The organism is Clostridioides sp. ES-S-0048-02, assembly GCF_020658495.1.
In the GTDB taxonomy this organism is placed as follows: Bacteria; Bacillota; Clostridia; order Peptostreptococcales; family Peptostreptococcaceae; genus Clostridioides.
The window spans coordinates 1-49,018 of record NZ_JACVWH010000019.1 but is presented as its reverse complement, the minus strand read 5'-3'; the positions used below and the strand labels follow the sequence as shown (position 1 = coordinate 49,018).

Genomic DNA, 49,018 nt, shown 5'->3' with positions numbered 1-49,018 from the left:
AATAGAAAAGGATAGGTAATTATGTATTGTAAAAATTGTAACTTACACTATGATGATAAATTTGAAATATGCCCTAATTGTAATCAACATTTAAATTTCGATGATGAAGAAATGAAACAAAAAAAAATAAGAGAAAAAATAGAAGAAGTCAAGCTAAGAAGGAAATTTAAAAAGGCAAACTATTTAATGGTTATATCAATTTTTACAATAGTTATACATGAGATAATAAGCATATTTGTGCAAATGAAAATTCAAAACTATTATGATACATCTTCTAGGTTTCTTCCATTTCTTATTACACTATGTGTTTATCTTGCTTTTTTAAAGAGATCAGAGGAAAAACACACATTTAAAAAAAATTTGTGTTTTATGTTATTTATGATTATAATTTCTATAATTGTAACTATGTTTATATCAGTACCACTTGCAAATAATGTTATATTTAAAGGAGATTATTTATATAATGAATATTGGATTTTATATGGAATAGGATTATTTTTAATCTTAATAGAAGGGGGATTTTTAATTTTTGATGATAGTTATCATATTGCATATAGTAAACGAAAAATAGATTATAAAGCCACTATATATATTTTAGTTATGGGATTAGTAATTATTTTTATTATAGTCCTAATTAATTCATTTAATTATATAATGGAGATATTTAGATAAAAATAGAAATATCTTGTTATGTCATATAGCTCAAGACATTTCTATTTTTTTATCTTAATGTTTTTCTAGAAAATTTTTATATGTATTTTCAATATTATATTTAGCGGAAAATTTTCCTTTTCTAATCATTAATTCATCATTTTTCATAAGACATATTATACATACTATTCTTTTAAATTTAGATATAAAAGATTTATTTTTAACAGAAACTGTGTCCACCAGTACGATTGTAAATATGGTAGTGCCAATAGTAACCTGGTTTGCCACCACCTGCTAATTTAGCTATTTTAAATGCTCCAGCTTGTGTTGTTGACCAAACATCATTATTACTACTTTTCTTTAATCTTCCTGTTGCCCCAGCTGTTCTAAATCATCTCCTATAAATAATTCATCTCTTTTAAACTTCTTACTATATCTTATAGCAGCTTGATAATGTTGTGGTTTTTTCTTTCTCAATGTTGATGCTACTTCAGTAGCTAAAACATATGTCACTCCTAAAATAACTACAGTCGCTGAAGCTGCTATTAATGCAGATATTAACGCACTTCCTAATATTATTGGAAGTCCTATTACTACATATGTACTTGCTTCACTATCAGATAAATTTATCAATTCTTCTATATTATAATTTTCTCCTTCAAAATTCATTTCTCCAGATACTTCAAAATCTTCATTTATATCTATTTTAAAATTTGATTCCTTTGGAACTTCTCTCTTTTCAATTTCTTCAACTTTTAAATTAACATCATTTGTAGCTTTATTCCATGTATAGTAGTTTTTGTGCCATCTAAAATAGCGTATGTTTTACCTTCTTTATCAGTATTTTCCAAGAGTTTTAGCTCATCGGCTTGTTTTAGTATGCCATTTAATTCTAATTGATTATCAGATTTACTAGGATTTGTAAATGTATAGTTTAATGGTGTTAAAGATAAACATATTGTTAAAATTAACGATAAAAACCTTCTCATAATTAGCTTCTCCCTCTTATTTTTTTATTTTTACTTTAATAAATTTAGATACGATTGTAGAATAACATATTTTGGAAATAGATTGCAAGTATGATTGTTATTTTTTTACCATACATGTTATAATTATTTAAAAAGGAGATTTTAATTATGATTATAAAAGTGAGTTTTGGTGGAGATTCTAGCTCTGATTATATATATGTTCCCAGTGAAATTAATTTAAAAAAATATGAAATTAGAGATGAGTTTTATAATTGGATTTACAATACAGAAGATAACCATCCTTTTTGGTATTATGAAAATGGTATTCAAATTGGACTTGATTATAGAGGCGATGCTATAGTTTATTGGTTAAATAACTATATTTTAAATAATACTAATGACAAATCAAAGCTAGTTGAGAGTTTTTCAAATAAAAAGTTAGATTATGATTTGATTATAAATTTTTAAAGTTTAGTTTATATTAACTAAGTTGTCTACTGCATCATATAATTTAAAACTAAATCTATCTTCTTTATCATTATAAATAAAATCACCTATAGGTAGATCTTTAAACATTAGTGTATATTTGTCTAACACAATCATTTCTCCTTGATTAAAAATTCCATAAAGCTTTATTTTTTTCTTTATAATCATCTAAACTTTCAAAGTATTGTTCTAAAGGTTTATAATATCCATTAGAACAACTTTTTAAAGCCTGTCTATAATCATCTACAGTATCACTCAATACTATTATTAACTTTAAATTATTTTCAAGTATTTGTTTAAGTAATATAAATCTTCCTATTCGCCCATTCCCATCTTGAAATGGATGAATAGATTCAAATCTAAAATGAAATTCTGCTAAATCCTCTAATGTAATATCTTTCAAATTATTATACCACTCAATAAGTTCTAACATCTTTGGCTCTACTTCAAATGGTTGTGCTAATATAGTATCAGTTCCTAGTATTCTATTTGGTATTTTCTTATATATACCAGATAATCCCATATTATGCATACTTGAATTATACATCAATTGACCATTCAAATCTTTTATATACTTTTCTGTCAATGTTTCTCCTAATGTATCTATTATAGTTGCAAATACATAACTTGAATTTACTGTTGTTATGATATCATCCAAAGTATGGTCACCCTTTACTATATTATGTTCTATTAAATCATCTAAACTATCACTAGTGAATGTACTTCCTTCGATTTTGTTTGAGTGGAATAAAAAATTATGTCTCAAATCTTTATATAGTGAGTTTGGTATACTTTTAGTATATTTTAGATTTTTTATAAATTTATCTTCAATCAAATATGTTCATCTCCATTCATTTGTTTAATTCTGTTATAATACTAATCTTAACAAAAAGTATTAACTTTTACACCACCTTTTAAACTTTATTTATTAATAATGATGCTTAATTGAGAAAAGAATAATTATATTACTCTCTTCTCAATCATTTAACTATAATGTAAATCCCTTAAACTTACCATCTGTAGCCCACTATAAGCATATATTATTGATATCTTTTAATAGCATATCATAAGGTTACGATACTATCTATATAAGTATTAACACAATTACTTAAATCAACTTCACTACCTAATATTAAATACCAATCTCCCATACAAACTAGATAGAAATAATATTTATTATTATCTTTTATATATGCAATTGAGCTTCCATCACTTAGAAATATATTGATGTTTCCATTGTTATTTAACTTGTTAACCACATATATATTATTTGATGACTTATCATGCTTGATGAACCTGCCATGACTAAAGTCACAGGGTTCCTGCTCCATAGAATTTTGCATACTAAAATATGTCTTACCAATTCTCCACAGGCTATCCACGTAGTTCCTACAGTTCTTACATAAGTTATCTATTTTATACTGTTATTAGTATTAATCCTTCTTTTAGTATATCTATACTTGCATTTATATCTCTATCGTGAGTTACATTACAACAAGGACAAATCCATTCTCTTATATTTAAATTCTTAATTGCCTCGTTTTTGTAACCACATTTATTACATATTTGTGAACTTGCAAAGAATTTGTCTACCATACCAATTAGCATTGTATTCTAATTGACGAACAAATTATGACCATGACACATCAGAAATAAAACGAGATAGTTTACGATTTCTAGTCATATTCTTTACTTGTAAATCTTCTATGCAAATAATATCATTCTCTTTGTAATTTAGCAAGTTTGTTTAATGACTTCTGAAGATACTTAGGATTTTCTATAAATTGTCCACAACTTGAGATACAAAATTCTTTAATTCCTAAATCTAAACCTAACTTATTATTAGTACTTTCAAATGCTTCAATATTTATATCAGTACAGCATAATGATACATAATATTTACCACTTGGCTCCCTAGAACAGTAGCATTAAGTATTCTCCCTTGATGTACTTGTTTATCCCTTGCTTTAACCATACCAAGTTTAAGTAATTTTATATATTGACCATAATACATAATATTTCCATTTGTAAAGTTCGTTCTATATGAAAATCTATTAGTTTTCTTTGATTTAAATTTAGGAAATCCTGCATTTTCTTTAAAGAATTTTTTATATGCGTTTTCTAAATCTTTTAAGATGTTTTGTAGTGAAAATTTGTCAGGTTCTTTAAGCCACTCTAATTCTTTTTTTAAAAGGGTAGGTAAGTAAGGTAAAATAGGGTAGGGGGTATTTTTAGGAAAGTAATAAGATTGTCAGCAAAAAATTGGTAGTAGTCCTTTCATTTCAACATCTCAGAGTATTTCAAAGTTTTACAGACGACTTTACAGACGAAATAGACGTACATTATCCATACTAAATGAGATATGACAGTGCTAATTTCTGAACAAATCTAACTTCAAATTTGAATTTCAATAAGCAAAATACTATATAAAAAGGTCTGCATTATTTATCATAGAAAAATACAAAACTCATCAATAGTAACTTGGATATATTATGCCTATATAACAATGGTATTTGTAAATTGATTAATAGAAATTGTCTGTAAACTTTTAAAAGTTATAATATCTCTAGAAACGGATACTTTACGCTGAAAATAATTATGAAAATTAACTTTGCAGACAAATATATAGTGAATAGGAATTAAATTAAAATTCATTTAAATTTAAACTAATAGAATTACAAAAGAACTTTATAATTTAAATTTAAGGTAATTTTAGTTTAAATATAGTTTGTATATAAACTTAAAAATAAAAATGTCATTTATAGTTGGAATTTAGTTTAAAATTAATGTAAATATGAATTAATAATATGTTATAATGTAATAAGAAAATATATACTTAGGAGGAATGAAAATGGAAGAAAATTACCAAATAATTGGACTAGATATAGGAAGAGGATATGTAAAAGGATATAGCAAATATAATGGGATGGTTAAAGAATGTTTATTTAAATCTGTATTTGGAGATGGAAGAAATATAGATTTTGAAAAGTATACAGATCCAATATATATAGATTTTGAAAGTGTAAGTTACTTTGTTGGTTCATTAGCAGAAAAAGAAAGTATAACACCTATTAGAAACTCTGATGATTCTAAAGTATCTTTTACAATGAGAATATTAGTTGCCGCTGCTCTTAATGAAATAGCTGTAGCTGATGAAGTAAAACTAATGATGGGTGTTCCTTATAAGTCATTTAGAAAAGCTACACTTAAAGAAGTAGTAGATACATATAAAGGTAAAACTTTTAAAGTTAAGGATAAAATAAAAGGTGGATATAAAGAAATAAAGATATCTGACATATCAATATTCAGAGAAGGTGATGCCGCTCTATTTCATACACTAGAAGGTAAAGTTAATGAAGATAAAGCTGTTGGTATGGTCTCTATAGGATTTAGAAGTACAGAAATGTCTTTCTTTGAGAAAGGATTCGTATTCAATGATAAGCTATCTGACACACTAGAGGCTGGGAATCAGGATGCTTTAACAATGGTTCAGAAGCAATTAAAAGATAGAGGTATAATGAGAGAACTTAATGAAATAGACAGTTCTAATGACTATGATGAACTTAAAAAAGTATCTTATATAATGTCATCTGAAAGTACTGCTCAAAGAATTGCCTCTAAGTGGAAGAATATTGATGAGATGGATGTATATGTATCTGGTGGAACTGCACTACATATGACATTTGACAATAGATTTAAAGTATCTAAGGATGCTCAAATGGCAACAGCTAAAGGATTATTTGAAGTTGGAATGGAACAATTCTAGGAGTGATATAATATGAAAAAATCATCTAGTTTTTATTTAGAAGAAGATATATTTGATGAAATAGAAGATTATCAAAATGCAAAGAAGATAAGCAGTAGAAATACAGCACTAGAAAGAATAATATTAGAATGGAAAAATTTACAAGAAGAAAATAGGTTGTTAAAACAATGTATGGGTAATGGAAATCTTGTAGAAAAAGAAATGACTGTTACTGAAGAGAAAAAAGATGTAAAAAAAGAAAATCCAATTATTAAAAATATATTTAATAACATGCCAGACTAATAAGGAAATATTTACTCAAGAAAATGTGGGTAGATATTTTTAAATTATAATTGATATTATAAAAAAATTTGAAATGGGAATGAATATTTAAAAAAATAAAAGTGCTAGATTCAATAATGGGAGGAGGTAAATCTAGCTAGGCTATACAGGAAATGAATAAGAGTTTTAAGAATAACAGAAGTTTTCTTTATGCTACACCATACTTAGAGGAGTGTAAAAGAATCAGAAAAGAAGTAAAAAACAGGAATATGATAGAACCAAATGAAAAATTAGGAGGAGGAAGTAAGTTCAAACATCTAAGACAATTGATTAATGAAGGTGAGAATATATGTTGTTCTCATAGATTATTAAAATATGCAGATAAAGAATTGATAGATTCTCTAAGGTATAATAATTATATTTTAATATTAGATGAAGTAATGAATGTTGTAGAACTTCAAGAAATTGACTCTAAAGATAAATAATACATTAAAAGATTAGGTTTGATTTCTGTAAATGAAGAAAAGAGAGTTATATGGACTGGTGACGATGACTATAAAGGAAAATTCAAAGATATTAAATTGCTTGCAGAAAATGAAAATCTATAGATGTAATTTCTGTTCCAAACTGCTTGAAAACCACTAAAATCTTATTGGAGTTAAAATTCAATAATTTTTCTTTTAAATCTGAATGTAATTGTATACTCAAAATTAAGTTATCCCAAATCTTATCATCTTCCTCAAAGAACTCTTGAAAATCTTTTTTTACATCTTCTACCTGCTCTGAGTATTCCATATGATCTGTAATATGTTTAAATAATAATTTATTACTTTGTACCTTTGACATGATAAATTTTTCCAGTCTATCCTCAAATCTAAAACAAAATTTTTTAATCATAAATCTGTATTTCCTCCCCTTTTTATTAATTTAATAGTAATAATTTTTCACGATAAAATGCAAGTTTTTTACATATTTTTTCACTGTGAAGGGAAAAATATTAGAAATAAAATTTTATAAAGGTGGTTTACATAATGATTAAAATAGCAAATTGTAATTTATTAAATGAAGAAGCTCAAAAGGTTTATGATGAATATGATATGGCAAATTTTATATTTAAAAATACGGTAAATGAAATTTTTAAGAAGGTAGATTTTGACTATAATAGAAAATATGTATTGGAAAGTATTGATGAAATTCAGGTAAGTTAAAAAAAATTAAAGAATTTAATAGAAGATGCGATGGTTAATGATGATAATGAATAAATGAAAAATAAACATATACTCAAATATACCCTATAAAGTAAGACTTTTTTAATTATCTACTTTATAGGGTATATTTTTAACCTATTTAGATCTTTTCTAACACTATTATTTACCTAATAAACTCATAAATTTACTCAATTCATCTTGTGCCTCATCAGTTGTCCCATTCAATTCATTTAAAAGCCCAAATAAGCTATTATATGAGTTTTCAATTTCTTCTTTGACCTCTGTTAACTCCTTAGCCACATGTGAAAGTGGAATAACTTCTTCTTCTTCAAAAGTATCAACGTAACGCGGAATATTCAAATTATAATCATTTTCTTTAATTTCAGCTAAAAATGCCTTATGAGAGTATTTTTCAACAGTTTCACGGTTACGATAGGTATCGATAATTTTGTTGATATTTTCATCTGTTAGTTTGTTTTGATTCTTGCCTTTTTCGAACTCATTTGAAGCATCTATAAATAAAACATCTGTATTTGCTCGTGCTTCACGTCCTTTAAATACCAACACACATGTTGGAATACTTGTCCCATAGAACAGGTTAGCAGGCAATCCAATAACAGCATCTAACAAATTGTTATCAATGATATTTTTACGTATTTTACCTTCAGATGCACCACGGAATAGTACTCCATGAGGCAAAACAATAGCCATTGTCCCAGCTTTGTCTAAATGGTACAGTCCATGAAGAATAAATGCATAATCTGCTTTTGATGCTGGTGCTACTCCATACCCCTTGAAGCGTGTATCTTTTTCACGATCAATGTCTTTTGTATTCCAATTTTGAGAATATGGAGGATTGGCTACCACCGCATCAAACTTTAACGGAATTTGTGTACCATCTTTTTCAGCAAATGGCCAGTCAGCATCAAGTGTATCTGCACGTTTTAACTCCATATTACGGTAATTTACTCCATGCATCATCAAGTTCATACGAGCCAAATTATAAGTCGTTGTATTTAATTCTTGACCATAAAACCCAACACTTCCTTCTTCATCTCCATATGGTAATTCTTTTTGAACCGTTAAAAGTAGTGAACCAGATCCCATTGTAGGGTCATACACACGAAATTGATTACCAGACCTGTTAGCATCAACCGTAACAATTCTTGCTAAAATCTGACTTACTTCATGAGGTGTATAAAATTCCCCACCTTTTTTCCCAGCATTAGCAGCAAACTGACCAATTAAATACTCGTAAACATCTCCTAAAATATCACGTCCTGAATCATCTTTAAAAGTGAATTCGTTAATCATCACAACAATATCATTTAAAGCCTTTGCACGTTCATTTGTGCTTGAACCTAGACGAGTATCCCCAAGGTTAACATCTGAGAATACGTTAGCAAAGTCTTCTGCTGCAACTGCATTACGTTTTGCATTGGTATTAAATGAATCAAACATATCTTGGAAATCACTTGCTTTAATTTTGTGATTCTCAATTTTTGATACAATTTTGTTCCATGTGTAGGCTGGATCAATTGCATATCCGATTCCTTTACTGATTTCTTCAAGATAATCTTCTTTTTCAACGTCATCTGTCACTTCATAAAACTCTTCCAGACCATTAGCCTTTAAATATTCGTCTTGATTTTCTGATAAGTAGCGATAGAACATAAATGGTAAAATATAGTTTTTATACTCACTTGCATCCATTGTTCCACGTAATTTGTTAGCCATTTCCCATAACTTTGAGGTAATATCTTTTGCATTACTCATTTATCTAATCTCCTTTTCTTATATAAACATTTGTTGAAGCATTGATTTTTTTAAATCTTTAAGTGAATCTAATTCACGCTGGTGAAGAATAATAAGGTTATCTAATTCTTTGAAGTAGCCACCAATTTTAGCTTGCTCATCAAAACTTGGAACTAAAACATGGAACTCGGAAAATTTTGAAATCCAATGTCGTTCATGGCTTTGTGGAATATATTTAATGTTCTTCAGAGTGTTGAAGACGAAATAAAAATCTTCATCACTAGATTTCAAACTAAGCAACTTCATCGCTGAACTCTTTACTTTGAAAGGGAAATTAACATAGTGCGAGCCCGTTGTGAAATCATCAAAAATGATAACTGGATTTTCGTTACTTGCTTCTTTGATGTTATCTTCTTCATTCGTATATCCTAAGATAAAACTTTGACCTGCTGTCAAAACAGGTGTTTCAAAACTATCATCATAGTCAGTTGATTTGACAATATATTTTGTTGGCTGCTCATATTTAAGTAAATCTCCCAATTTACGCTGTTCCCAAACATTCCTAAACCCTGAAAATCGAATTTCAGGTACATTTCGTCCACCTTTTGGAAACATTTTTTGAAGCATATTCTTTTTACTCACCTTCAGCAATTCTAATTTACGTTGATGAAGGATGATAATATTGTCGACTATCTCAAAAAAGTTTCCAATTTTAATTTGTTCTTTAATTGAAGGACTTGGAATAGGCATTTCACGAAATACAGAATCTTTTATAGCAAACCTATCTGCTCGTGCACCGGAATCTCCATTTAATTTCATAAATTTATGCCAACTATTGGATATAAAGTATTTTTCCAAATATGTTTTGTCAACACCGTGTGGACGGAACACATAATAAAGAGGAGACATTACACCACTTCTTTCTAACTTGTTTCGATTAATTGGCCCTACTGGTGCAAAGTTGGAAATTCTTGGATTATAGACAAAGTCATCTGGCCTAACGATATAATACCCATCTAAATTTTTTTCATTTGATATATCTTTATCAAAAAAATCACGTTGACTTATAATTCCACGTTCAGCTGAATTCGTTAGAGTTTCAGAATACATATTATTTTTATTCTTCTCAGTTACCTTTTCAGAAATTTCCCCCAACTTACGTTGTTCCCAAGTATCTGTAAATCCTGCGAATCTAATATGAGGTGATTTTGTTATTTTTTGGTTCCCTCCTTGTAGCCTACATAATTTTATCACTGGATTATTCTCCTTTCTTAATTTCATCAGCCATTTTGTAAAACGCCTTACGAAATTCAATACGATATCGTACCCATGTTAATTTTGCAATTTCTTCAACTGCAATTTGTTTATAATCAACTTTTGCGTCATTCATAATTGCTGTTAATTCACCTTGTTTATCCATATCCTCTTGACCCAAATGGTGTTTTTTAATTAAGTTTTCAAGTTCCTTAGGTTTAGTGCTATTATCAAGTCCCCAAGTACGTATAAAATTAGTTACAAGTTGAATATTACTTTCTATTTGAACTCTATCCATAGCTCTATTCATCTTTTCAACATCTCTAGGTGCTGGGTAACTATCAAACTTAAATTCTTTTGTGAAAATCTTATCTACAAAGCTTCGTATCTTTGTTTTTTCTTTTTCATTGTCTGACTTTGCAATTTCAATATGGATTTCATCTCGTGTTTTTTCAGCTTTATCCATATCGCTCCTATGCACTTCATCAGCCATACGAGCGATTAACTCAATCAGATAATCATAGTTAATTGTAACATCGTGGATATGAATCATAGATAGGTTAACTTGTGATATATCTATGTCTTCTTGCTTAGCGCGGCGCTCTTTTAACTCTCCAGCAATTACAGTTGTAAGAATAACTTCTTGTTCTTCTGTAATACCTAGGCGTTCATAAAACTCTTCAGGATTGTCATATGCAGATATAGGATTTTTATCATCATCTTCAGTATATTGTTTTAACTGACTAAGCAATCGATTATATTCTTTTAAACTTTCAAAAACTTCATCTTGCGCATTTTCACTTGGTGGCAATTGCACAAAATTATCTGTGAGATTAGATAGTTTCTTAATAACTTCTTGCATTTCACCTTGTACCTTACTGAATGGTTTAGAAATAATCCCCGCTTCTTCATTACCTTCCTTCAGATCTCCTAGTGAGAGTTGTTCATCTGCAGATGCACGATTTGAATAAATTGCAAAGGCTTTATTCATTTCATACTCATTTTGCTCTGGCCAACGATAATTAACAACATTTCCCCAAGGTTTATCAATAAGGTTATGCATTCTATTAGTTCGTGAGTATGCCTGAATTAAATTTCCGCCCTTAAGTGTTCGATCAATGTAGAGCGTATTCAACTCTGGAGCATCAAAACCAGTTAATAGTTGATCAACAACAATAACTAAATCTAAATATTTACCATCATCAGATGTCTTATTTAAACGTCGTGCTAAGTCTTCTGTGTAGGCTTTTACAGTAGTCATATCAAAAGCGGTCCCAAACATCTCATTATAGGCCTTAATTGCTCTATGCAAGTTCTCGTTTGTTTTAAGTTGATTAATACCGTTAGAAGTATCTGCTGAAAAACTCACTGCAACTTTTAAGCGTTGATCTACTGGAAGCTTAGCATTTTCTTCTGTAAACTTATCAAAGTATTCCATTGCTCTTGGTGTACTTGCTTTGTTACCACTAACATGGACAGTAAACAAGGCATTATACTTTCCGTTATTTGAACGTTTTTTCCAGTTTTCGAAAATATCCTTAACTACTAAATCAACATGTTGTGGACTGTTGTCGTAAACACTACCACGAATATTATCGTCTATATCATCTTCTGTTGGATTTTCTGGGGCATCAATGGTTTCCTTAAATTCCACATTAAATCCTAGAACATTTTTATCAGCTATAGCTTCTTTTATCGTATAAGCATGCAAAATTTCGCCAAATATTTCTCGTGTTTCAGGGAATTTAGGTGTCCCAGTATAACCAACCCAAGCTGAATTAGGAATAGCCTTTCGGATTGATTCTAGCATCCCCTCATTATCAGTACCATCACCAGTTGAACGATGTGCTTCATCTACGATAAAAAGAATATTTTCATTAATCTGATCAAAGTTTTCTCTCGTTACATAACGCGACATCTTTTGAATACTTGTAACTATAATGTTCTTATCACTTTTTTTGGTTAATTTACGATGAAGATCTGATATATTTGCTGTGTCACTTACTACACCTGTTTTCCCCTCAAATCCCGCAACTGGATCATAGGCTTTATATGCATCAGCTGTTTGGTTAGTAAGTGCAATACGGTCAACCAAGAAGACAACTTTACCGACATTAGCTAACCGACTCGCAAGCCAAGCTGTCTTAAAACTTGTGATTGTCTTTCCTGAACCTGTAGTGTGCCAAATATATCCTAGTTTACCATCATCATATTTGAAGTCAAATTTTCTAACTTTATCTAGCACACGCTTTGTTGCGTAAACTTGATATGGGCGCATAACTTTAATACCTTCTTTATTTTTAGTTCCATCAAGTATCATGTAACGAGTTGCCATGTCATGAGCCATTGGAATTGATAATACTTTATCTGCAAAGGTCTTCCATGAACGAACTGGTCTAGCATCCTCCTCATTTTGCCAGTTAAATGCAAAAGCACGGTTAAAACTTTTGAGTGGAGTATTTGCCAAATAACGAATATCATATGGAGTCATGGCAATTAATATCTGTAAGGTTGAAAATATACCGCTGTATTGTTTTTCAGCTATATACTGCTCCATTTGGTTCAATGACTCTGTTGTGCTATGCAGTGCTTTCTTTAATTCAATTTGAATAATTGGCAAACCATTAATCAGTAATGTCACATCAAATCTACGATTAGGTTTCCCATCAATAACTTTTGGTCGTTTAATTTGATTTACCACTTGATAAACAGTGTTGCCACCACCTACTTGTGCTTGATCAAATACTGTCAGAAATACGTGGTTACCATTATCAAGATCAACTTCAATTTCAGAAACACCATTAACACCGTACAAAAATTGTCCTGCCTTGTAAGGTGAGTCTATACTAGTTATGATTTTTTTCACCTGATTAAATTCAGTAACAGACAAAGGCTCCTCTAAACGAGCACGATTATTTTGTTCTAAGATTATTTTGAAATTCTCCCATAGCTGCTTGGTTGTTTTAATATCCTTTTTGTATTCCCATTGTTTGACTCCACCAATTTTAGTTAAATAATCAATAACTTCCATTTCAAATTCTAATTCAGATTGATTTTTCATTTAATCATCCTCTCTTTTAATGTTCCTTCTATAATTGAGTTCGTAAATTGTTCAATCAAGTCGGAGTATTTGTTTAACTTACTTTGTAGTTTTATTGTTTCAATATAAATTTTGCCTATATTCTTCTGTTCCTCAAGCGGAACTATTGGAATAGTAATATCACCAAGAGCACGAAGTGGAATTTTAAGAACTGACCCCATCCCTTGTAACTCTCTTTCCTTTTGCCTCTTTACATCTTTATACACGTTAAACATGAAAAGAAAGTACCTCTTATCAAGTTGTTTGTTATTAATTTCTACCTTTGTAAAGTTGATAGGTAATACTTTTCCAACATTATTTTTACCGACCATTGTTGCAAGCTGTAATGAGTTATTTATAACAACATCACCTTCATTTAATGATAGGTCATTTATCAATAAGAGTTTTATATCATTTTCAACATATACTTCTATATGTTTATAATCAGCTTCGAAAGACTGCTGGTCATAATAATTTACTTCTTCAAGTCCAAACTGTTTTTGTGCTCTTGTCTGATTTATACCAGGAACGAATGTTACAAATTCTTTTATTGCTCTTCTCTTCAAGTTAATCACTTCCTAAGCTTTAATCGAATTTTTCGAAATATTTCTATATTTCATATTAAAACATTTTAATTTCCTTACGTCAAGTATTTTTTGAAATATAATTTTATTTCATAGCATAATTATATTATAGGCTATTCTTCAATATTTCATCTTGTTTAACCCTTCTACAAGATGAAAAAGAAGAGGCAATCAAAGATTATGACAAAAGAGAAGTAATATATAATAACTTATATAATGCCTGTATCTATATAGAAAAACAAAAATCACAACTTGAAGATGATTATTTAGCTAACATATGCAATGGTATAAAGATTATAAACAGTAAAAATATTGAATTATATAGAAATGAAATAAATATAGTAATGAAAACAGCAAAAGATCAAACAGAGATAGATAAATTGGATATAGTATATAAACTATAGAAGAAAAGTAGTTTTAGAAGCTATGAAAAAAGAGCTTGAAAGTAGAATTATAATTTATGCTAACTATGAAAAAGCCTTAACAGATTTATTAGGGCAGAAGATAACATCTGAAAATGAAGAAACTAAAATAATTGAAATATTAAATTATTTAAAAGATGAATTTAAAAGTATAAATCAATAAATATAATCTAATAAGTCAAGCTAAGTTTTTTCTGAAAAACTGTCCCAAAGCTTAATCACGATATAGTGAACTATAAATGTTATAATTCACTATATCGTGAAACATTTTCTAAGATATTATTTATCTTAGGATAGTATAAAAGTTCATTTCATGGTGAATAATTTTAATAATATTTTTTAGGAGGTAAGCCTTATGGCTACAGAAAATTTTGCAGTTCTTTACGCATTTGAAAAAGTATAATCAATTTACAAAATGTATGCTTCAACAATAAGAAAACAAATAAAGAATGGAAAATTTATAATCAATAAAGAAATAAAAAAATTTGGTAAGACATGGCTTATGACCAAAAATGCTATGAAAGGTTACTACGGAGAGATGCTTTTAAGGATTTATATAAGGAACAATTGCTACAACAATTAAAAGCTAAAAAGATGAAAAAATCATGAAGTCTGCATCTAATAAAATTAAAAATAACCCTATAAAGAAATCTAAATCATTTGCTAGTGATATATCTTACTCTGAAGAAGATTAGTACGATTCTAATGCTGGATGGGATGAAACCATATCTAGTACTGCTGTAAATAGTTTTAATTTTGGTACAAACAAACGGAGTTGTCGCACTAGAAATGTACTACCCCCCTTTTTGTATATTGAAATAGAATATTTTTAAACCAATATATTATTGGGAAGATAGCTCATAATATTTCTAAAATGCACAATATTAGGGTCATTATATGCTATAATATAGTAAATATATTATTTTATTAATGAGAGGTGAACTTTATGACAAAATATTATATAACTGATTATACAACAGATGCTGGAGAGAGTATTGAAATTCTTCAAGCCTGGGAATATGACAATAATAATGATTGTTATATTAAACTACTTAGTAAAAAGATTTTAAATAATGCTACATGTAATGAAGAAATATTATGCTGTCAAGATCCATATTCGGAATGTTATTCTGGATGTCAGATAGATTATGAGGAGTATATAAAATTAGCATAATGCTTATTTTTACCCTTCAATCGAACGTACGTTTTGCAACAGTAAAGGGATGTGTATATATGAGTAAGGATTTGTCAAATAATCAACGTCTAATTTTAGATGTGTAAAAAAAGAAATATCAACAAAAGGATATCCCCTTCTATCAGAGATATTGGCCATTCTGTAGGTCTTAGTTCAACTTCATCTGTATGTGATAACTTGAACAAACTAGAAGCTAAAGGATATATCAAGAGAGAGGCAAATAAACTAAGAGCAATCCAAATTTTAGAAAGATAAATTCTAATGAATTGAGAAGATATAAAGAGATTAAGTAGGCTATTTGAAAGGCAGTAAGTTTATATTGCCTTTCAAGTGGATTACTACTGATAACCTTATAATTTTATTTTTTCAAGCTTGTCCAAATGAATTTCATCTTCCTCATTGCTAAGTTTATACATATATGACATATATCTATTTCCTCCATTTATTATACATTATTGAATACATGGTATCTATTAAAGCTCCTCAAAGAACTCCTTTTTTATTTCTGAGCATTTAATATTTTTCATATCTTCTAATATTTTTAATGCACTAAAATCAATTAAGTTATAGTATTTATATTTAATTCTTATTTCTTTTATTTTTGAATATAATAAACCAGTAAATAGTAATATTCCAAAAGCAAATAAGCACTTTAATGGCAACTTAGAAGCATTGTAAGTGCTAATACTCAAAAATAAATATATAAATATACTCATGATACTCAGACCTATACAAGTTGCTTTATACCTTAATTTTCTAGTTTGCATACAAACTTTAATTAATATATCATCACTCATTATATTTCTTGCTATTTGATGGGCCTCCATATTGCAATACTTGTCCTCATATTTTTTCTTATTCAATTTATCATATTCTTCTATTACTGTTTTTTCATAGTCATTTTTGGGTTTATATATGTAAGACACCTGCTTTCCTCCAGTTTATTTATTCCAAATTTTTTTCCATCAACTATTCCAAATGGATTTTTAAAATTACTCAAAATTTACTATATCATACTCTTTTATATATTTAATTATCTTTAAAAATATTGGTGTCAAAGTTCCTTTAAATCCTGCTTGACCACTTGCTTGTTTATAACAACCTGTTCTAGTGGTTGAAATCAATATTCTAATGAATAAATCTAGATTTATACTTAAATATCTCTTTAAATTTTCATTCTAATACCGATTTTTAGATTCTCATTATTATTCTAGATTTATCTTTTCTAAAAGGCTTTTCAATTCTTTTATTCTAGGATTTAAATATTTTTTATTGTTATTTTTGAATTCATTTAATATATCTATCTCTGATTGATTTACTACAACCTCATTTAATGTTGTTTTTGATCTATTGTAGCTGTCATCTTCAACATACATTGATAATATCAATGTTGCTAAATCTAATACTCTATGTAATGGCAATTCTTCACTTTGTCTAGTCCATTTTTCTCCTGTATGTCTCCAAACCTTCGCTGATATTTCTTCATTATTCCATTGTGATTTTCCTATAGACAGAGCTTTTGCATCAGACTCATTTGCATATTTTCCATCAATTCTATCATAATTATCTACTCCAACTATTGGCTTATGTGATAAATGTTCTGGTACTCTCATTATTTAACCCCCCCTTAAATTTACTATTTTTTATAATTATTACTATAAGTTTAGTGCATAATTAGCTAAATATCAACTGGATTTTTTACTAAATCTCTTATCAATTTAATAACTAAATAATTTATTAAAATTTTTACTATAACTTCTTATATCTATGTTGATTTCGAGTTGTTTTTCCTAATGCCCAACCTGCCTTTTTCCGAAATTATTACACTTATTACTTTCAACTTAAGTAGTACCAAAGGATGTATCATATTAAAGATAGATTCTTTTTATATATCGTCAAAAAATAAAGTTATAAGCTTACAGACTTTGTATATGTATAATTATTTGATGAACAATAAAATAGCTGTATCCTAGTACATATAAGGTTTACTAGAATATAGCTATTAATTAAATAGTTTGCTTTATATTTCAGTTCTACAAATTAGAATTTTATACTTTATGTCTATAGTAAAAATCATTAAGGATTTCTGCTAATTCCTTTGGAGCATCAATATTTACTTCATGTTTAGCATCTTTTATAAATTGTATTTCTGCTTTTGTTATACTTTCAGCTAGATTTTTTGTTGCTTTTTTATTTGGGCTATCTTTATCTCCATAAAGCACTAACACAGGACAGGAAATATTTTTTAAACCTTCATTGAAATTTAAATTTGTCATTGAATTTGTTAACTCAATAAAATCTTTCTTCCTCATTCCCATACTATTAAAAGATTTCTCTGGTATAAATCTAAAAATCATATTTTGTAACTTAAGCAATGCTTTAGGCATTTCATACTGGGCCGCTATTAACACTAATGATTTAACTTTCCTTGGATTATCTATAGCATAGTTTAACGCAAGAACTGCACCTAATGAAAGTCCGCATAGATTTAACGGTTCTGAAATATTATCACAATACTCGGAAAAAGCATTATATAAATTTGAATATGCTACATCCTCCCCATTAAGAAATGAAGATAACTCTAGACAAATAACATTATCTTGTTCTATCATGTATAATATTGTTTCATTCCAACTTGATGAGTTTTGCCCAAGTCCATGAATTAAAACACTGTTCATTATGTCATTCCTTCCTATTAAATTTTTATTTATCTATAATACTATACAAATAATCGTTATTTATTAATATATAACGATTATTTATTAATCTAGTACGACTATATTCCTATCATATTAGATTTATTTATTGGAGAATATAAAATAGATATAACGATTTAAATTTACATTACCAAGTTTATTTCAGGAAAATGAGGCTCTATTTTCGATTTACAGGGTTTTAAAAATACTCCCTTTATAAATTAATCCTTGTATAATTTACCTGCTATTTTATCAGAAGCTTCTCTATCCATTTCATCAAGTACATGAGAATATATATTTAGAGTCGTATTGACGTTTGAATGACCAACTCTTTCTGAAACAACTTTTATTGGTATATGTGAGTTCATAAGTAATGTAACATGTGAATGTCTTAAATCATGGAATCTAATATGTGGTAACTGTTTATACTCTAGGAACTTTTTAAATCTCTGGCTTATGACATTTTCAGCTATAGGGTTCCCTTTCTTATTAATAAATAATAACCCATATCTATTCTCAATACCACTATTTATCAGTTCTTTTTCTTGTTCAAGTTTATGTTTTAATATAAGATTCATTATCTCATCTGGTGCCGATATCTTTCTGACTGAACTCTCAGTCTTAGTGTCTTTAAGTATTACTTCGCCATCAACCTTTGCAGTGATTTTTTCTATTGAAATTATTTTTCTCTCAAAATCTATGTTATCCCAGGAGAGACCTAATATTTCAGATATCCTCATACCTAGACCAGCACCTAAATTTATGTGTAGTTCTAAAGCTGTATCCTTACATACATCTAATAATCTTATTATTTGTTCTTCATCATAAATTTCATTTTTGAATTTTTTTGATTTAACTAAATCAATGCCTTTAGTTGGATTTTTATCAATTATCCTTAAATCAAAGGCATTTTCAAAAGCAAGTTTAATTATATTGAGGTGGATTTTTAATGTTCTAGAGCTTAGTGTATCTGATAAAGTATTTATATAATTTTGTATATGTATTGTATCAATATCTTGAACTCTCATTTTACCAAGATATATTATTATATACTTATTACATATAGAGATATATTTACTATATGTAGTTACAGACCACTTAGATTTATAACCTTCTATAAATGTTAATAAAAATTCTTCAAATAAAATATTATTTGGAATTAGTATATTATTTTTATACATGCTATCCTTCACTTCGGCTAACCTTTTATTAGCATCTCTTTTTTTAGTGAAAGAACCCATGTTCTTTTGTTTTTTCTTTCCAGTAAGCTCATCTTTATATTCTAAGTAAACTACATACTTTTTATTTACTATTCTTATAAATCCAGTCATGTAAACCACCTTTCTATAGAAAGTTCTATATGCTAATTATACCATAAAAAAGTGAATAAAAGTGTATTTTTGCTGAATTATAACTGAAAAATATAAATTAATTTATATATAAGCTTGTTATATCAAAGTATTATAAAAAAAGTGATAGAATAAATAATTCTATCATCTTAGTTATTATTAAATAATTAAATCTCATTTTTCGATTTTAAGCGTTTTTAAAGTTCAATAGGATTAATTATAAGGCGAGAAAAAATAAAGCTTTCTAATAGGATTATAATAGTTCAATATTTTTGTAGTAACTTATATCAAACTTTATATAGAATATTCTTAATTATTCATGTTAAATTATCTTAATAGACAAGATTTCTATTATTGACCATTCTAAAATCCAAGATATTCTCTAGATAGACTTCTCTTCATTACCAGTAGATACTAGTTGGTGCAAATTATCTGTGTTAGATATATAAAAAAGAAGCAAGGATGCTAATGACTCAAACTCCATTAACTCCTTACTTCTTTTAATTAGTAATTAAGTTAGAGAATGTATATATATTTACACAAACCTATACGCATTCTCCTCGGGGCTGTAAGTAGATTTGTGTAAAAACAAATTTACCTATAGGCTTTTTACTTGGTAAATTTGTTTTTATAAATCCATATTTTTATACTAATTTTTTCTCATTCTAATGTTAAAACATAAAAAATCAAGTTTTATATACTTTGTATATCTTTATGTAGACATTTGAATTTTTATTATACATATAAAAATACTAAAATCCTAGCTAAAAAAACTACTAAAGGTGTGCATTCAGAATCTATTCCTAAGCCCATTAATCCATAGCATATAAGATTTTCAATTTCTCCTCCAGAAAATACATTTATGAAAATCACAACTTTACGAGGTATTTTATAATCAATTGTTAATATTATTTTTAGTTTATTTTTAATATAATAAATAAACTTTGAAATTGATTTACTATCGACCATTTCCTTAAATTTCTTTTTTTTAATTTTTAGTATGAATTTTTTAATCATTTTCTTAATTACTCCTAAGGTATATATTTCTCCATAAATTCACTCCACTTTAATGGGAATAATCGCAAGAATTTATATTGATATATACATAGAAAATATATATAAAAATTTCTTTTTTATTTTTTTTATTTTTTGTTTTATTTCTTTTTTGTTTTATTTCTTTTTTGTTTTATTTCTTTTTTGTTTCTATTTTCAATAAAGCTGATTCAAATTATTCCTCTTTATAGATTTTTAATATATAATTAACTTAGAAAAGAATTATTTTTAGAAAAAAAGTTAATAAAGGAGAACATCATGTTATTATTAACAACAATATTTTTCTGTGTAGTATTTTTTATTTTATTCTTTTTTTTAAAAGATGGATTTGCTTTTATATGTACATTAATTACATTATCTTTTTATCTGTTATTTTTTTTAAGTATAAGTATGTGTTTTTTAATAAATTATCATTTTATAAATTCAGCAATATTGATATACATTATTCCAACATTTATACTAGTCACATATTTATATTTTGGTGTCTTTATTAATAAAGCTACTATCATGTTTTTTAGTAGAAAATTTGCTTCATTAAAAAATGTTAATTACAATTTTAATATTTTAAGGCATAGCTTAATTTTAATTTTTCTAATAATCTTTATTTATTTAAATCTTAATGGATTTTTTTATAGAGACGATTTAGATGATACAATTTTTTTAGTAAGAAACGTTTTTTTAACTACAATTTTATTGGCCATGATAAATCCAAGAAATATACTTGATATAGATTCCATATCAAATAGATGGATAGATAAATACAAGAATAAACTCAAAGGAATAGGTTAAAAGAGTAAAATATATTTGCTCTTTTATTTTTTTGTATATTTTAGTAAATCTAATTTAAGATAAACAACTGAGATACATGCTAATAACAGGAAAAGTCTTGCACTAATATATTAAAATTTCTTTTATTTTCAAATAAAAAGCGAATTTAACCCATATTAAATATGAGTATGAAAACTAAGCTATTTTAATTAGCAAATAAAAATTTAAACTACATTTGTCAGTATCATAAAAATTAGGAGGTATATATATGAAAGATAAGATTAATTAATAAAAAGTTGATATAATAAAAGAAAGAGGTGTTGAAATGAAAGAGAAATTAGAAGAAAAATTGAAAATTAATAAAACATTAAAAGAACATAAAAGAACTTTAATTGAAAAAAAAGATAGAGAATGGGCTAAAAAAGTGAATGATATACTTGACAGAGGTGATTTTTCTAATGAAGAATTAGACAAGATTAGAAGTTTAATTCCAAAGGAAATATTGACTAGTAAAAATGTTGGAGAAGTTGTAACTGAGGATGGATATGCTAAACCTGAGTATGATGAAGTGTTTAAATCTTTATTTACTTTAAATAATGATTACGATTTACTTGCAAGCTTTATAAATGATATTCTTAAGGATGCTCCAGACGCCAATAAAAATATCAGACCATTTATTAAAATAAAGCGAATAATCAGAGTTGAAACTGACCCAACAATTAATTATGTAGGTGAAAAGAGGCCTAGATTAGATATCTTAGCTGAAGATGAAGAAAAAAATCATATTAATATTGAGATGCAAAGAGCATCTGAAGATGACTATTTAGAAAGAGCTGAATACTATTTAAGTCGTGTGCATGGTAGAAAATTAGAAGAAGGTAAAGAATATAAAGCAATTGGAAAAACTATTGGAATACACCTATTAAATCATGTAAAATATAATCAAATAGATGATTATATAAATTGCATGAGATTAACTATGGATGGACATCCAGAGATTTTTTCTAGTAAAACTGCATTATATTTCATAGAACTTCCCAAAATTCGTAAATATAATAGTATAGCAAATAGAATCTTAATATGGGGAAAACTTATTGATAATCCCTCTCATATAGATATTAGGATTTTAGCTAAAACTGATTCTGTTATTAATAAAGCACTTAACCGATTAAAGGAATTAGGTAGTGATGAAGAATATTTATTAAATTTAAAGAGAGGTGCATATATTATGAATAAAAGTAGAAACTTTAAAGATGAAATTTTGAAAGAAGGGATTCAAAAAGGGATTCAAAAAGGGATTGAAGAAGGTATTGAAAAAGGTATTGAAAAAGGAAAAAGAGAAGAGAAATTTAACATTATTATAAAGTTAAAAAATAAAGGATATAATTTAAGTGAAATATGTGATATCATAGATGATTTGAGTAAATCAGAGGTTGAAAAAGTTTATAATCAAAATTAATAGGAAAACATTAGCTATTTAGCTAATGTTTTTTCTTCATAAAATTTATATATTAGAATTATAGCTAGAACTGATTCTATTATTAAGAAAGTACTAGACAGATTAAAGGAATTAAGTAGTGATGAAGAATATTTATTAAATTTAAAGAGAGGTGCATATATTATGAATAAAAGTAGAAACTTTAAAGATGAAATTTTGAAAGAAGGGATTCAAAAAGGAAAAAGAGAAGAGAAATTTAACATTATTATAAAGTTAAAAAATAAAGGATATAATTTAAGTGAAATATGTGATATTATAGATGATTTGAGTAAATCAGAGGTTGAAAAAGTTTATAATCAAAATTAATGTTTATAAGGATTTGTTTGCAAATAGATTTATGGAATTAAGAGATTAAATAGTAAATAAAACCAATAGTAAAGGATGTATAGTAAATTGAAAAGATTAAATTATGAATATGGACATACAAATGATATTATGAATAAAGTGCCAGAAACTTTAGAATGGCTTTCTAATAAAGAGATTAATGTTAAAGCTTCTAGATATTCAAGATATGTAGACTACATTAATAAATTTTATAAAGAAATCCCATCATTAAAAGTAGGAGATATAAACTTTCAAGAGTTAAATTTTGCATTTCAAGAATTATTTGAAATTGTACAAGTATATAATGCTTTTAAAGATGAAAAAAGTTTAGATTTTAACAGTAGGATTAAATATGTAGAAAATGTAGATAAACTAAAAGGGTTATTCTAGAAAATAAATTCTATTTAATTATACCTACCTCTAGTTTCTTCGTCGAAAGCATATTCTCAATTGATATTATACAGTTTAACCCATCTTTGTATCTGAGTTTCTACTTGCACTCATACTTCATATAAACCCTTATAGTAGAGCACTATTTATGATGCCTTTTTATATGTCTATTATAAGGGTGTTATATGTTAATAATTTTGCTTTTTTAGATTTTGTAATATATTTTAATAGCTACTAGGAAATATTATATTCTTATTTGCATTTTAACTCTTCTATACTATTTGAAATATCTTTATGATGTATGATATCTAATTCATATATCATACATAAAAATCCATCATCTTCAGTATCTTCTTCTATGACTCTAATTTTAATAGATAAATATATATTATTTAAACATTCTTCAAACTTATTTGCAAGATTATATTCAATAACATTACATTCATCACCATCTTCAGGCTCATTTTCATATAGTGAATCGTATTCAGACTCAAATTCATTTTCATATTCAAATCCAAAATGTTCTGAATAATTATTTTTCACTAAATCATCTATTTTTGATTTATATAAAGTCTTACCTTGATAATTTTTTAATTCTTTTATAAAATCATATTTATATTCTCTAAGCTCTACATATCTTTGAATCATTTGGTATATTTCAGTGTAAATATTATCTGCTATATTTTCTTTTGCTGAAAATTCACTTGTATGTTCTTCCTCTATGACATCTTGAATAATATCATCAAAAAGCATAATAACATCATAAGAGCATTTATCTACATTTATATATTGATATATATTTTCTTTATAATAATAAAAGAAAAATATCTTTTCATTTTTCATAAAGAATCCTCCTGATATTTTTCCTAAATCTCCATACTCAACATGATCTAACATGCTTTCTACTTTTTTTTCTATATCTGCACCAAACATATCAAGATAATTATTTACTTCCATTCTTTCAATTTTCATTTTATTCACCTCTTATAATTAATTATTTTTTGATTTTTTAACCCATTTATCATACTCAAAGATATTTACCTTTTTTATTACTTCATAAACTAATATATTTCCATCTTTAAGTTTAGAATCTAATTCTTTCCTATACCAAAAATCTCTATCATACTTAGACCTACTAGTTCTATATCCATTTTCTTGGTCCACAAGCTTTATAAGCACATATGAATCTTTTAGTATCTCAGTAACTTTAAAATACTTTATTTTATCTAAACTGATAATATCACCTTCATTTAAATGTTCTTTTCCATAGATTACTTCTAATTCATATGATAATATTTCTTTTTTGTCTTTTACTTTTATTAATTTTTTATTTTTTACATCTTCAACACTTTTTTTAACAGTAACTTCTATTTGATTGATAAAATTTTTAAGTGCATTTATAGATTTTAATTCATAATCAAATATTGTATTTCTATATAGTTTTTCATATCCATCTTCAAACTCCATTCTATCAATATTAAATTCTAATGGTACACAGCACATAGACATTAATGATTTTCCCATTTTTAAAATAGCTCCATCATATTCTATATGCCAAAAATAGTTTGGTGGATTTCCAAAGCGATATTTTGGAAAAATATCATCAAAACAATTTCCATTATCATCATAATTGGAATATGGAAGATTACTAATATTAGTACTAGTTTTATCTACTACTAATATGCAATCATCTTTTTTCGCAATCCCATGCCATACAGGCTTTTCAGGACTTCCTATTTTCATTCTGGATGGATTATATCCATATAATTTCCACTCATGATTTTTTATTACTTGAGATATAACTGTTCTTGCCCTTTCTCTTTTTTCATAATTGTTCAAATTAGAACACTCTCCTTATTGCTGACACATGCAGCTTATTTTTAATTACTAGAAATTAGCTTAATTTATTTCTGTAATTAATATGGGTCATTTTTTGATTTTATTTGAAAATATATTTGAGTTCAAATATTTATATAAAAATCATGATATAATATATATGCTATTAGCATACTTTTTTATCTTATTGATAACTTTTCAAAGAAATATAGGGGGGAATGATTATTTATGTTTTTATCAATAGCAATTTGTGAAGATGAAGTATCTTCTATGGATATAATAAAAGGATATTTGAATAAAATTATCAACCGAAATGAAATAGATTATAATATAAACCTATTTTATTCTGCTGAAGAACTTATTAAAAATTATCCTAATGAATTAGATATACTTCTGTTAGATATAAAAATGGATGGCATAGATGGTATGGAAGCAGCTAAAAAAATTAGAACTTTTGATAAAGATGTAGAGATTATTTTTATAACCTCTATGATAAATCATATTTTAGACGCTTTTGAGGTAAGGGCTTATAGATATTTATTAAAGCCAATTGATTATAGAGTTCTAAAAGATTATATTAACTCATTTATAAATGAATTTACATCAAGAAATAATGAAATATACGTTGAGTCTAAATATGCAGGATGTAATTCAAGCTTGTTTCTTAAAACAAGTGAAATTATATACATAGAAGTAATGAAAAAAACAGTAACCATCTATACAGAAAAAAGAAAACATATATTATCAACTAGTTTAAGTAATTTGGAAAATAAACTTAAAGATTATGGTTTTTTTAGATGTCATCAGAGTTTTTTAGTAAATTTAAGAAAAGTAATAAAGATTGAAAGAAATATAGCATTCATGGAATATGATGATAAATTAATAGAAATACCTATAAGTAAATATAAGGCTAAAGATTTCAGAAATAAAGTGACATTATTTTTAGGAGGACTACTATGATAAAAAGTGAGTTATTTTGGAATATATTTATATTTGTATCCTTTAGTATAGAGTGGTTTATGTGTAAAAAATTCCTGGACTATAGTAATAAACCTAAGAGCAATAATACCAGAATAACCCTTATGATTATTGTGGTAATTTTTTTTGCAAATATATTATCTTTCTTAAATGTTTTTCCAAATACAAGAGTCTTGATTTCTATATTTATAACTATCATAATAGCAAAGCTTGGATACGATATAAAACTAATGAAAGCTATATGTATATCCATCATATATTGGATGCTATTAATTTGTATAGATGCATTAAGCATGAGTCTTACAATTTGGATAAATCTAATAAATGATATGAGTAATCTATTAGCAAATAATATCTATAGAGTTGAATCAATTTCAATTGGTAAAATTCTTTTAATAGCTGTTTTATATTTATATAAATCATATTTTTACGAAACTGACTCAGATATAGACAGAAGAATATTTACTTATATGTCTATTCCCATTTTTACAAACATAGTTCTATTTTTTATCATTTTTAAATATATCTTTAAGTATTCCAAAGAAACACTAATAGATAGAAATCAACTTTTTATGATAGCTATAGTGTTACTCTTATCTAACATATCATTGATTTTACTTATAAAAAAGATACACATAGATAACAAATTTCTTATGGAAAATAATATGCTTGAAAAAATATCTAGCATGAAAAATGAATACTATAAAAATATTGAATCAAAACAACTTAAGATAGAGTTATTAAGCCATGATATGAAAAATCATATTTTATGCATAGAAGGTATGTATGAAAATAATATTGATATAAGACCTTACCTACATAGTATAAAAGATAAAATTAAAAATAATAATATATACTATACAGGCAACATAACATTAGATATTATACTAAATGATAAAAAAGATATTTGTGATAAATACAATATAAATTTCATAGCTCTGATAGATTTCAGCAAATGTAACTTCATCAAAGATATAGATATATGTAATATTTTTTCCAATATATTAGATAATGCAATAGAAGCTTGTAATAAAATTCCTTTAGACTATAGAGAAATTATACTGAAGGGTAATATAATAAATAATTTTTATATAATTAAAGCAGAAAATACTAAAATAAATAATATTTTAATCAGAGATAATAATATCTTAACTGATAAAAAAGATACTCTTAAACATGGTTTTGGAATAAAAAGCATAAAGAACTCAGTCGATAAATATGATGGTACATATTTAATAGAACATAACGAAAATAGATTTACTATGATAATTTCTATCCCTATGTTGTCCATTTAAGCTTTATAATGTCCAGTTAGGCATAATTATTGAAGCAATATATAATAACTGCTATTGTTTATATATCAAAAGATATAGGAGAAAAAGATGTTTAAAAAATATGCTGAAAAAATTACAACTGTACTAGTTAATAATGAATTAATTAATACAGAAGAGCACCATATCTATTCTTATGGTTTTGAAGTAGTAATTGCATCATCTGTGAACCTAGTATTAGCATTAACTTTAGCACTTATATTTCATAAGTTTATTCATGTATTGCTATTTTTAATATGTTACTGTTCGATAAGACAATTTTCTGGTGGATATCATGCTAATAATCACAGAACTTGTATACTTATTTTTTTATCTGTTGTACTAAGTTCCATATGTATTTTGAATTACATAAATACAGTAAAACATATGTCAGTTATTATCATATTCTTAGTGCTAAATTATTTAGGTGTATGTTTTTTATCTCCTCTTGAACATAAAAATAATTCTCTAAATTTAGATGAGAAAAAAATGTATGGGAAAATGTCGAAGTTATTGGCAACAATAATTGTACTTGTTATAAGTACTAGTTTCATTTTAAAAATCAAAACCGATTATGCTTTATTTTGTTTGTCTGCTTTATTTTGGATAAACATAATGCTGCTTTTAGGAAATATACAAATTCGGAGGGAGAACAATGAACAAATATTCGTTAAAAGTACTTAAAGCTTTAAGCCTATTATCTTTAGTAACAGTTTTTTTGTCAGTTAATACAACATGTACCTGGTTTAACCATCAACCAAGTTTGCCTAAAGGTCTAAAAGATTTTAAATTTAAAGCTAGTAAGTAAAAAGATATCGTAAGATAGGGTATTCAAATTTTTATGCCCTATCTTAGATAAAAAGCTTTTATGTATTTGTTGTCTTGATCAATAGGCATATCAAGTATTATAGCTAAATCTATACAATCTATATGGCCTTTTAAAAATAGATACTCAATTATCAAATTATTTAATTCATCCTCTAATCTAATATACTCATTTAATATCTCTATATCTATCTCTGAAAGAAAAGCATCTATATCTATCTTTGAAAGCTCTTTAACTGCTTCTAAATATTTAGAATTCTTTATTCTAAAATTTTCAATAGATATGCTTGAAAATCTATTGAAATTTTCAAGTATATCAAACCTAGATGTCATATACAATTTAATAAAATTTTTATATCCTTCTTTGTATTGAAAATCAAATTCTAAGCTATGAATAATATTTTTCTGCTCTGTATAAGATTCAAATTGTTTTCTTCCATTTAAGGATAACTTGTCATATATAATATTAAAAAGATTAAAATATGACTTAAAAATAGTCGTCTTTTTATTTTTCAATTCTTCTAAGCTATTATTCTGACACTCACTTAAAAAATTATTGAATTCTTTATTGATATCAAACCCACAAATAATAATCTCCTCCTATTGTATTCGCTAATCAAATATACAGTATATATAGTATATATAATTTAAAAACATATGCTATAAGTATATTTTTTTGACACGTATAGTATATCATTAAAGATAATCATCTTCAATGAACAGTATAAGATTTTATAAACTACTACTATAATCAGATTAGGAATGGTGCAAATGTTAGAATCAAATAAAATAGAAACCATTATTGGAAATAGAATAAGAAATTATAGAAAAAGATTAGGATATAGTCAAGAAACATTAGCAGAAAAAGCTAATTTACATCATACATATATTGGTCAGATTGAAAGAGGTGAAAGAAGTGCATCACTTCATAGTATTTTAAAAGTCGCAAACGTACTAGAAATTCCCCTTGAAATTTTATTTGAAAATATTATATTAAATGAAAGCCAGGTTGATACAATACCTTCTCAATGTTACGAACTAATTGACAAACTAACATTAAAAGAGCAAGAGGCTATACTTAAATTGATAAAAGATATTATCACATATAGAGAATTATAAAAATATATATTATATTAAGAGTATCAAATTTCCACTTAAAAATAGTCAATTTTTATTTTTCAATTTTTCTAAATTATTATTCTGAATTTTTCTTCTATATCAAATATATAAATAATATGCTTCTACTATTTTATTTTCTAATCGATATAAATAGCATATATAATTCTATGCAATATGCTATACGAGTATATTTTTGACACATATAGTATATCATTTAAAGAGAATAATCTTTTATGAGTTATATAAAAGTTCACAAATTACTACTATAACCAGATTAGGAAGGATGCAAATGTTAGAACCAAATAAAATAGAAATTATCATTGGAAATAGAATAAGAAATTATAGAAAAAGATTGGGCTATAGTCAAGATATGTTAGCAGAAAAAGCAGATTTATATCCTGCCTATATTGGCCAAATTGAAAGAGGTGAAAAAAGAGCATCACTTCATAGTATTTTAAAAATTGCGAATGCATTAGAAATGCCACTTGAAATTTTATTCGAAAATATTATCTTAAATGAAAGCCATGTTGATACAATTTCTTCGCAATGTTATGAATTAATTGATGGATTATCGGCTAAAGAGCAAAAAGCTATGCTTAAATTGATAAAGGATATTATTAAATATAAGGAATTATAAAAATGAATATTGAAGATAAAATATTAATCGGAAAAAGACTAAAAGAGCAAAGAAAAAAATTAGACTTAACTCTTGAAGATGTTGCTAGGTTAACAAGTCTATCAAAAGGATATCTCTCAAATATAGAAAAAGGTAGCAAGTCGCCTAGTCTAATAACTTTTATAAAAATTATTAACTCACTGAATATTTCAGCTGATTCCATTATCAATGGTACAGATGAATTTAATAAATTAAATGTAAGTTCAAATATAAATGAGAGCATAAATGATTTAAATAGTCAGGAGTTAAACCTTATAATGGACATCATAAAATCAATTAAAAAAAATAGAAGTTTAATAAAATAGAAATTTAATAAAATAAAAAAGATGCTTTAATGAGATTTTTAAAAATCAAATTTAGGCATCTTTTTTTACTTATTTTATGGTAATATATACACATAGTATATATTTTATAATTTTTATGTTTATACGTGTCATCAAAGGAGATTAATATGATAAAAATACAGGGGAAAGATTGTAGAAAAATTATAAAGGAAGAAATAGAAGTTGAGTACATAGATTTTAATTCAACTGACAATGAAAATGGAAAATTGATAAGTGAAAGTGTAAATGCTTATAAATTAAAACAGCTATCACTTGATAATAATATAGAAGCTTTACACTTTATAAATACAACTGGAGATAAATTAGAGTTTCTTATAGAAAAAATTAGCACTCTATCAGTTAGAAATTCTTCAGCATATGTTTCTATATTTTGTCCAGATTTATACAGTAATAGTTTTGATAAAGAGGAAAATATATTAAAGAAAATTAATAAAAAAAATATAAAAATTTCTCCTACATTAAACTTCTTTGAAAATAGAAAAGTCATAGTAAAAACTCAAAGATTTTTATTTCCTAGATTCTGGACAAAGTATATGAAAATGATTTGGTTACAAAATAATAATTATCCAACACACTCAAAAACTTTTACTAGAACATCAACATTTTATCAAGTAATATATATAAAACACATGGTTATATTTAAATACTATATCATGAAAAGAAATAGACATTATTAGGAGGATAGAAATGAATACAAGTATACAATTACAGTTAGATTTAGATTATATAAATACTTATGTCAAATATATTCTTGAAGAATCTAATAGAGGACCTATCTATTGTGGAGCTTATATAACAACAAATAAAGAATTACATTTATTCTCATATTATAAGTCAAATTTTAATATATCAAATTTGTATAAAAGAGATAATATAGATAGTATAAGAGGATTTGAAGGTATTTTAACACGCTTTAAACTTAAAGAGATAAACTATATAGAATTCGAAAATTGCATATACAATGCGGTCAAGGAATTAACTACTAGTTATAAAAATTTAAATATTCATCCAGATATAGATTTTTTAAAAAAAGAATTTGATTCACATATAAATATAGCTTATTCAGTTTGGAAACTCAAAGAAATAATAAGAAATTTATGTTTTGATTATATTGGAACAGCAGAGTTACTAGATTTTTCTGAAGAGGATATCTCAAGTTCTTTATCTGAGGGAGAATGGAAGTACTATATTTTAGGCCGAAAATTACATATTAACTTTGAATTAATTGACTATGATGAGGATAATATTCTAGAGTCAAAGATTAAATTGAGTAACTTAGAAATTTGTTAGGTTTAACAGTTATTAAGTAACTACATTATACCTAAATAATTTTATAAAGTAAGAGAGTACTAATACTCATACTCTCTTGCTTCAAGGATTCCATTATATTTTTAAAATTTAATATTAATATCTCTATGAAACATTTTCACATCCCTAATGAATTTTTTTGAAGCTTTTAATATGTCTACTAGAGCTCTTATTTCAAAATCATTACAATCTTCAAGAATTACCTATATTTCTTTTTCAAAAGCCACTTTAGAGAATTAATACTGTATCATATAATAGTTCATCTACTTATACAGATAAAGTATTTGAGATTGCAACCAATGTCGGTAAACTAACTGTTGAGTTACCTGTTTCAATATTACCAAACAATATATAAGTACCTATGCTTTATAAATATAAAAAGAAAGGAATGTATCTAATATGTCTATACAAAAAATACCAAAATCAGAATTAAAAATAATGAAATTTATCTGGAAATTAAATACTGATTTATCTTCTAAGGATGTAATAAAAGCTATGGAATATGAATATGATTGGAAATCTACCACAACACTTACTCTACTATCTAAACTGGTTAAAAGAGGTTTTTTAGAAGCTGATAAGATAAATAAAATTACACATTATAAAATACTTACAACAAAAAAAGCTTATTTACAATTTGCAACTAGACAATTCTTAGATACTGTACATTCTGGCTCTATGAACAGCTTAATTGAATCTTTGATACACTGTACTTCTAGCAGTAATGATACCTTGAATGGAAATGACATAAATAAGTTCTAAATTTTATATAAACCTCCAAATGGATATATCTCTATAATTTGGAGGTTATTTTTATATTCCTTTCTGCAATATAATCCTAGATTGACATTGACAATATACTAATTATTCACTATATCTAAACATTAATTTTTTAGCGAAAATTTTTCAAATAAAATCAAAAAATACCCCATATTAGTAGTAAGAATAAATTAAGCTAGTTTTTAGCAATTAAAAATAAGCTGCATATGTCAGCAATAAAAGGAGTGTTTAAAATATGAAAAGTTTATTAAGTTATAAAGAAAGAGGACCTTATGGAGATTCTAGTTATCGTGGAAACACATCAGGTAAATTTATTATTGATTTACATAAGGTTTATCAGTTTAACTCTATCAGTGATTATATGTGTGGAAGTAATACAACTGCTCATGTCTCTAAAGAATTAAAAATCGAATCACATACCTATGATCTAAACATGGGATTTGATTTAATAAATAATGATATAAAAGAAAGAAATGAGTGTATTTTTTGGCATCCACCATACTGGGATATTATTCAATATAGTGGTAATGTCTATGGAGATAAACCTCTAGAAAATGATTTATCACATATACATGATTACTCTTTATTTATGAAAAAAATAAATTATTGCTTATCAAAACAGTTTGCAACTTTAGAAAAAGGTGGTCGATTAATCATTTTAACAGCTGATGTAAAAAAATCTGGAGCATTGTATTCCATGCTGTTAGATATGGATAAACTTGGTACGTTGGAACAAATAATTGTGAAGGAACAACATAATTGTTTAAGCGATAAAAAAAGCTATAAACATGAAGAATTCATAAGAATAGCTCATGAAACTGCATTGGTACTTAGAAGAAATCATCCATATATGTTAAACTTCTCTATTGTTAAAAAAGGTGTATGTGATTTAAGAGATAGTCTTAGTATAACTTGGAAAGACTTAGTCGCAACTGTAATAGAAAAATTAGGAAAAGTAGCAAGATTAGAAGATATCTATAAAGAAATTGAAGGTCATAAAAAATGCAATTCAAACAAACATTGGAAAGAAAAAATAAGACAAACACTTCAAATAAACTCTATTTTTACTAAACTAGAAAAAGGAGTTTGGGGAATATCATAAATTTTAAGGAGGTAATTTTTATGAATAAAATTTTAGAAATAAATACAAAAAATTATAATAAAATCATAGATGAATATATAGAAACTTGCATATCAAGTAAAGAAATTTTAAAATGGGGAGCTTTTATAACTAATAAAAAACTGTATCTTTCTCCTGCTGATAAAAATCTTGATACAAATAAGTATAATGATTTTGAGCTATTTAACAATTTGTTTGATAAGTATAAAGCTCAAAAAATATCATTGTATGAGTTGAAAAACTCTATTAATGATAGGATTTCTTCATTGCTATATTATTTTAATGAAAGGGAATATAATGTATCAAGTATAATGTCTAGTTTAAAGCATATGGTTGGTAAGATATATACATATGATATATTTATTGAAGAGATAAGAGAAACTATTGATTTCTGTATTGGTATTTTTGAATGGCCAGAAGATACTTCTGATTCAATTCTATCTGAATTAGATAATGGTATTTGCATTCGTGATATATATAATAATCAAGAAAATCTAGACATCAATTTCACTACAAAAATAATCTATACTGATTCACCTTCAAAATCTCTAATAGAAGTTACTAAAATTTCTTTACATTAAATTAATTATTTTATAAAATTGGGTTTATAAACTTCAAATAAAAAGCTATATTATATAAGAGTATTATTCTCTACTAATATAGCTTTTTGATTTCTTATTTTAAGTTATCTCTCCAGTTTTTCAAATAATTTCTTTCTTCATCTGTTAATTGATCACAAGTTGATAATGAATCTAATAGACTACCTGTAGAACCATCATGGATATTACAAATGAACTCTTTTGTCTCAAATTTTATATATTCATCTTTCATAATTATTGATTCATAATAAGTATATTTCCCTATTTTTACTGAATTTAAAAAACCTTTATTGGCTAATCTTGATAGTAGTGTTAGTGTTGTAGTTTGTTTCCATCCATATTTTTTATGCATGGCATTAGTAATATCAATTGATGCCATTTGAGTATCTGACTTCCATATAAATTTCATCACTTTTAATTCTGTTGGTGCTACCTTTTTAATTATCATTTTATTTATACCTTTCATATTTATTTTTAAAATATAGAGTCTTTATTTTAATTAAAGTTAGTAAATGAATAATCTTTTACCAACTTTCTAAAGTCTTTTTTATTAAGTTTATTTAATCGTATATAGTTGGTATTATCTAAAATATATTTTTTATCAGGCTCTATGCCTAAATCTAAAGCATCTACTATTTTTTTATATTTAATTAGATTTCCCTTTTCATCACACTCAATTAGAAATAAAAATCCCTCTACTTCTACTATTTTAAAAAGCTCATATCTTCCATACTCTTCACTATCTATAGACAAAAGTATATCTTCTAGTTTTAAAGTATCAAATTGAATACCTGTTTCATTTTCTATAATTTCTTTTAATAAGTTCAATTCTTTTTCATTATCTACCATAAAATTATGTCCCCCTAAAGTTAGTATTTTTAACTTCTAAATTACTTTTTCATGTTTCTATAATCTTTTCTATGTCTTCATATAGTTTCTCCTTTTCTTAATCTTGACAATTGCAATTTCATTTTTATTTGCTAATAAATAGCTGATTCCTTCGTCTAAATTAATATGGGTCATTTTTAATTTTTATTTGAAAATATTTGATATAAAAGATAATCTTTTAAATATTGTTAGGCCATGAGACACTTGAATTATTTTAAATCATATAGTTACCCTTATCAAAATGATATATAATAAATTTATAAAAAAATAAGGAGGTAATAAAATATGGATGTAAAAAAGATAGCAAAAAAATCATGTTGAGACGTTGCATAACTCAATTTAATGAAGAGTATGAAAGATATTATCCTGAAAGCAAGAAATTATTTTATTTACTTTTATCAGATGAAGATAATGATATAGATATGGTATGCAGTCTTTTATATGATAAAAAACTAATATAAGATATCTAAAACTTTGATTATAAAAACAATATTGGGTGGGATAAGACTTGACAAGTATTGATTATGAAAGTATTGGAAAAAGAGCATTTGAATGGTGTTTAAATTCTTTAAAATCAACCTATAAAACATTCACAGATACAGATTTAGACATAGATATAAAATATTGGGTTAATAATGATATATCCATTGGTGGTAGAAGTTCTTTTGATGGAAAAAATTATTTATTGTCAATAAATAAAGGCGTTTTCAAAGAGATTGATAGCATTTTCTATACTTTATTAGAGAGTGAACTTGAAGAAAATCAAAAAACTAGAGAAGATTTTTATCAAAAAGTTTCTTTTGAGTTTGGAGATTATGATAGACAAAGAGCTAAGATTTATTCGGAAATACTAATCACATTATCTATAGATATAATTATATTTCATGAATTAGGACATATAATGGATGGACATTTAGGATACTTAAATGAACTTAAATCTGGATGTACTGCATATTTAAATAATTCTGTTTCAAATGATGTAGATAATCTAGTAAATCAGATCCTTGAGATGGATGCAGATTCCTTTGCTGCAACTAGAATAATAGATGCAATCATATATGATAAAAACATAGATAATTATAATAAAACACATGAAAATATAATAAAAAGCAAAAATCATGCGTTTTGGTTAGCTACAGTAGCTGCAACAGTAGTTTTTAGTTTGCAAGGTATGGGACGATCTAGAGCTGAAAAAGAACTTAAACTAGCTTATTACTTACCACTAAGAACAAGACATCATCATTTCATAAACTGCCTTATTGCATCTCACAATGCAATAGAGGTTAAAGAAAGATTAAAGTTTACAGAAGATTTTCTTATGGAAGTTATTCCCAATATAGAGGAATTTATTAATTTATATTTTAGAGGTACATTTGACTTTGATGAAATAGATGCGAATTTAAATAATAACTTACATGAATTAGATAAAAGTTATATAGATCATTATCATGAGTTAAATCGTATATGGACTAGAGACATAAGGGATAAATTAGTACAATATTCATACTTTGAACTGGCAGATTAGTTGTAATTTAATTTTATCTAACTGTCATTAGTTCAAAATATAATATTTATTCAGAATAATAGAAAACAATTACTATTTATCGAATTTACAAAAAAGATAACCTTCTTACTTGAAGGCTATCTTTTTTATTGTAAAAATTAAATTTATTTCAAAAATATTTGGTTTTTATACCATATTATATTTAATAAAAATTTTAAGCATATTTAATGCATATAAAAAAATAAGCTGCGTATGTCAGCAATAAGGGGGAGTATTTTTTGATTAAACCAAAAATGTTAAATAAACATAGTGTACTTTTTATTGTAAATATTCTAAAAAAATTACATATAAGTGTATACCTATCAATTCCATTATTATGTCTGCTATTGATATTACCAAAACAATTAATCTATCTTTTTATGTTAATTATATTGTTTCATTCAATTGGCAAGTTATATGAAAACAAATCTAGAAGTATTAACCTTCTACATAAAGTAACTGAAGATAATATTGATCCTTCTGATAATGCTAAAACTACTGACACTTATCAAGAATCTGAATTTAAAGATACTTTATTTATTAATCAAGTAGTTGATAAGAAAGAATATTATATACTACATGATTTTAAAGTTGATTGGAAGATCTGCATTGAGGGAACAATTATACATATAACAACTGTAAAATTATTCTATCATGACAGTAAAACTACAGCAAAAATATATATATTTGATAACAACATTGATATATATTTTGATGATAACATAACACTTGAATTTCTTTATTATAAGCTACAGGAGTGTGATAGCTTTTTAGAGCTTACAACAAGCTAAAAATTATTCAAATAAAATACTGTAAAAGTTAATAAACTTTGATAATATTAGTTGTATAAACAAAAAAATATATCTATATCATATAGCATATACGAGATATGTAAAGGAGATATAAAAAATGTTAAATTCACATGAACAAAATAAGTTTAATATAAATGGTACTTTTGGAGCAAATGCTTCTTCTAAAGGTATGCTATATAAATGGACAGCTTATTTAAATGGAAAATTGGTATATATCAAGACTGGTGTAAAATACAGAAACACATATAGTGACATACAACCACTCACAGAAGTCTTAGTATCACAGATACTAGATAGTCTAAAAGTAAATCATGTTAAATATTATTACGATAAAATGAACAGAAATAATAAGATATATGATGTTTGTTATTCATTTGACTTTGCTGAAGGTTATAAATACACTACAATAAGAGAGCTTGTTGGTACTAATAATTCTGACTTATATACACATTTAATAAACAATCTTTATTTGGATAAAAAAGAGCTAGATACCATGATAATAGTAGATTTTTTAATAAATAATATTGACAGACATCTGCGAAATTTTGGTATGCTACAAGATGAACATGGTACTTTAAAATTTGCACCACTTTTTGATCATGGTTTTGCTTTATATGGAAATATAATAGATGAGGAATTAGAGCTAGATAGTCCTGAGTTTCTTGAATCAATAGATGAATGTAAACCATTTAAAAGTTCACACTATGAGCAAATAGGCTTAATCTCAGATATAAGTTTTAAAATAAATACTAATGAAATATTAGAAATCGTTGATAGTTATAAAAAATATTTAAAACCACATAGATTGGAGTGCATTAAGTACTTATTAAAGATAAGAATTGAATATTTAAAAGAAAGGGGAATTTTATATGAATGATTTGTCTAGTGATAAATTTAGATTTAGTGATAAATTATTTATAAAAAATAATGGAGTGATAGGAAACAATGACTTATATCTTTTAAAATATAAAAATGATACTACAGGTATTTTAATCTATAACATAATAGATGATAAATTTTCATTTAAACAAAATAAAAAATATAAGGGAATGAACCCTTTTCCAATCACAAATATATTAAAAAATCTAGATAGTGATAAATGGGATGAATTTATAAGAATATGGATAGAAGAAAGAGTTATTCAGGAGTGTAGACCAGAGGTAAATGATATATTAAAAGAATTTAAATTAGGATATTATGATGTGTGGGATATTTGCAGAAGTAATCTTGCTATGAGTATAGAAGATTTCTTTTGGATTACAAAAGATATTAATTTAAAGTATGAAGATTTCAATGTCCGTTATTGTGCTTTAAACAACATTACTCCCAAATATCAACCACCTTTTCCTATAGTTAAGTATCCTACTTACTTTGAGAAGCAAAAAATTATAGATGGAGAACCCTGGCTATATGAGTTAAAAGATATCAATACTTAATTATGTTAAAGCTATAATATATAAAAAATTAAAAAATATTCAAACTAGACAAAAAAGAGTTATTTAAAAATATAAGTTTATATTTTTAAATAACTCTTTTAATTTTTTTTCAAATAAAAATTAAAAATGCCACATATTAGATATGAGAAAAAATTAAGCTATATTTATCAGCTATAAAAGAGGGAGATTTTTTATAAAATCAAAATCATTATTATCAAATTATTAAGGAAAACAAATTAAAGCACTTCAAAATTTCAATTAAGGTACTAGACAAAACATTTTTAAAACTAAAAATATTTTATTTAATCTTAGATTACCAGTAACATATCCAAATGGCTCAAATACTATCTTAAAAAAAGAAAAATCAAAGAAAATAATGAAACAAAAGAAGTTGCATTATTTTACTCAAAAAAACTAAATCAAATGGAAATAGTATAATTCCTAAAGAAAATGTTTTCAGTCTCTTGAATGAAGAATTTCTTCTTGTAAATTGTGGTTATGATGATTTGTTACTTATTCTTTAATCAGAAATTATATCATATATTTAATAATAACAATTAAATACAAAACTTAAAATCAATAATTAGAGAATAATAACAATTTGTACACCAAAGTAACTGCAATATAGGCAATAAAATATAAAATCTAATAATAGTACATTGTAAATATATTATTGATTTTTTATAATAACTTAATTAATAATTATGATAACTATATTTATATAATGGAAAATTAAGTTATTAATATTAATAAAAATCTTTATATTGTTTATAAAATTTAACTAAAATAGACATAAAAAATAGAGCTAATAAGAGATTATAAGCTCTTACTAGCTCTATTTAAGAATTATTGAGTTGTAAATGTAAACCCTAATAGGAGTAGCCAAAATTAATTTTTTTGAACTACTCCAGATATTAAATTGCTATTGCTAAACTTCCATATTTATTTATACTCTGTACAATCAATGTTCTTATAAATGCACCAGGATTATTTATTTCACTGTAGTTTATATCATCTTCGTCTATCGTATATTTATTGAACATATAATCTAGTGCAGCCAAAACTCTATTCTCTCCATATTGAACAGCAAGGCCAACTAAATCTCCTACTATAATTTCTTTTTCAAGTTCTAGTTTGGTAATTAAATCTTCTTCAAATAAGTTATATTTATCTAAATTTATCTGAGATAACACCTTGCTATAATTAGAACTTAAAGAGCAACCTGTATCTTCAAAGAATTTCAAAATTTTTATTCTTATAGGTTCAGTATATTTCTTTGAGATGGTTTCTTTCGTCTCGTAACGCTTTGTATCAATGGTGTCATTACTTACATCAAATAAAGTTTTAGAACCTCTCAGGAATGCTTCTGTGAGCTTATTAGATTTCAGTATGTAAGAAGGAAGTACTGATATAAGATTATCTTTTTTAAATCGTATTTTCTTACCTAACTTACTTCCTTTAGCATCAGCCCAAAGTAATTTCTTTATTTCAAGTTTTAATTCATTTACATTTTCAAAACTTAATAGATGATTTAAGGTATCTAAAGACATAGTTATATAACCTTTTCCACCATCTTCTTTTTTAAGATGATTTCTATATTCTCCATCAATAACTATATCAAATTTACCTCTTTTAACTTCTGTAGAATAAACTAATCCAACTTGCAATAACATATTATGATTATGTCTAGCTGTTACAACTGAAAAATTACATATATCAGCTATACTTGCAAATGACACTGATTTTCTAACATAGTTTTTATTAGATACTATGAAGTGGTATGCTAAGTATTGCTTTATAGCGCTTTTACTTAAAGCTATACATCTATTTTCATTAGTTACAATCTCTATTATACCTATTTCTGTTTCCTTTTCTGTAACATAGGAAAATTCTGCTATAGATTTTAATTTAGGACAATCTAAACAGAATTCACTTAGCTTATTAGTATCAAAAGAAGGATTATTTTTTATTGCACAAGAATTACAAGCAGAACTATCTATTTTCTCTACTTTTCTTGTAGATGTCTTGAAAGTCTCTAACATAACATTAAGTTTTGATTTTGATATTCTAGCAACTGGCTTTAATTCTTGCATATTATAATCCTCCTTTCTTAATTTATAATATAAGTATACTAATTTTGTTTCCTGTTGTAAATATAGAAACACTTAATATTTAAAATCTTTTATACTTTGTATTATTCCTGTGCTTGTCTTATATTTTTTAGCAATTGCCCTAATAGTACTGTTTTCTAATTCATTTCTGATTTGTTTTTGCATTTCATCATTAAACCTCTTACTTCTTCTTCCCTGTTGAACTACATAACAATTTTCATTTTCTAATGTCTCATATACAATACCAGCTTTATCTAGCTTCTCTTTTTCTGAACTATCTACAATAAAGACTACTTTATCTTTATATTTAATACTCATATTGTGATAACTCCTTATATAAATATGTTTTATTTTTTTATTAATAAATTATCTACTAAATCAATAATCAAATTAGCATTTCTTAAAAAATCTAATCCTAATAAACCATTTACTTTTTCTTCTGGATCAATCTCCCCAAAATCCAATCTGATATTTTCAAGAATTATATCACCGCAAATAACTTTATCAACTGATTTTCTTACTGAATATTGAACAGCACCACCATAACCAGAAGCTTTTACAATTGTATCATTGTCATTAAATCCTATATCTGATTTTTCCAAATAAGAAGATGATATGATAGTGTGAGATGCACCTGTGTCAATTATTACATCTTTAATAAGTATGTTTTTATTTTCAATTGAAATTTCTATATCTGTATATAATAAGCCTTTTTTGTATTTGAAAATTTTCATTTTATAAACCTCTTCTTACACCAATATGTTTAATAAGATCTATTATAAATTCTTCATTTTTGGTATTATATACAATTTCTCTATCTTTACATCTATTGAATTCTTTTAGTGCTTCTTTACTATCATGAATAACTTTGACAAGGGCTACTTCATCTATATACTCTTTTTCATCATATACATGTGATTTTAAAATTTCTAGTTTGACAAATGAATTAGGGTATAAATTTCTAACTTCTGACCATTTCATAGAAATCAACTCCTTTACACTATAGGAATATTATAACATTTTTGTTTCTTAAATAAAATAAGAAACAATTAATATTTATAATCTTTGACACTTTGTATTATTCCTGTACTTGTACCATATTTTTTTGCGATATTTCTGATAGTATCAGTTTTAAGTTCAGTTCTTATTTGCTCCTGCATTTCTTCTGTGAATCTCTTTTTTCTACCAATTTTCTTTTTATCAATGGCATAGAAATTTCCTTGCAAATCAATATATTCTATATTTTTTTTCTGTAATTGACTGATTTCACTAGTTTTAACCAAAACAAACTCTTCATCATTATATTTAATACTCATAATTTTCTCCTTTAAAAAATCAATAATTTGATAAGTACGGAGCTGGTATAGCCATTTTTTGTATGATACCTTTTTACTTAAACTTATCTTACCCAAAAAATAAATTTATGTCTATATTTGTTAAGTACGGAGCTGATACGGTCATTTAGCTCAAATAGAGTGATTTCAACGTCTTCTGTTAAGTACGGAGCTGATACGGTCATTTAGCTCAAATAGAGTGATTTCAGAAGACGTGAGGTTTGAAATTACTAAGAAAAGTAAAAAAGATGTTACAAAAAAAATTTTTCGACAAGGAAATAATCAAAAAAAGGGCTATTTTTTGTTAAGTACGGAGCTGATACGGTCATTTACATTTTTTGAAAAATCTACTTTTTGTTAAGTACGGAGTTTATACGGTCATTTTGCCTTTTTTATTAAATTCAGCTAAAATAAATTCGACATTTTTTGTTAAGTACGGAGCTTATACGATCATTTTTAAGACTTATCTTCTATCATATAATCAGGAAGAGAAAGTATAGTATTATTTATAAGACGTTTTCTTTTTTCAAAATCTTCATAGAAATAAACATCAAAATACGAATTTCCTCTTTTATAGTCTTTAATTATGAATTGATTTTCTTTTATCTCGTTAAAGCCTAACTCTAAGTATTCCATATTTTGTTTTACTGTTTTACTTTTATTAAGGTGGACATCAAATTTTAAATCTTCTATATCATATCTAAAGCTTTTATTCCTTATGTCTTCACCACAAGATATAAGAAAAGACCTTCTACCTTCCAAAAAATAAGCTAAATTAATTGACTGTGTTAATTGTAATTTTTCGAGTTCATTTCTATACATTATATCTGTATTAACTCTTTCTACCTCCTCAATAAAAGATTTTGTGATTTTAACTAACTCTCTATTGTTGTTATTTTCATCATTTACGATTGTTGTGCTAGAAAATAAATTAAAACTAATTTCATATTTCAATTCACCTTTATCATTAGTTTGATTTGAATAAAAAGTATAGTAAGGTAACTTTAATAGTCTATTCTTTATATTAATATAATTCTTTTTGCCATCTGAAAGTCCCAAGTACTTCACTAAATCGCCCAAATAAAATGAAAATGAGTTCATATGGCTATAAGTATAAACAAATCGAATAATTTCAAGGTCTTGCTTATCTAAATATATTTTTGGCAAAGCTTTTTTTTCTGTATCAGGATTTATTAACTCTAGTTTAAGGTTTTCAATATTTTCATCTTGTCCAATTGAAAATTTATAGAAAAAGTTCATTTGTTTTCCTGAAAGATTCTTAGCACTATAGTCATCTGACATGTATTCATTTTCATTTTTCTTAACATTTAAATGCGAGTATCTTTTTCCCTTTGTGAAAGGTAAAAAAATACCTGGTGAAATATGTGGAGGTGTCTTTATAGCAATTTTATTAATATCAAAGTCATAATCATCTTTTAGCACTTCTGTTATACACATTAATATATCATGTATAAATGCAGAATTTATTTTACTAGTACTAAGTTCTTGCAAGTATGGATAATCACATATATTATAATTGGAGCTTGATTTCCATTCATCTAAAAAATCTTTTCTTTGCTCCTCTAATTCTTTTGGATTTTTTACTCCAGCACTAATGATTCTTCCATTTTTCAAATATTCATTTTCAATAATTTCTAATTCTTTTTTTAGGTATTTACTACTTTTTTTTCTTGAAGATTTAGTATCTTCATTTAGAGAATCTAAAGTCATATCAGACCATCTCTTTTTTAGTTTTAATGATGAGGAATTCTCTTGATTTCTTAATTTTCTAACATCATTTACCGTATTCATCTTTTTAAACTTATCTGAAATAAGAGAATATAGAAATTCTTCAAATGCCAAGCTAATTTCTTCAGCAGACATACCTTTTAATCTAAATATTTCAAAATATTTCCTAGTTATCATTTTAAATCTATCATTATCATATATAATATGATAAATCAAGTTAATTCTATTTAAATCACTTTGTTCATTAGTTGTGTTATCTTTAGACATTTTAATTATTCCTCCTCTCTATATTTCTCTTGATAAATTATTTTTATATTATTAGCTGACAACTTATAACCTAGTTCATTTTTCAAATCATCTACATTTTTCACTGTTAACTTTAAACCATTCTCTTCTGCAACCTTCATTTTATGCATAAATCCAGAGTAATACAATGTTTTCATACTTAGATTTATATCAATATTACTAGACATAAGCAATTTATTAAGCCAACTATTTAATATATTAAATCTTCTTACTAATGTTGGGTATGCCATAATATTAGTGCCAAAATTGTTTCGTTCTTCTGGTTTTGTTTTTATTAAATAATTAGAATCCATGTTAAATGCATACATTGAATTAGTTGTATTTTTCTTATCATCATCTAAGAATTGAGCGTAATACTTTTGATTTAATGTTTCTTTAGCGTACAAACTTAGGGTATCATCCATTATCAATACTCTATTTTTTAACTTTAAAGTATTAGTCTCAAAATCTAAATCACTCTTTTTTATCTCTCTTAAATCTTCTCCTTTATTACCTAGTATCCCATTCCAAATTGCATATAATATAAATTTATCCTGCCAATTCATAAGATCACTACATATCCAATTAAGTTCATCTTTTGTAAGATATTTGTCTGCATTATTTTCAAGCTGAGATATTTTTAAGGCCTCAAATTTAACTTCATACCCTAGTAATTTAAATATATTGTTTAATGAAACTATGAAACTTTGCATACCTGCATATGTTTCTTTAGTAGAATATTTTTCAATATAATTTGAACTATCTTCTTCACTGAAGAAAGCATGAAAGTGATTATCTTTTTCCATAAGTTTATTATTATTTTTAAGATATTCAAAAAGATGAATATATCTTGATATTAAATAAGATTTATTAAAATCATTTAATTTCTGTTTATCTACTATTTTAGAAAAATCATCTATATTCAACATATTATATTCATTTGTCTTTTTATCATGTTTTTTCATATGTTTGTCTATAAAATTTGTATTAGTTATTTTGCTTATTTTTCTTTCAAAAATTTCTCCACATACAGGACATTCAAATTTAAAAACTTTATTTGAGGTAGGAGCTAACTCGCTAATTTTTAAATCATTTTCATTGCTCCAGTATTTTTTTAAATCTGGAAACTTAGATTCAAAAGATGTCTTTTTATTAACTTTATGTACTTTTTTATGTTTGCACACTGGACATCTGCTATTATTCTTAGTAAAATTACTACATCTAACCTCATAATCTTCATGTTTCTTATTTTCCAGACATTTAATCCATACTTTTACATTTGCACTACTTGGAGATATCTCATATGGACTTATCTCATTCTTACTACTCCAATACTTATTTATAAAATCTGCATCTGTATTTTCAATATGATGTTCTGCAAAACTAGTCTTTCTTTTAGCCATTAATTCACCGCCTATATTAAAAGGTATTGTATATATATTATACCATAATTAAATAGAAATATACAAAAAAATAACTCCTTCATGGAGTTATTTTAAATTAAAACTACGATTTTAATTTAATTAATTTGGATTAAAAATATCCTAAACCACTAAAGCCTTTTACGTTTATAATTAAGTTGCCATCTTTATCAATAGAATTAATTTCTACCTCAACAACTCGTTTTGATAAGCCAGCAAAGTATGCGACTTCAACTGATTTTGTTTCATTAAGTTTATTTTTATACTTTAATATAGCATGGACTTCAGAACCAGTATTCCCTCTATAAAAAATAGAACATGATTCTTTCGGTTTTATTTCCTTAAATTCAGTTAGAAATAAGGTATCTTTGCTATCAATATTTAGCTCAACATCCAATTTTTCAATTATAATATTACTATTATTGTTCACATTAAAAGTCAGACCATTTCTATAAAACAGATATTTTCCTTGAATCATAAAAAGAATTAATATTCCAGTAATTACTAGTAATATAATGATTTTACCTATGTTTATCAGTATTCTTTTAAAAGTACCTTCTTTTAAACTTGGTATAATTTTATCATTTAGAAAATTATTTATCATATTTTTTTATATACTCCAACAAGGCCATACTCATCAAATCTGACTTATTAAATTCTCTAAACTTTTCACAAAAACCATCAAATAAATTCCATGATTCTTTATTTAATCTTACTGTGGTTCTTATAGCATCTTTTGAAGGTAAATCAATCTTAATACCATCTTGTACAACTTCTATGACACTTGTATCATCTTTATTTTCAAACCAATTTAATACACCTTGTATCTTATCATAGTCTTTTGCTAAAGATATTATATTATTTTTAAATTGATTGTCAATTACTACGTTATGACTGTTGTCATCTTCTATTGCAATATTAAATCTACTATCACTACTACTCTGTGATTTACTGTTTATTACCTTTGTCATATTGTTGTCACCAATAAAAATATATTCATCATTGATACGCTTATAACCTCTTTTAGTAAGATATTTTCTTATACTACTTTCAGATACACCAAGTTCTATAGCAACTCTAGTCAAGCTTTTACTATCATTTAACTTATCATTAATATACTTAACTATATATGTTATATCATTATTTTTTAAATCATTCCAAGTCATGTAATCACCTCTAAAATAAGTATACTACATGAGGTTATGCTTGTCATACTATGTTCATCAGTTAACTAAGAGTTTTTATTTACATATATTTCTAAAATGTAACAAACTTTGATATAATTTATTTAGAAATAACATATTAAGTTAAATAAAAATTATATTAAATAAGATTTTGAATTATTTATTAAGGAGAAATAGATGCTTAAAATATTGTTTATTTTATTAGCAGTTTTTGTAATTATAAAACTATCTATTTTGATATTTAAGGATGCATTAAAATTTTTAAATATCTTTGAAAATAAGGAAGAAAGCTTTATTGGGTGGTTAGTGTTATGTATATTAGCTTTAGTTATTTACCATTTAATAGATATAATATTATAAATAAATATATGAGTTATTATATCTAAATATAAAAATTATTGTATTTATAACTAAATTATTGTCCAATTATGCATGTAGAATGACCAGTTTTACTAATTTATTGATTTTTCTAAATATTATTGCTAGTATTCGAAATAAGGGAAGATTAATTTATAGGAGGATGTTATAATGAAAAAATTAAGATTAAAATTAACAAGTTTAACATTGACATCTATGCTTTTAGTAGCGACTTCAACAAATGCGTATGCAACTTCAGTAAAATCTACAGATTTGGATATTGATAGAGTAGCAGACGTATTAACCGTATCAGAAGAATATAGTAATTTACTAAAAGATGTAGGAATATCCCCTAGTGAACTGAAAGACTTGCAGCCTAAGGGAGAAACATTTAGGCAACAATGTAAGCAATATTTAAATTTAGAAAAATACTCAAACACCCCTAAAATTTATAGCGAACAACCAATAAAACACACAACTAATGCAAGTCAATTATCATACGCAATGTCAGTAGCTAGAAAAAATCAAGAAGTAGGAGCTTCAAAGTATAATGATGAGGTAGTATATATGTATTTATCTCATTTTATAGATTTTGAAGGAAATAATTATGAGGAAGGTTTATGTACATATATCACTAAATATGATAGAGAAGCTTATGATCAATATTTAAGTAGAGGTTCTGCTTTTAAAAGTGCTAATTCTATGCGTTCTGTTATAACATATGTACTTTCAGTAAAATCAGATTTACCAGCAGTATATAATAGTATTCTGGATATTAAAAATGCAAATTTACAAACTATATCAGATTTACTAGCTACTGGAATAGATATTTATTACTATCAACCAACAATTAAAAACGATGTAGTTCCTTTATTTAAAGATGCATATAATAAATATGATAATCCTCAAGATATAATCTCAGATGTTAAAAATAGTATGGACATAAAATATGGTGATTATAATGAACAAATAATAATAGCAACAGTAGGGATAATGTTTTCTGTCTTAACTCTAACACCTCCAGTTATGGCTATGTTGGCAGAAGTAAATTTATATAGTATGATAATCAAAGACATATTTGATAAAGCAAATTATGCTGGATTACAATATTCTAGAAGTGCAAGAAAAGCAGAAAGATTTAATTTATGGATGGAAGAAAATGGAATGTAAATAGAAAAGGATAGGTAATTATGTATTGTAAAAATTGTAACTTACACTATGATGATAAATTTGAAATATGCCCTAATTGTAATCAACATTTAAATTTCGATGATGAAGAAATGAAACAAAAAAAAA

The 49,018-nt window shown here is 25.7% G+C and carries 63 protein-coding genes and 1 pseudogene; 32 read left to right on the top strand and 32 right to left on the bottom strand.

What is annotated here, in order from left to right; genetic code table 11:
• The first annotated feature begins 21 nt into the window (after positions 1-21).
• Positions 22-672, top strand: coding sequence for a hypothetical protein (locus tag IC173_RS17300; protein ID WP_227855980.1), 651 nt, complete (start codon positions 22-24; stop codon positions 670-672).
• Positions 673-726: 54 nt separating this feature from the next.
• Here IC173_RS17300 and IC173_RS17295 read toward each other — a convergent pair whose 3' ends face one another.
• The 3 genes from IC173_RS17295 to IC173_RS17285 form a co-directional block, all read right to left on the bottom strand.
• A complete protein-coding gene (locus IC173_RS17295; RefSeq protein WP_227855979.1) occupies positions 727-939 on the bottom strand; it encodes a hypothetical protein in 213 nt (70 codons plus the stop codon).
• A 72-nt stretch (positions 940-1,011) separates the two neighbouring features.
• Positions 1,012-1,320, bottom strand: coding sequence for a hypothetical protein (locus IC173_RS17290; RefSeq protein ID WP_227855978.1), 309 nt, complete (start codon positions 1,318-1,320; stop codon positions 1,012-1,014).
• Positions 1,321-1,406: 86 nt separating this feature from the next.
• A complete protein-coding gene (locus tag IC173_RS17285) occupies positions 1,407-1,640 on the bottom strand; it encodes a hypothetical protein (RefSeq protein WP_227855977.1) in 234 nt (77 codons plus the stop codon).
• Between the two features lie 147 nt (positions 1,641-1,787).
• Here IC173_RS17285 and IC173_RS17280 point away from each other — a divergent pair, with 147 nt between their 5' ends.
• Entirely contained in the window at positions 1,788-2,087 is a 300-nt protein-coding gene (locus IC173_RS17280; protein WP_227855976.1) for a hypothetical protein, read from the top strand.
• A gap of 3 nt (positions 2,088-2,090) precedes the next feature.
• On the opposite strand, the gene IC173_RS20795 is transcribed toward IC173_RS17280, so the two are convergent.
• From IC173_RS20795 to IC173_RS17265, 4 genes and pseudogenes are all read right to left on the bottom strand, one after another.
• Positions 2,091-2,216 carry a hypothetical protein gene (locus tag IC173_RS20795; RefSeq protein ID WP_255613433.1) on the bottom strand — a complete coding sequence of 42 codons (126 nt, stop codon included), beginning with the start codon at positions 2,214-2,216 and terminating at the stop codon, positions 2,091-2,093.
• 16 nt (positions 2,217-2,232) lie between these two features.
• Positions 2,233-2,940, bottom strand: a complete 708-nt coding sequence (locus IC173_RS17275) for a Fic family protein (RefSeq protein ID WP_255613432.1) — start codon at positions 2,938-2,940, stop codon at positions 2,233-2,235.
• A gap of 229 nt (positions 2,941-3,169) precedes the next feature.
• Positions 3,170-3,448 carry a hypothetical protein gene (locus IC173_RS17270; protein ID WP_227855975.1) on the bottom strand — a complete coding sequence of 93 codons (279 nt, stop codon included), beginning with the start codon at positions 3,446-3,448 and terminating at the stop codon, positions 3,170-3,172.
• Between the two features lie 73 nt (positions 3,449-3,521).
• Positions 3,522-4,302: pseudogene (locus IC173_RS17265) on the bottom strand (RNA-guided endonuclease TnpB family protein); the annotation flags it as partial.
• Between the two features lie 654 nt (positions 4,303-4,956).
• On the opposite strand from IC173_RS17265, the gene IC173_RS17260 reads away from it, so the two are divergent.
• The 3 genes from IC173_RS17260 (at position 4,957) to IC173_RS17250 (ending at position 6,617) form a co-directional block, all read left to right on the top strand.
• Positions 4,957-5,871 carry a ParM/StbA family protein gene (locus tag IC173_RS17260; RefSeq protein ID WP_227845815.1) on the top strand — a complete coding sequence of 305 codons (915 nt, stop codon included), beginning with the start codon at positions 4,957-4,959 and terminating at the stop codon, positions 5,869-5,871.
• A gap of 12 nt (positions 5,872-5,883) precedes the next feature.
• Positions 5,884-6,153 (top strand): hypothetical protein, encoded by a 270-nt coding sequence (locus IC173_RS17255; RefSeq protein WP_227845814.1) that lies wholly within the window; start codon positions 5,884-5,886, stop codon positions 6,151-6,153.
• Positions 6,154-6,305: 152 nt separating this feature from the next.
• Positions 6,306-6,617: a hypothetical protein gene (locus tag IC173_RS17250; protein ID WP_227845813.1), complete on the top strand. Its 312-nt coding sequence runs from the start codon at positions 6,306-6,308 to the stop codon at positions 6,615-6,617.
• Between the two features lie 91 nt (positions 6,618-6,708).
• On the opposite strand, the gene IC173_RS17245 is transcribed toward IC173_RS17250, so the two are convergent.
• Positions 6,709-7,029, bottom strand: a complete 321-nt coding sequence (locus IC173_RS17245) for a hypothetical protein (RefSeq protein WP_227855974.1) — start codon at positions 7,027-7,029, stop codon at positions 6,709-6,711.
• A 134-nt stretch (positions 7,030-7,163) separates the two neighbouring features.
• On the opposite strand from IC173_RS17245, the gene IC173_RS17240 reads away from it, so the two are divergent.
• The gene (locus tag IC173_RS17240; RefSeq protein WP_227855973.1) at positions 7,164-7,340 is read left to right on the top strand and encodes a hypothetical protein; all 177 of its coding nucleotides are present in this window, start codon (positions 7,164-7,166) and stop codon (positions 7,338-7,340) included.
• Positions 7,341-7,499: 159 nt separating this feature from the next.
• Here IC173_RS17240 and IC173_RS17235 read toward each other — a convergent pair whose 3' ends face one another.
• From IC173_RS17235 to IC173_RS17220, 4 genes are read right to left on the bottom strand one after another with little or no spacing between them, the layout of a single operon-like run.
• Positions 7,500-9,116, bottom strand: coding sequence for a type I restriction-modification system subunit M (locus IC173_RS17235; protein ID WP_227855972.1), 1,617 nt, complete (start codon positions 9,114-9,116; stop codon positions 7,500-7,502).
• An 18-nt stretch (positions 9,117-9,134) separates the two neighbouring features.
• A complete protein-coding gene (locus IC173_RS17230) occupies positions 9,135-10,349 on the bottom strand; it encodes a restriction endonuclease subunit S (RefSeq protein ID WP_227855971.1) in 1,215 nt (404 codons plus the stop codon).
• A gap of 4 nt (positions 10,350-10,353) precedes the next feature.
• Positions 10,354-13,410, bottom strand: coding sequence for a type I restriction endonuclease subunit R, EcoR124 family (locus IC173_RS17225; RefSeq protein ID WP_227855970.1), 3,057 nt, complete (start codon positions 13,408-13,410; stop codon positions 10,354-10,356).
• Positions 13,407-13,994: a restriction endonuclease subunit S gene (locus IC173_RS17220; protein ID WP_227855969.1), complete on the bottom strand. Its 588-nt coding sequence runs from the start codon at positions 13,992-13,994 to the stop codon at positions 13,407-13,409. The genes IC173_RS17225 and IC173_RS17220 overlap by 4 nt, the downstream gene beginning before the upstream one ends.
• Before the next feature lie 444 nt (positions 13,995-14,438).
• On the opposite strand from IC173_RS17220, the gene IC173_RS17215 reads away from it, so the two are divergent.
• From IC173_RS17215 to IC173_RS17200, 4 genes are all read left to right on the top strand, one after another.
• The gene (locus tag IC173_RS17215) at positions 14,439-14,597 is read left to right on the top strand and encodes a hypothetical protein (RefSeq protein WP_227855968.1); all 159 of its coding nucleotides are present in this window, start codon (positions 14,439-14,441) and stop codon (positions 14,595-14,597) included.
• Positions 14,598-14,849: 252 nt separating this feature from the next.
• Positions 14,850-15,017: a helix-turn-helix domain-containing protein gene (locus IC173_RS21055; RefSeq protein ID WP_227855967.1), complete on the top strand. Its 168-nt coding sequence runs from the start codon at positions 14,850-14,852 to the stop codon at positions 15,015-15,017.
• Positions 15,018-15,380: 363 nt separating this feature from the next.
• A complete protein-coding gene (locus IC173_RS17205; protein ID WP_227855966.1) occupies positions 15,381-15,608 on the top strand; it encodes a hypothetical protein in 228 nt (75 codons plus the stop codon).
• A gap of 99 nt (positions 15,609-15,707) precedes the next feature.
• Positions 15,708-15,884, top strand: a complete 177-nt coding sequence (locus IC173_RS17200) for a hypothetical protein (RefSeq protein WP_227855965.1) — start codon at positions 15,708-15,710, stop codon at positions 15,882-15,884.
• Positions 15,885-16,102: 218 nt separating this feature from the next.
• Here IC173_RS17200 and IC173_RS17195 read toward each other — a convergent pair whose 3' ends face one another.
• The 6 genes from IC173_RS17195 to IC173_RS17175 all read right to left on the bottom strand — a co-directional run bounded on the left by IC173_RS17195 (position 16,103) and on the right by IC173_RS17175 (position 20,691).
• Entirely contained in the window at positions 16,103-16,555 is a 453-nt protein-coding gene (locus IC173_RS17195) for a hypothetical protein (RefSeq protein ID WP_227855964.1), read from the bottom strand.
• A 66-nt stretch (positions 16,556-16,621) separates the two neighbouring features.
• Positions 16,622-16,753 (bottom strand): hypothetical protein, encoded by a 132-nt coding sequence (locus IC173_RS20790; protein WP_255613429.1) that lies wholly within the window; start codon positions 16,751-16,753, stop codon positions 16,622-16,624.
• 81 nt (positions 16,754-16,834) lie between these two features.
• Positions 16,835-17,242 (bottom strand): DUF6530 family protein, encoded by a 408-nt coding sequence (locus IC173_RS17190; RefSeq protein ID WP_227855963.1) that lies wholly within the window; start codon positions 17,240-17,242, stop codon positions 16,835-16,837.
• Positions 17,243-17,677: 435 nt separating this feature from the next.
• On the bottom strand, positions 17,678-18,307 hold the full coding sequence (locus tag IC173_RS17185) for an alpha/beta fold hydrolase (protein WP_227855962.1): 630 nt from the start codon (positions 18,305-18,307) through the stop codon (positions 17,678-17,680).
• Positions 18,308-18,546: 239 nt separating this feature from the next.
• Positions 18,547-19,656: a tyrosine-type recombinase/integrase gene (locus tag IC173_RS17180; RefSeq protein WP_227855961.1), complete on the bottom strand. Its 1,110-nt coding sequence runs from the start codon at positions 19,654-19,656 to the stop codon at positions 18,547-18,549.
• A 753-nt stretch (positions 19,657-20,409) separates the two neighbouring features.
• Positions 20,410-20,691 carry a hypothetical protein gene (locus tag IC173_RS17175; protein ID WP_227855960.1) on the bottom strand — a complete coding sequence of 94 codons (282 nt, stop codon included), beginning with the start codon at positions 20,689-20,691 and terminating at the stop codon, positions 20,410-20,412.
• Positions 20,692-21,820: 1,129 nt separating this feature from the next.
• On the opposite strand from IC173_RS17175, the gene IC173_RS17170 reads away from it, so the two are divergent.
• The 3 genes from IC173_RS17170 to IC173_RS17160 all read left to right on the top strand — a co-directional run bounded on the left by IC173_RS17170 (position 21,821) and on the right by IC173_RS17160 (position 23,707).
• Positions 21,821-22,954 (top strand): Rpn family recombination-promoting nuclease/putative transposase, encoded by a 1,134-nt coding sequence (locus tag IC173_RS17170; RefSeq protein ID WP_227855959.1) that lies wholly within the window; start codon positions 21,821-21,823, stop codon positions 22,952-22,954.
• A gap of 162 nt (positions 22,955-23,116) precedes the next feature.
• Positions 23,117-23,299, top strand: coding sequence for a hypothetical protein (locus tag IC173_RS17165; RefSeq protein WP_227855958.1), 183 nt, complete (start codon positions 23,117-23,119; stop codon positions 23,297-23,299).
• Between the two features lie 87 nt (positions 23,300-23,386).
• Positions 23,387-23,707, top strand: a complete 321-nt coding sequence (locus tag IC173_RS17160) for a hypothetical protein (protein ID WP_227855957.1) — start codon at positions 23,387-23,389, stop codon at positions 23,705-23,707.
• A gap of 252 nt (positions 23,708-23,959) precedes the next feature.
• Here the strand turns inward: IC173_RS17160 and IC173_RS17155 are convergent, their stop codons facing one another.
• Together IC173_RS17155 and IC173_RS17150 are read right to left on the bottom strand one after the other, a co-directional pair.
• Positions 23,960-24,679 (bottom strand): hypothetical protein, encoded by a 720-nt coding sequence (locus IC173_RS17155; protein ID WP_227855956.1) that lies wholly within the window; start codon positions 24,677-24,679, stop codon positions 23,960-23,962.
• 18 nt (positions 24,680-24,697) lie between these two features.
• Positions 24,698-25,546: a hypothetical protein gene (locus tag IC173_RS17150; RefSeq protein WP_227855955.1), complete on the bottom strand. Its 849-nt coding sequence runs from the start codon at positions 25,544-25,546 to the stop codon at positions 24,698-24,700.
• Between the two features lie 225 nt (positions 25,547-25,771).
• On the opposite strand from IC173_RS17150, the gene IC173_RS17145 reads away from it, so the two are divergent.
• The 4 genes from IC173_RS17145 (at position 25,772) to IC173_RS17130 (ending at position 28,639) form a co-directional block, all read left to right on the top strand.
• The gene (locus tag IC173_RS17145) at positions 25,772-26,503 is read left to right on the top strand and encodes a LytR/AlgR family response regulator transcription factor (RefSeq protein ID WP_227855954.1); all 732 of its coding nucleotides are present in this window, start codon (positions 25,772-25,774) and stop codon (positions 26,501-26,503) included.
• Positions 26,500-27,816, top strand: a complete 1,317-nt coding sequence (locus IC173_RS17140) for a sensor histidine kinase (protein WP_227855953.1) — start codon at positions 26,500-26,502, stop codon at positions 27,814-27,816. Before IC173_RS17145 ends, IC173_RS17140 begins: the two co-directional genes overlap by 4 nt.
• A gap of 87 nt (positions 27,817-27,903) precedes the next feature.
• The gene (locus IC173_RS17135) at positions 27,904-28,515 is read left to right on the top strand and encodes an accessory gene regulator B family protein (protein WP_227855952.1); all 612 of its coding nucleotides are present in this window, start codon (positions 27,904-27,906) and stop codon (positions 28,513-28,515) included.
• Positions 28,487-28,639: a cyclic lactone autoinducer peptide gene (locus tag IC173_RS17130; RefSeq protein ID WP_227855951.1), complete on the top strand. Its 153-nt coding sequence runs from the start codon at positions 28,487-28,489 to the stop codon at positions 28,637-28,639. Before IC173_RS17135 ends, IC173_RS17130 begins: the two co-directional genes overlap by 29 nt.
• A gap of 38 nt (positions 28,640-28,677) precedes the next feature.
• On the opposite strand, the gene IC173_RS17125 is transcribed toward IC173_RS17130, so the two are convergent.
• Entirely contained in the window at positions 28,678-29,172 is a 495-nt protein-coding gene (locus tag IC173_RS17125; protein ID WP_227855950.1) for a hypothetical protein, read from the bottom strand.
• A gap of 255 nt (positions 29,173-29,427) precedes the next feature.
• Here IC173_RS17125 and IC173_RS17120 point away from each other — a divergent pair, with 255 nt between their 5' ends.
• From IC173_RS17120 to IC173_RS17085, 8 genes are all read left to right on the top strand, one after another.
• Positions 29,428-29,775 (top strand): helix-turn-helix domain-containing protein, encoded by a 348-nt coding sequence (locus IC173_RS17120; protein WP_227855949.1) that lies wholly within the window; start codon positions 29,428-29,430, stop codon positions 29,773-29,775.
• A gap of 289 nt (positions 29,776-30,064) precedes the next feature.
• Positions 30,065-30,412, top strand: coding sequence for a helix-turn-helix domain-containing protein (locus tag IC173_RS17115; RefSeq protein ID WP_227855948.1), 348 nt, complete (start codon positions 30,065-30,067; stop codon positions 30,410-30,412).
• Positions 30,413-30,414: 2 nt separating this feature from the next.
• Positions 30,415-30,756, top strand: coding sequence for a helix-turn-helix domain-containing protein (locus tag IC173_RS17110; protein ID WP_227855947.1), 342 nt, complete (start codon positions 30,415-30,417; stop codon positions 30,754-30,756).
• Between the two features lie 146 nt (positions 30,757-30,902).
• Positions 30,903-31,472 (top strand): hypothetical protein, encoded by a 570-nt coding sequence (locus tag IC173_RS17105; RefSeq protein WP_227855946.1) that lies wholly within the window; start codon positions 30,903-30,905, stop codon positions 31,470-31,472.
• A 10-nt stretch (positions 31,473-31,482) separates the two neighbouring features.
• A complete protein-coding gene (locus tag IC173_RS17100) occupies positions 31,483-32,085 on the top strand; it encodes a hypothetical protein (protein ID WP_227855945.1) in 603 nt (200 codons plus the stop codon).
• 417 nt (positions 32,086-32,502) lie between these two features.
• Positions 32,503-32,865, top strand: coding sequence for a BlaI/MecI/CopY family transcriptional regulator (locus IC173_RS17095; RefSeq protein WP_227855944.1), 363 nt, complete (start codon positions 32,503-32,505; stop codon positions 32,863-32,865).
• Positions 32,866-33,118: 253 nt separating this feature from the next.
• A complete protein-coding gene (locus tag IC173_RS17090; RefSeq protein WP_227855943.1) occupies positions 33,119-33,985 on the top strand; it encodes a DNA modification methylase in 867 nt (288 codons plus the stop codon).
• A gap of 20 nt (positions 33,986-34,005) precedes the next feature.
• Positions 34,006-34,584, top strand: a complete 579-nt coding sequence (locus IC173_RS17085) for a hypothetical protein (RefSeq protein ID WP_227855942.1) — start codon at positions 34,006-34,008, stop codon at positions 34,582-34,584.
• Between the two features lie 94 nt (positions 34,585-34,678).
• Here the strand turns inward: IC173_RS17085 and IC173_RS17080 are convergent, their stop codons facing one another.
• Positions 34,679-35,050: a BlaI/MecI/CopY family transcriptional regulator gene (locus tag IC173_RS17080; protein ID WP_227855941.1), complete on the bottom strand. Its 372-nt coding sequence runs from the start codon at positions 35,048-35,050 to the stop codon at positions 34,679-34,681.
• A 47-nt stretch (positions 35,051-35,097) separates the two neighbouring features.
• The gene (locus IC173_RS17075) at positions 35,098-35,451 is read right to left on the bottom strand and encodes a hypothetical protein (RefSeq protein WP_227855940.1); all 354 of its coding nucleotides are present in this window, start codon (positions 35,449-35,451) and stop codon (positions 35,098-35,100) included.
• Between the two features lie 353 nt (positions 35,452-35,804).
• Between IC173_RS17075 and IC173_RS17070 the strand changes: the two genes are divergently transcribed.
• The 5 genes from IC173_RS17070 (at position 35,805) to IC173_RS17050 (ending at position 39,281) form a co-directional block, all read left to right on the top strand.
• A complete protein-coding gene (locus tag IC173_RS17070; protein ID WP_227855939.1) occupies positions 35,805-35,951 on the top strand; it encodes a hypothetical protein in 147 nt (48 codons plus the stop codon).
• Between the two features lie 47 nt (positions 35,952-35,998).
• Positions 35,999-37,015: a hypothetical protein gene (locus IC173_RS17065; protein WP_227855938.1), complete on the top strand. Its 1,017-nt coding sequence runs from the start codon at positions 35,999-36,001 to the stop codon at positions 37,013-37,015.
• Between the two features lie 257 nt (positions 37,016-37,272).
• A complete protein-coding gene (locus tag IC173_RS17060) occupies positions 37,273-37,824 on the top strand; it encodes a hypothetical protein (protein ID WP_227855937.1) in 552 nt (183 codons plus the stop codon).
• 118 nt (positions 37,825-37,942) lie between these two features.
• Complete coding sequence (locus tag IC173_RS17055) at positions 37,943-38,722, top strand: HipA domain-containing protein (RefSeq protein ID WP_227855936.1); 780 nt, start codon at positions 37,943-37,945, stop codon at positions 38,720-38,722.
• Positions 38,715-39,281: a hypothetical protein gene (locus IC173_RS17050; RefSeq protein ID WP_227855935.1), complete on the top strand. Its 567-nt coding sequence runs from the start codon at positions 38,715-38,717 to the stop codon at positions 39,279-39,281. The genes IC173_RS17055 and IC173_RS17050 overlap by 8 nt, the downstream gene beginning before the upstream one ends.
• Positions 39,282-40,195: 914 nt before the next feature.
• Here the strand turns inward: IC173_RS17050 and IC173_RS17045 are convergent.
• The 9 genes from IC173_RS17045 to IC173_RS17005 form a co-directional block, all read right to left on the bottom strand.
• Entirely contained in the window at positions 40,196-41,374 is a 1,179-nt protein-coding gene (locus IC173_RS17045; RefSeq protein WP_227855934.1) for a hypothetical protein, read from the bottom strand.
• 72 nt (positions 41,375-41,446) lie between these two features.
• Positions 41,447-41,710 (bottom strand): helix-turn-helix domain containing protein, encoded by a 264-nt coding sequence (locus tag IC173_RS17040; RefSeq protein WP_227855933.1) that lies wholly within the window; start codon positions 41,708-41,710, stop codon positions 41,447-41,449.
• 29 nt (positions 41,711-41,739) lie between these two features.
• A complete protein-coding gene (locus tag IC173_RS17035) occupies positions 41,740-42,126 on the bottom strand; it encodes a retropepsin-like aspartic protease (protein WP_227855932.1) in 387 nt (128 codons plus the stop codon).
• 1 nt (position 42,127) lies between these two features.
• Positions 42,128-42,373 carry a hypothetical protein gene (locus IC173_RS17030; RefSeq protein WP_227855931.1) on the bottom strand — a complete coding sequence of 82 codons (246 nt, stop codon included), beginning with the start codon at positions 42,371-42,373 and terminating at the stop codon, positions 42,128-42,130.
• A 68-nt stretch (positions 42,374-42,441) separates the two neighbouring features.
• Complete coding sequence (locus tag IC173_RS17025) at positions 42,442-42,708, bottom strand: transposase family protein (protein ID WP_227855930.1); 267 nt, start codon at positions 42,706-42,708, stop codon at positions 42,442-42,444.
• A 474-nt stretch (positions 42,709-43,182) separates the two neighbouring features.
• On the bottom strand, positions 43,183-44,742 hold the full coding sequence (locus IC173_RS17020) for a hypothetical protein (RefSeq protein WP_227855929.1): 1,560 nt from the start codon (positions 44,740-44,742) through the stop codon (positions 43,183-43,185).
• Between the two features lie 5 nt (positions 44,743-44,747).
• Entirely contained in the window at positions 44,748-46,163 is a 1,416-nt protein-coding gene (locus tag IC173_RS17015) for a zinc-ribbon domain-containing protein (RefSeq protein ID WP_227855928.1), read from the bottom strand.
• Between the two features lie 130 nt (positions 46,164-46,293).
• Complete coding sequence (locus IC173_RS17010; RefSeq protein ID WP_227855927.1) at positions 46,294-46,785, bottom strand: hypothetical protein; 492 nt, start codon at positions 46,783-46,785, stop codon at positions 46,294-46,296.
• Positions 46,775-47,347 (bottom strand): integrase, encoded by a 573-nt coding sequence (locus IC173_RS17005; protein ID WP_227855926.1) that lies wholly within the window; start codon positions 47,345-47,347, stop codon positions 46,775-46,777. The genes IC173_RS17010 and IC173_RS17005 overlap by 11 nt, the downstream gene beginning before the upstream one ends.
• Positions 47,348-47,542: 195 nt before the next feature.
• On the opposite strand from IC173_RS17005, the gene IC173_RS17000 reads away from it, so the two are divergent.
• The gene (locus IC173_RS17000) at positions 47,543-47,725 is read left to right on the top strand and encodes a hypothetical protein (protein WP_227845824.1); all 183 of its coding nucleotides are present in this window, start codon (positions 47,543-47,545) and stop codon (positions 47,723-47,725) included.
• 168 nt (positions 47,726-47,893) lie between these two features.
• The gene (locus IC173_RS16995) at positions 47,894-48,892 is read left to right on the top strand and encodes a hypothetical protein (protein ID WP_227855925.1); all 999 of its coding nucleotides are present in this window, start codon (positions 47,894-47,896) and stop codon (positions 48,890-48,892) included.
• Positions 48,893-49,018: the final 126 nt, after the last annotated feature.

Excerpts from the sequence above, each read along its gene's own strand:
- IC173_RS17300 (WP_227855980.1), top strand. The coding sequence starts at position 22 with ATGTATTGTAAAAATTGTAACTTACACTATGATGATAAATTTGAAATA.
- IC173_RS17290 (WP_227855978.1), bottom strand. The coding sequence starts at position 1,320 with ATGAATTTTGAAGGAGAAAATTATAATATAGAAGAATTGATAAATTTA.
- IC173_RS17285 (WP_227855977.1), bottom strand. The coding sequence starts at position 1,640 with ATGAGAAGGTTTTTATCGTTAATTTTAACAATATGTTTATCTTTAACA.
- IC173_RS17280 (WP_227855976.1), top strand. The coding sequence starts at position 1,788 with ATGATTATAAAAGTGAGTTTTGGTGGAGATTCTAGCTCTGATTATATA.
- IC173_RS17270 (WP_227855975.1), bottom strand. The coding sequence starts at position 3,448 with ATGCAAAATTCTATGGAGCAGGAACCCTGTGACTTTAGTCATGGCAGG.
- IC173_RS17260 (WP_227845815.1), top strand. The coding sequence starts at position 4,957 with ATGGAAGAAAATTACCAAATAATTGGACTAGATATAGGAAGAGGATAT.
- IC173_RS17255 (WP_227845814.1), top strand. The coding sequence starts at position 5,884 with ATGAAAAAATCATCTAGTTTTTATTTAGAAGAAGATATATTTGATGAA.
- IC173_RS17250 (WP_227845813.1), top strand. The coding sequence starts at position 6,306 with ATGAATAAGAGTTTTAAGAATAACAGAAGTTTTCTTTATGCTACACCA.
- IC173_RS17245 (WP_227855974.1), bottom strand. The coding sequence starts at position 7,029 with ATGATTAAAAAATTTTGTTTTAGATTTGAGGATAGACTGGAAAAATTT.
- IC173_RS17240 (WP_227855973.1), top strand. The coding sequence starts at position 7,164 with ATGATTAAAATAGCAAATTGTAATTTATTAAATGAAGAAGCTCAAAAG.
- IC173_RS17235 (WP_227855972.1), bottom strand. The coding sequence starts at position 9,116 with ATGAGTAATGCAAAAGATATTACCTCAAAGTTATGGGAAATGGCTAAC.
- IC173_RS17225 (WP_227855970.1), bottom strand. The coding sequence starts at position 13,410 with ATGAAAAATCAATCTGAATTAGAATTTGAAATGGAAGTTATTGATTAT.
- IC173_RS17215 (WP_227855968.1), top strand. The coding sequence starts at position 14,439 with ATGAAAAAAGAGCTTGAAAGTAGAATTATAATTTATGCTAACTATGAA.
- IC173_RS21055 (WP_227855967.1), top strand. The coding sequence starts at position 14,850 with ATGTATGCTTCAACAATAAGAAAACAAATAAAGAATGGAAAATTTATA.
- IC173_RS17205 (WP_227855966.1), top strand. The coding sequence starts at position 15,381 with ATGACAAAATATTATATAACTGATTATACAACAGATGCTGGAGAGAGT.
- IC173_RS17200 (WP_227855965.1), top strand. The coding sequence starts at position 15,708 with ATGTGTAAAAAAAGAAATATCAACAAAAGGATATCCCCTTCTATCAGA.
- IC173_RS17190 (WP_227855963.1), bottom strand. The coding sequence starts at position 17,242 with ATGAGAGTACCAGAACATTTATCACATAAGCCAATAGTTGGAGTAGAT.
- IC173_RS17185 (WP_227855962.1), bottom strand. The coding sequence starts at position 18,307 with ATGAACAGTGTTTTAATTCATGGACTTGGGCAAAACTCATCAAGTTGG.
- IC173_RS17180 (WP_227855961.1), bottom strand. The coding sequence starts at position 19,656 with ATGACTGGATTTATAAGAATAGTAAATAAAAAGTATGTAGTTTACTTA.
- IC173_RS17175 (WP_227855960.1), bottom strand. The coding sequence starts at position 20,691 with ATGATTAAAAAATTCATACTAAAAATTAAAAAAAAGAAATTTAAGGAA.
- IC173_RS17170 (WP_227855959.1), top strand. The coding sequence starts at position 21,821 with ATGAAAGAGAAATTAGAAGAAAAATTGAAAATTAATAAAACATTAAAA.
- IC173_RS17165 (WP_227855958.1), top strand. The coding sequence starts at position 23,117 with ATGAATAAAAGTAGAAACTTTAAAGATGAAATTTTGAAAGAAGGGATT.
- IC173_RS17155 (WP_227855956.1), bottom strand. The coding sequence starts at position 24,679 with ATGAAAATTGAAAGAATGGAAGTAAATAATTATCTTGATATGTTTGGT.
- IC173_RS17145 (WP_227855954.1), top strand. The coding sequence starts at position 25,772 with ATGTTTTTATCAATAGCAATTTGTGAAGATGAAGTATCTTCTATGGAT.
- IC173_RS17140 (WP_227855953.1), top strand. The coding sequence starts at position 26,500 with ATGATAAAAAGTGAGTTATTTTGGAATATATTTATATTTGTATCCTTT.
- IC173_RS17135 (WP_227855952.1), top strand. The coding sequence starts at position 27,904 with ATGTTTAAAAAATATGCTGAAAAAATTACAACTGTACTAGTTAATAAT.
- IC173_RS17130 (WP_227855951.1), top strand. The coding sequence starts at position 28,487 with ATGAACAAATATTCGTTAAAAGTACTTAAAGCTTTAAGCCTATTATCT.
- IC173_RS17120 (WP_227855949.1), top strand. The coding sequence starts at position 29,428 with ATGTTAGAATCAAATAAAATAGAAACCATTATTGGAAATAGAATAAGA.
- IC173_RS17115 (WP_227855948.1), top strand. The coding sequence starts at position 30,065 with ATGTTAGAACCAAATAAAATAGAAATTATCATTGGAAATAGAATAAGA.
- IC173_RS17110 (WP_227855947.1), top strand. The coding sequence starts at position 30,415 with ATGAATATTGAAGATAAAATATTAATCGGAAAAAGACTAAAAGAGCAA.
- IC173_RS17105 (WP_227855946.1), top strand. The coding sequence starts at position 30,903 with ATGATAAAAATACAGGGGAAAGATTGTAGAAAAATTATAAAGGAAGAA.
- IC173_RS17100 (WP_227855945.1), top strand. The coding sequence starts at position 31,483 with ATGAATACAAGTATACAATTACAGTTAGATTTAGATTATATAAATACT.
- IC173_RS17095 (WP_227855944.1), top strand. The coding sequence starts at position 32,503 with ATGTCTATACAAAAAATACCAAAATCAGAATTAAAAATAATGAAATTT.
- IC173_RS17090 (WP_227855943.1), top strand. The coding sequence starts at position 33,119 with ATGAAAAGTTTATTAAGTTATAAAGAAAGAGGACCTTATGGAGATTCT.
- IC173_RS17085 (WP_227855942.1), top strand. The coding sequence starts at position 34,006 with ATGAATAAAATTTTAGAAATAAATACAAAAAATTATAATAAAATCATA.
- IC173_RS17080 (WP_227855941.1), bottom strand. The coding sequence starts at position 35,050 with ATGATAATTAAAAAGGTAGCACCAACAGAATTAAAAGTGATGAAATTT.
- IC173_RS17075 (WP_227855940.1), bottom strand. The coding sequence starts at position 35,451 with ATGGTAGATAATGAAAAAGAATTGAACTTATTAAAAGAAATTATAGAA.
- IC173_RS17070 (WP_227855939.1), top strand. The coding sequence starts at position 35,805 with ATGTTGAGACGTTGCATAACTCAATTTAATGAAGAGTATGAAAGATAT.
- IC173_RS17055 (WP_227855936.1), top strand. The coding sequence starts at position 37,943 with ATGTTAAATTCACATGAACAAAATAAGTTTAATATAAATGGTACTTTT.
- IC173_RS17050 (WP_227855935.1), top strand. The coding sequence starts at position 38,715 with ATGAATGATTTGTCTAGTGATAAATTTAGATTTAGTGATAAATTATTT.
- IC173_RS17045 (WP_227855934.1), bottom strand. The coding sequence starts at position 41,374 with ATGCAAGAATTAAAGCCAGTTGCTAGAATATCAAAATCAAAACTTAAT.
- IC173_RS17040 (WP_227855933.1), bottom strand. The coding sequence starts at position 41,710 with ATGAGTATTAAATATAAAGATAAAGTAGTCTTTATTGTAGATAGTTCA.
- IC173_RS17035 (WP_227855932.1), bottom strand. The coding sequence starts at position 42,126 with ATGAAAATTTTCAAATACAAAAAAGGCTTATTATATACAGATATAGAA.
- IC173_RS17030 (WP_227855931.1), bottom strand. The coding sequence starts at position 42,373 with ATGAAATGGTCAGAAGTTAGAAATTTATACCCTAATTCATTTGTCAAA.
- IC173_RS17025 (WP_227855930.1), bottom strand. The coding sequence starts at position 42,708 with ATGAGTATTAAATATAATGATGAAGAGTTTGTTTTGGTTAAAACTAGT.
- IC173_RS17020 (WP_227855929.1), bottom strand. The coding sequence starts at position 44,742 with ATGTCTAAAGATAACACAACTAATGAACAAAGTGATTTAAATAGAATT.
- IC173_RS17015 (WP_227855928.1), bottom strand. The coding sequence starts at position 46,163 with ATGGCTAAAAGAAAGACTAGTTTTGCAGAACATCATATTGAAAATACA.
- IC173_RS17010 (WP_227855927.1), bottom strand. The coding sequence starts at position 46,785 with ATGATAAATAATTTTCTAAATGATAAAATTATACCAAGTTTAAAAGAA.
- IC173_RS17005 (WP_227855926.1), bottom strand. The coding sequence starts at position 47,347 with ATGACTTGGAATGATTTAAAAAATAATGATATAACATATATAGTTAAG.
- IC173_RS17000 (WP_227845824.1), top strand. The coding sequence starts at position 47,543 with ATGCTTAAAATATTGTTTATTTTATTAGCAGTTTTTGTAATTATAAAA.
- IC173_RS16995 (WP_227855925.1), top strand. The coding sequence starts at position 47,894 with ATGAAAAAATTAAGATTAAAATTAACAAGTTTAACATTGACATCTATG.